This window comes from Alphaproteobacteria bacterium (assembly GCA_039980135.1).
Classification (GTDB): domain Bacteria; phylum Pseudomonadota; class Alphaproteobacteria; order UBA6615; family UBA6615; genus UBA8079.
Map to the genome: position 1 here is coordinate 229218 of JBDXCV010000003.1, position 57084 is coordinate 286301.

Annotated in this window: 58 protein-coding genes (2 of these 58 running past the window's edge); 16 read left to right on the top strand and 42 right to left on the bottom strand. The window is 63.5% G+C overall.

Annotated features, from left to right (window positions below; all coding sequences use genetic code 11):
• From gyrB to mutM, 8 genes are all read right to left on the bottom strand, one after another.
• On the bottom strand, positions 1-194 hold the start of the coding sequence (gene gyrB / locus ABJ363_02990) for a DNA topoisomerase (ATP-hydrolyzing) subunit B (GenBank protein ID MEP4377940.1). The gene continues 2296 nt to the left of window position 1, outside the view; the window shows 194 of its 2490 coding nt (coding positions 1-194); its start codon is at positions 192-194; its stop codon lies off the left edge, out of view.
• A complete protein-coding gene (recF, locus tag ABJ363_02995; GenBank protein ID MEP4377941.1) occupies positions 191-1411 on the bottom strand; it encodes a DNA replication/repair protein RecF in 1221 nt (406 codons plus the stop codon). Before recF ends, gyrB begins: the two co-directional genes overlap by 4 nt.
• A gap of 15 nt (positions 1412-1426) precedes the next feature.
• Positions 1427-2545: a DNA polymerase III subunit beta gene (gene dnaN / locus ABJ363_03000; GenBank protein ID MEP4377942.1), complete on the bottom strand. Its 1119-nt coding sequence runs from the start codon at positions 2543-2545 to the stop codon at positions 1427-1429.
• A 249-nt stretch (positions 2546-2794) separates the two neighbouring features.
• Entirely contained in the window at positions 2795-4222 is a 1428-nt protein-coding gene (gene dnaA / locus ABJ363_03005) for a chromosomal replication initiator protein DnaA (protein MEP4377943.1), read from the bottom strand.
• 623 nt (positions 4223-4845) lie between these two features.
• The gene (gene rpsT, locus ABJ363_03010; GenBank protein MEP4377944.1) at positions 4846-5109 is read right to left on the bottom strand and encodes a 30S ribosomal protein S20; all 264 of its coding nucleotides are present in this window, start codon (positions 5107-5109) and stop codon (positions 4846-4848) included.
• A 140-nt stretch (positions 5110-5249) separates the two neighbouring features.
• Complete coding sequence (locus ABJ363_03015) at positions 5250-6026, bottom strand: enoyl-CoA hydratase (protein ID MEP4377945.1); 777 nt, start codon at positions 6024-6026, stop codon at positions 5250-5252.
• A gap of 86 nt (positions 6027-6112) precedes the next feature.
• Positions 6113-6505: a hypothetical protein gene (locus tag ABJ363_03020; protein ID MEP4377946.1), complete on the bottom strand. Its 393-nt coding sequence runs from the start codon at positions 6503-6505 to the stop codon at positions 6113-6115.
• 15 nt (positions 6506-6520) lie between these two features.
• Positions 6521-7399, bottom strand: coding sequence for a bifunctional DNA-formamidopyrimidine glycosylase/DNA-(apurinic or apyrimidinic site) lyase (mutM, locus tag ABJ363_03025; GenBank protein ID MEP4377947.1), 879 nt, complete (start codon positions 7397-7399; stop codon positions 6521-6523).
• Between the two features lie 109 nt (positions 7400-7508).
• Here mutM and ABJ363_03030 point away from each other — a divergent pair, with 109 nt between their 5' ends.
• From ABJ363_03030 to moeB, 7 genes are all read left to right on the top strand, one after another.
• Positions 7509-8285, top strand: coding sequence for a class I SAM-dependent methyltransferase (locus tag ABJ363_03030; protein ID MEP4377948.1), 777 nt, complete (start codon positions 7509-7511; stop codon positions 8283-8285).
• A gap of 6 nt (positions 8286-8291) precedes the next feature.
• Positions 8292-9866: a 2-polyprenylphenol 6-hydroxylase gene (gene ubiB / locus ABJ363_03035; protein MEP4377949.1), complete on the top strand. Its 1575-nt coding sequence runs from the start codon at positions 8292-8294 to the stop codon at positions 9864-9866.
• A gap of 148 nt (positions 9867-10014) precedes the next feature.
• Positions 10015-11220, top strand: coding sequence for a bifunctional phosphopantothenoylcysteine decarboxylase/phosphopantothenate--cysteine ligase CoaBC (gene coaBC, locus ABJ363_03040; GenBank protein MEP4377950.1), 1206 nt, complete (start codon positions 10015-10017; stop codon positions 11218-11220).
• Positions 11217-11699: a dUTP diphosphatase gene (dut, locus tag ABJ363_03045; protein MEP4377951.1), complete on the top strand. Its 483-nt coding sequence runs from the start codon at positions 11217-11219 to the stop codon at positions 11697-11699. The genes coaBC and dut overlap by 4 nt, the downstream gene beginning before the upstream one ends.
• A gap of 3 nt (positions 11700-11702) precedes the next feature.
• A complete protein-coding gene (locus ABJ363_03050; protein ID MEP4377952.1) occupies positions 11703-12158 on the top strand; it encodes an Rrf2 family transcriptional regulator in 456 nt (151 codons plus the stop codon).
• A gap of 36 nt (positions 12159-12194) precedes the next feature.
• On the top strand, positions 12195-13166 hold the full coding sequence (gene cysK / locus ABJ363_03055; GenBank protein MEP4377953.1) for a cysteine synthase A: 972 nt from the start codon (positions 12195-12197) through the stop codon (positions 13164-13166).
• 9 nt (positions 13167-13175) lie between these two features.
• Positions 13176-13943, top strand: coding sequence for a molybdopterin-synthase adenylyltransferase MoeB (gene moeB / locus ABJ363_03060; protein MEP4377954.1), 768 nt, complete (start codon positions 13176-13178; stop codon positions 13941-13943).
• A 6-nt stretch (positions 13944-13949) separates the two neighbouring features.
• On the opposite strand, the gene ABJ363_03065 is transcribed toward moeB, so the two are convergent.
• Positions 13950-14936: a D-glycerate dehydrogenase gene (locus ABJ363_03065; protein ID MEP4377955.1), complete on the bottom strand. Its 987-nt coding sequence runs from the start codon at positions 14934-14936 to the stop codon at positions 13950-13952.
• Positions 14937-15117: 181 nt separating this feature from the next.
• Between ABJ363_03065 and ABJ363_03070 the strand changes: the two genes are divergently transcribed.
• On the top strand, positions 15118-15663 hold the full coding sequence (locus ABJ363_03070) for an SH3 domain-containing protein (GenBank protein ID MEP4377956.1): 546 nt from the start codon (positions 15118-15120) through the stop codon (positions 15661-15663).
• Positions 15664-15689: 26 nt separating this feature from the next.
• Here ABJ363_03070 and ABJ363_03075 read toward each other — a convergent pair whose 3' ends face one another.
• The 8 genes from ABJ363_03075 to ABJ363_03110 form a co-directional block, all read right to left on the bottom strand.
• Positions 15690-16298 (bottom strand): DUF3501 family protein, encoded by a 609-nt coding sequence (locus tag ABJ363_03075; protein ID MEP4377957.1) that lies wholly within the window; start codon positions 16296-16298, stop codon positions 15690-15692.
• Positions 16299-16312: 14 nt separating this feature from the next.
• On the bottom strand, positions 16313-17698 hold the full coding sequence (locus ABJ363_03080; protein ID MEP4377958.1) for a heterodisulfide reductase-related iron-sulfur binding cluster: 1386 nt from the start codon (positions 17696-17698) through the stop codon (positions 16313-16315).
• A gap of 133 nt (positions 17699-17831) precedes the next feature.
• Entirely contained in the window at positions 17832-18248 is a 417-nt protein-coding gene (locus ABJ363_03085) for a rubrerythrin family protein (protein ID MEP4377959.1), read from the bottom strand.
• 185 nt (positions 18249-18433) lie between these two features.
• Positions 18434-18886 carry an iron response transcriptional regulator IrrA gene (gene irrA, locus ABJ363_03090; GenBank protein MEP4377960.1) on the bottom strand — a complete coding sequence of 151 codons (453 nt, stop codon included), beginning with the start codon at positions 18884-18886 and terminating at the stop codon, positions 18434-18436.
• Positions 18887-19006: 120 nt separating this feature from the next.
• On the bottom strand, positions 19007-20347 hold the full coding sequence (locus ABJ363_03095; GenBank protein ID MEP4377961.1) for an LLM class flavin-dependent oxidoreductase: 1341 nt from the start codon (positions 20345-20347) through the stop codon (positions 19007-19009).
• Positions 20348-21493, bottom strand: a complete 1146-nt coding sequence (locus tag ABJ363_03100; protein MEP4377962.1) for an LLM class flavin-dependent oxidoreductase — start codon at positions 21491-21493, stop codon at positions 20348-20350.
• 28 nt (positions 21494-21521) lie between these two features.
• Positions 21522-21836 carry a hypothetical protein gene (locus tag ABJ363_03105; protein ID MEP4377963.1) on the bottom strand — a complete coding sequence of 105 codons (315 nt, stop codon included), beginning with the start codon at positions 21834-21836 and terminating at the stop codon, positions 21522-21524.
• A 94-nt stretch (positions 21837-21930) separates the two neighbouring features.
• Positions 21931-23445, bottom strand: coding sequence for a sodium:solute symporter (locus ABJ363_03110; protein MEP4377964.1), 1515 nt, complete (start codon positions 23443-23445; stop codon positions 21931-21933).
• 573 nt (positions 23446-24018) lie between these two features.
• On the opposite strand from ABJ363_03110, the gene ABJ363_03115 reads away from it, so the two are divergent.
• From ABJ363_03115 to ABJ363_03130, 4 genes are all read left to right on the top strand, one after another.
• Positions 24019-24915, top strand: a complete 897-nt coding sequence (locus tag ABJ363_03115) for a LysR family transcriptional regulator (GenBank protein ID MEP4377965.1) — start codon at positions 24019-24021, stop codon at positions 24913-24915.
• Positions 24916-25094: 179 nt separating this feature from the next.
• Positions 25095-25616 carry a 3-hydroxyacyl-[acyl-carrier-protein] dehydratase FabA gene (fabA, locus tag ABJ363_03120; protein ID MEP4377966.1) on the top strand — a complete coding sequence of 174 codons (522 nt, stop codon included), beginning with the start codon at positions 25095-25097 and terminating at the stop codon, positions 25614-25616.
• 4 nt (positions 25617-25620) lie between these two features.
• Positions 25621-26856, top strand: coding sequence for a beta-ketoacyl-ACP synthase I (gene fabB, locus ABJ363_03125; GenBank protein ID MEP4377967.1), 1236 nt, complete (start codon positions 25621-25623; stop codon positions 26854-26856).
• A 96-nt stretch (positions 26857-26952) separates the two neighbouring features.
• The gene (locus ABJ363_03130; GenBank protein MEP4377968.1) at positions 26953-27738 is read left to right on the top strand and encodes an SDR family oxidoreductase; all 786 of its coding nucleotides are present in this window, start codon (positions 26953-26955) and stop codon (positions 27736-27738) included.
• 73 nt (positions 27739-27811) lie between these two features.
• On the opposite strand, the gene ABJ363_03135 is transcribed toward ABJ363_03130, so the two are convergent.
• Together ABJ363_03135 and ABJ363_03140 are read right to left on the bottom strand one after the other, a co-directional pair.
• Positions 27812-29299, bottom strand: a complete 1488-nt coding sequence (locus ABJ363_03135; GenBank protein MEP4377969.1) for an inorganic phosphate transporter — start codon at positions 29297-29299, stop codon at positions 27812-27814.
• A 34-nt stretch (positions 29300-29333) separates the two neighbouring features.
• Entirely contained in the window at positions 29334-29855 is a 522-nt protein-coding gene (locus ABJ363_03140; protein ID MEP4377970.1) for an NUDIX hydrolase, read from the bottom strand.
• Between the two features lie 257 nt (positions 29856-30112).
• Between ABJ363_03140 and ABJ363_03145 the strand changes: the two genes are divergently transcribed.
• The 4 genes from ABJ363_03145 to ABJ363_03160 are packed head-to-tail and all read left to right on the top strand — an operon-like array spanning position 30113 to position 34355.
• Positions 30113-30973 carry a xanthine dehydrogenase family protein subunit M gene (locus ABJ363_03145; GenBank protein ID MEP4377971.1) on the top strand — a complete coding sequence of 287 codons (861 nt, stop codon included), beginning with the start codon at positions 30113-30115 and terminating at the stop codon, positions 30971-30973.
• A gap of 27 nt (positions 30974-31000) precedes the next feature.
• Entirely contained in the window at positions 31001-31480 is a 480-nt protein-coding gene (locus ABJ363_03150) for a (2Fe-2S)-binding protein (GenBank protein ID MEP4377972.1), read from the top strand.
• Entirely contained in the window at positions 31480-33729 is a 2250-nt protein-coding gene (locus ABJ363_03155) for a xanthine dehydrogenase family protein molybdopterin-binding subunit (protein MEP4377973.1), read from the top strand. Before ABJ363_03150 ends, ABJ363_03155 begins: the two co-directional genes overlap by 1 nt.
• Positions 33730-33737: 8 nt before the next feature.
• Positions 33738-34355: a hypothetical protein gene (locus ABJ363_03160; protein MEP4377974.1), complete on the top strand. Its 618-nt coding sequence runs from the start codon at positions 33738-33740 to the stop codon at positions 34353-34355.
• Between the two features lie 6 nt (positions 34356-34361).
• Here the strand turns inward: ABJ363_03160 and ABJ363_03165 are convergent, their stop codons facing one another.
• From ABJ363_03165 to tsaB, 23 genes are all read right to left on the bottom strand, one after another.
• A complete protein-coding gene (locus ABJ363_03165; GenBank protein MEP4377975.1) occupies positions 34362-34886 on the bottom strand; it encodes a hypothetical protein in 525 nt (174 codons plus the stop codon).
• A 221-nt stretch (positions 34887-35107) separates the two neighbouring features.
• Positions 35108-35338 (bottom strand): helix-turn-helix transcriptional regulator, encoded by a 231-nt coding sequence (locus ABJ363_03170; protein ID MEP4377976.1) that lies wholly within the window; start codon positions 35336-35338, stop codon positions 35108-35110.
• Between the two features lie 216 nt (positions 35339-35554).
• Positions 35555-37738 carry a polyribonucleotide nucleotidyltransferase gene (gene pnp, locus ABJ363_03175; protein MEP4377977.1) on the bottom strand — a complete coding sequence of 728 codons (2184 nt, stop codon included), beginning with the start codon at positions 37736-37738 and terminating at the stop codon, positions 35555-35557.
• Positions 37739-37947: 209 nt separating this feature from the next.
• Positions 37948-38217 carry a 30S ribosomal protein S15 gene (rpsO, locus tag ABJ363_03180; GenBank protein MEP4377978.1) on the bottom strand — a complete coding sequence of 90 codons (270 nt, stop codon included), beginning with the start codon at positions 38215-38217 and terminating at the stop codon, positions 37948-37950.
• A 6-nt stretch (positions 38218-38223) separates the two neighbouring features.
• Entirely contained in the window at positions 38224-39162 is a 939-nt protein-coding gene (gene truB, locus ABJ363_03185; protein ID MEP4377979.1) for a tRNA pseudouridine(55) synthase TruB, read from the bottom strand.
• Entirely contained in the window at positions 39162-39626 is a 465-nt protein-coding gene (rbfA, locus tag ABJ363_03190) for a 30S ribosome-binding factor RbfA (protein ID MEP4377980.1), read from the bottom strand. Before rbfA ends, truB begins: the two co-directional genes overlap by 1 nt.
• 68 nt (positions 39627-39694) lie before the next feature.
• Positions 39695-42397, bottom strand: coding sequence for a translation initiation factor IF-2 (infB, locus tag ABJ363_03195; GenBank protein MEP4377981.1), 2703 nt, complete (start codon positions 42395-42397; stop codon positions 39695-39697).
• Positions 42398-42401: 4 nt separating this feature from the next.
• The gene (locus tag ABJ363_03200; GenBank protein ID MEP4377982.1) at positions 42402-43124 is read right to left on the bottom strand and encodes an RNA-binding protein; all 723 of its coding nucleotides are present in this window, start codon (positions 43122-43124) and stop codon (positions 42402-42404) included.
• A gap of 18 nt (positions 43125-43142) precedes the next feature.
• Positions 43143-44855 (bottom strand): transcription termination factor NusA, encoded by a 1713-nt coding sequence (nusA, locus tag ABJ363_03205; protein ID MEP4377983.1) that lies wholly within the window; start codon positions 44853-44855, stop codon positions 43143-43145.
• Positions 44856-44860: 5 nt separating this feature from the next.
• Positions 44861-45385: a ribosome maturation factor RimP gene (gene rimP / locus ABJ363_03210; protein MEP4377984.1), complete on the bottom strand. Its 525-nt coding sequence runs from the start codon at positions 45383-45385 to the stop codon at positions 44861-44863.
• Between the two features lie 154 nt (positions 45386-45539).
• Entirely contained in the window at positions 45540-46262 is a 723-nt protein-coding gene (locus ABJ363_03215) for a tRNA (guanine(46)-N(7))-methyltransferase TrmB (GenBank protein MEP4377985.1), read from the bottom strand.
• Between the two features lie 24 nt (positions 46263-46286).
• Entirely contained in the window at positions 46287-47453 is a 1167-nt protein-coding gene (gene metK, locus ABJ363_03220) for a methionine adenosyltransferase (protein ID MEP4377986.1), read from the bottom strand.
• A gap of 135 nt (positions 47454-47588) precedes the next feature.
• Positions 47589-49166, bottom strand: coding sequence for an apolipoprotein N-acyltransferase (gene lnt / locus ABJ363_03225; protein MEP4377987.1), 1578 nt, complete (start codon positions 49164-49166; stop codon positions 47589-47591).
• Between the two features lie 15 nt (positions 49167-49181).
• On the bottom strand, positions 49182-50090 hold the full coding sequence (locus ABJ363_03230) for a hemolysin family protein (GenBank protein MEP4377988.1): 909 nt from the start codon (positions 50088-50090) through the stop codon (positions 49182-49184).
• A 17-nt stretch (positions 50091-50107) separates the two neighbouring features.
• Positions 50108-50638: an rRNA maturation RNase YbeY gene (gene ybeY, locus ABJ363_03235; GenBank protein MEP4377989.1), complete on the bottom strand. Its 531-nt coding sequence runs from the start codon at positions 50636-50638 to the stop codon at positions 50108-50110.
• Positions 50635-51642, bottom strand: a complete 1008-nt coding sequence (locus ABJ363_03240; GenBank protein ID MEP4377990.1) for a PhoH family protein — start codon at positions 51640-51642, stop codon at positions 50635-50637. The genes ybeY and ABJ363_03240 overlap by 4 nt, the downstream gene beginning before the upstream one ends.
• On the bottom strand, positions 51639-53051 hold the full coding sequence (gene miaB, locus ABJ363_03245; GenBank protein ID MEP4377991.1) for a tRNA (N6-isopentenyl adenosine(37)-C2)-methylthiotransferase MiaB: 1413 nt from the start codon (positions 53049-53051) through the stop codon (positions 51639-51641). Before miaB ends, ABJ363_03240 begins: the two co-directional genes overlap by 4 nt.
• Positions 53052-53150: 99 nt before the next feature.
• Positions 53151-54107, bottom strand: coding sequence for a lysophospholipid acyltransferase family protein (locus ABJ363_03250; GenBank protein MEP4377992.1), 957 nt, complete (start codon positions 54105-54107; stop codon positions 53151-53153).
• Positions 54104-54991, bottom strand: coding sequence for a GNAT family N-acyltransferase (locus ABJ363_03255; protein MEP4377993.1), 888 nt, complete (start codon positions 54989-54991; stop codon positions 54104-54106). Before ABJ363_03255 ends, ABJ363_03250 begins: the two co-directional genes overlap by 4 nt.
• Positions 54992-55025: 34 nt before the next feature.
• Positions 55026-55475, bottom strand: a complete 450-nt coding sequence (locus tag ABJ363_03260) for a Fur family transcriptional regulator (protein ID MEP4377994.1) — start codon at positions 55473-55475, stop codon at positions 55026-55028.
• A 104-nt stretch (positions 55476-55579) separates the two neighbouring features.
• Positions 55580-55984, bottom strand: coding sequence for a MucR family transcriptional regulator (locus ABJ363_03265; GenBank protein MEP4377995.1), 405 nt, complete (start codon positions 55982-55984; stop codon positions 55580-55582).
• A gap of 105 nt (positions 55985-56089) precedes the next feature.
• Positions 56090-56572, bottom strand: a complete 483-nt coding sequence (locus ABJ363_03270; GenBank protein MEP4377996.1) for a GNAT family N-acetyltransferase — start codon at positions 56570-56572, stop codon at positions 56090-56092.
• A gap of 9 nt (positions 56573-56581) precedes the next feature.
• On the bottom strand, positions 56582-57084 hold the 3' portion of the coding sequence (gene tsaB / locus ABJ363_03275) for a tRNA (adenosine(37)-N6)-threonylcarbamoyltransferase complex dimerization subunit type 1 TsaB (protein MEP4377997.1). 220 nt of this gene lie beyond the right edge of the window; the window shows 503 of its 723 coding nt (coding positions 221-723); its start codon lies off the right edge, out of view; it ends in the stop codon at positions 56582-56584.

The following is a 57084-nucleotide window of genomic DNA, read 5'->3' on the forward strand; positions in this document are numbered from 1 at the left end:
TCATAAACCATGTGGTGCAATCCGGACCCGTCATCCGTGTCACCGATGTACATGCCCGGCCGCTTGCGCACCGCATCCAGGCCGCGCAACACCTTGATCGAATCGGCACCATATTCGGCGTCTTCCCCTTCCGGGGTTTCGATCGGCTCGACCGTCTCGTCGTCCGTCTCGGGGGCTTCGGGGGTGTCGCTCATGGCGAGTCTCCTGTGACCGGCGCCACGGCACCGGCATTCACGTCGAATATCTGGGCGTCCGGGCCGAAGGCCTCGAAAAGCCGCCGGTCGGTCCCGGTCAGCCAGGCCTGCGCGCCGAGCGCGTGGATGCGTTCCGCGAGCGCGGCACGGCGTTCCTGATCGAGATGAGCGGCGACCTCATCGAGCAGCAGCACCGGCGGGGCACCGCGGGTCAGGCCCAGCAAATGCGCATGCGCCAGAACGATGGCGATCAGCAACGCCTTCTGCTCGCCCGTCGAGCAAAGCGACGCGGCCATATCCTTGTCGTGATTATGGGCCATCAGGTCGCTGCGGTGCGGGCCATGCAACGCACGACCGGCATCCGCATCGCGCGCGCGCCCCGCCGCGAGCGTATCGCGCAAGCGGTCCTCGGCCTCGAGCGCCGGTCCGTCGGCAAGCCAGGTTTCAACCTCGCCGGCGAATGTCAGGCCGGCACGCGGAAAAGACATGGCGCGGAGATCGGCCTCCGCGGTGATCGCCGCGTCGAGGCGCCCGACCACTTCGCGCCGCGCCGCGGCGATCGCGATGCCGGTCGTGGCCATCGTTTCTTCCTCGGCCGCGAGCCAGACACTGTCTCCCGACCCGTCGCGCAAGAGTTTCTGGCGCCCGCGTGTGGCCTGTTCGTATACCGCGATACGTCGGGCATGTTCGGGGTCGAAACCATAGACCATGCGATCCACGAACCGCCGCCTTGCGCTGCCGCCTTCCATGAACAGGCGGTCCATATCCGGCGCCAGCCAGATCATGCTGATCCGTTCGGCGAAGGCCGCCTGTCCCCGCGCCGGCTCACCGTCGATCCGCACCGCGCGACGGGCCGGTCCGCCGCCCGTGCCCGCCTCCATCCCGGTGCCGAGCACCACCGTGCCGTCCGCGCCCTCGACACGCGCAGCCACAGCCCAGGACGTCGCTGTCGCCCCGGCATGAACGCGCGCCACATCCGGCAGTGCGGCCCGACGCAGGCCGCGACCGGGGGCCAGGAACGACAGGGCTTCAAGCAGGTTGGTCTTGCCGGCCCCGTTGGCGCCGGTCAGCACGACCGGCGACGGTCCGACATCCAGGCGCAATGCCGCATAACTGCGAAAATTCGTCAGATCCAGACGTGCGACATGTCCCGGCGTCCGTGATTCGCCGCCCGTTTGGGCTTCTGATCCGGAACCGGGCCTGTCATCGAGGGTCATTGTCACCACGCGCGGCTAGACGCGCATCGGCATCAGGACATAAAGCGCGCTCTCGTCTCCGCCGTCGCGAACGATCGTCGGTGACGACGCATCCGCCAATACGAATTCCGCATTGTCGTTTTCGATCTGGGCGGTGATATCGAGCAGGTAGCGCGAATTGAAACCGATTTCGATCTCGGTCTCGTCATATGCCACCTCAAGCTCTTCCGACGCGCTGCCATTTTCCGCACTCGTGGCCGACAGGGTCAGTTGCCCCGGGCCGACCGCCAGCTTGATGGCACGGCTTTTCTCGGACGAGATCGTCGAAACGCGATCCACGGCCTGGGCGAAGACGCCGCGGTCTACCGTGAGAATCTTGTCATTGTCCTTCGGGATCACCCGCTCATAGTCCGGGAAGGTCCCGTCGATCAGCTTCGACGTCAGCACCGCATCATCGAAGGTCATGCGAATACGCGTATCGGACAGCGCGATCTCAATCGGGTCGGTGGTTTCCTCGATCAGCTTGCGCAATTCGCCGATGGCCTTGCGCGGCACGATGACGCCGGGAATGCCATCGCCGCCATCGGGCATCGGCAACTGGACCCGGGCCAGGCGATGCCCGTCGGTCGCCACAGCGCGCAAGACGTTGGTCCCGTCCTGATCGGCGGCATGCAGGAAAATGCCGTTGAGGTAATAGCGGGTTTCCTCGGTCGAAACCGCGAAACGCGTACGATCGACCAGGGCGCGCAACTCTTCGGCCTCAAGGGTGAAGGTGTGGGGCATGTCGCCACCGCTCATGGTCGGGAAATCCTCGACCGGGAGCGTCGCGAGATTGAACTTCGAACGTCCGGCCCGGATCAGCATCTGGCCGGCGGCCGCATCGGTCTCGATCTCGACCTGGGCGCCATCCGGCAACTTGCGCACGATATCGTAGAGCGTGTGCGCCGGGGCGGTGGTCGAACCCTCCTGGGCGGTTTCGGCCGGCACGGTCTCGTTGATCGCGAGATCCATGTCGGTCGCGCTGAGCGTCAAGCTGCCATTCTTCCCGTCCAGCAGGACATTGGCGAGAATCGGGATCGTATTGCGTCGCTCAACAACGCTTTGGACATGTGCCAATGCCTTCAGGAACGTCGCGCGCTCGATGGTGAGTTTCATTCTTCGTCGGTCCTTTTTGGCTCCGGATGCGGCGCCCCGGAATGGGGTGTAACGCACGATGCGACGCGGTTTGCCTGACTTGTCGCGAGCGCCGGAAATCCGGGAAATCTGAGCAAAATCTAAAGTGGGGAAAGTATAGCAAATACGGCCTGATTCGTCAGGCAAATCAGCCGCCGAACGCTTACGCGTACAGCCTGAATAATGGTTCTATTTCAATACGTTGCCAAAAGGCCCGGAATGCGGAGGCGCTCAGATTTCCAGCATCCGGCGCAGCAGTTCGACATCTTCGTTGAATCCGACGTCGGCCGAGCGTAACTCCTCGACCTTGCGAACCGCGTGCATGACCGTCGTGTGATCACGCCCGCCGAACTTCCGGCCAATCTCCGGCAGCGAACGCGACGTCAGTTGCTTGGCCAGATACATCGCCACCTGCCGTGGCCGCGCAACGGCGCGCGCGCGTCGGGCCGAGTGCATGTCCGCGAGGCGGATGTTGAAATGTTCGGCCACCCGCTTCTGGATTTCCTCGATCGTCACGCGCCGGTCGTTGGCCCGCAGCAGGTCGTGCAGGACATCCTGGGTGGTCTCGAGGGTCACCGGCCGGCCGACGAGCGTGGTGTGGGCGACGATGCGGTTCAGCGCACCTTCGAGCTCCCGCACGTTCGAGGTGATCTTGTGCGCGAGGAATTCGAGTACCTTGTCGGGAATTTCGGCGCCGATATGCTCGGCCTTGGCCTGCAATATGCCCAGCCGCAGCTCGTAATCCGTCGGATGGATATCGGCGACAAGGCCGCAGCCAAGGCGGGATTTGAGCCGCTCTTCCATGCCTTCGAGATCTGACGGCGACTTGTCGGCCGAGACGATAATCTGCCGGTTCTGATCCACCAGCGCATTGAAGGTATGGAAGAACTCTTCCTGGGTTGAGTCCTTGCCGGCGATAAACTGGATATCATCGATCATCAGCACATCGACAGAGCGAAACTGCTCCTTGAAATCCATGATCGTGCGGTAGCGCAGCGCCCGGATGAACTGATACATGAACTTTTCGGCGGACATATACAGGACCCGGCGCTGCGGCTCGCGTTCGGTCAGGTGCCAGGCGATCGCATGCATGAGATGGGTCTTGCCCAGGCCAACACCGCCATACAGGAAGAGCGGGTTGAACGGGACCGTCTTTGCCTCGCCGACCCGGCGCGCGGCCGCGTGGGCCAGCTCGTTGGAGCGGCCGACCACGAAATTGCCGAACTTGAACCGGTCGTCGAGAAACCCGCGAATGTCGCCGAAGCCGTTTTCCGCGGCGCCGGACCCGGCGTCGGCGGACGCCTCGGAATCCCGGGGCGCAGCCTCGGATTCGATGCGCTGAGCCAGCGGCTGGCGCGGCGGTGCGCCGGCCTGAACGATGGCCTGCGCCGGCTCGACGATGATCTCGACCGACTGGACCGCATCGTTCTCGTCCGTCCACAACTCGGCCAGGCGCGTGCCGTAATTCTGGTCAATCCAATCGCGCATGAAGCGCGTCGGCACGGCCACCCGGATGCGGCCGCCATTGAAATCCCCGAGCGTCAGTGGCTTCAGCCAGCTGTTGAACGCTGCTTCCCCGACATCGGTGCGCAGCTTCGCGCGCACCCGGGTCCATTGCTCGGTCAGAGTTCCGTCGTTCTGCCCCCACTGCTCACTCATCTGGCGTTACTCTCCGCAAACTCGACCAACCAAATATTCACCGCACGCCCTCCGCCAGGATCAGTCACACGGCACCAAATTCATTGCCCCTCAACAGCGCCAACACACACCATCCGCAGCAACTCGACGGACCAAACAATGTCATGGGAGACCCCCACACACACGCCAACGTCCACCCCGGGCCGCACGAGCATCAGTGAAGGAACCGGATAGAAGCGTCGAAACGACGACAGGATCGAGAAAGAATTCGCGGTGACGACGAAACCGTCAAACCCCAAACCAAAAGCCAATTTTACTTGTATTTATTACTTATAATCGGCTTTTTACTACTCCCAGACACGATCTTCCTGCGTGAGACTTAGTTGTATTAGTTCCAACCTAGTCTCCCGAAATCCTCTTCTGTATTTATCCGATGATCCACTGGCCGAGTCTTTATATTTACTGCGTCCTCGGTCCCGTGAGGCAAGATGGAACATAGCGTGAGAGGCCGGGACTAGCAACTGGTCAAAAGGTCGAATGCGTAAAAAAACACGAAAATTTCGCGCGCCGGTCAGCGACCGAGCACGCAAACAAAAACCGCGCCTCGTGGGCGCGGTCGACAAAAATGCTGACAGGTTCGTTGGTTACGCCAAGGCCTTTATACGAGCCGACAAGCGAGACAGCTTTCGCGACACCGTGTTGGCGTGCATCACACCTTTTTGAGCCCCGCGCTGCATTTCCGGCTGCGCTGCGCGCAACGCGGCCGTCGCGGCCGGCTTGTCACCCGCGGCAATCGCGGCTTCGACCAGTTTCACATGCGTGCGGATACGCCCGATCCGGTTTCCATTGATCGTGGTGCGGCGCTCGTTGCGACGAATGCGTACTTTTGCCGAATGATGATTGGCCATATTGGTTCTCGAGATCGATTGCGGGTTTGGGCGCGGTGTATAGACGGGGTCTGGAGGCCCGTCAAGGCCGCAACGGCCTGAAAATGGAAGGAATTTGGCCGCGTCTGGCGCGGCCTCATCCCACCGGGCTATTCAGGTCGCTACTTATTCCTGAAGTTGGGTTGCCGCTTTTCTGAAAACGCCGCCATGCCTTCCTTCTGATCCTCGGTCGCGAAGGTCGAATGGAACAGGCGACGCTCGAAACGCACCCCCTCGGCAAGGGTAGTCTCATAGGCTCGGTTGACCGCCTCTTTCGCCATCATGACGACCGGCCGCGACAGGCCGCTGATGGTGTTCGCGGCCTGCATCGCCTCGTCCATCAGTGATTCCGCCGGTACCACGCGACTGACAAGCCCCGCCCGCTCCGCTTCCTCGGCATCCATCATGCGTCCGGTCAAAACCATTTCCATCGCCTTCGACTTGCCGACGAATCGCGTCAGGCGCTGGGTGCCACCCGCCCCGGGAATGGTGCCGATCGTGATCTCGGGCTGGCCGAACTTCGCATTGTCGGCCGCAATGACGAAATCACACATCATCGCCAGCTCGCAGCCGCCACCCAGGGCATAACCGGCCACCGCCGCGACGACCGGTTTGCGACAGGTGGTCACGCGCTCCCATCCCTCGGTGATGAAATCGGCGAGATAGGCATCCATGTATGATTTCTCCGCCATCTCCTTGATGTCGGCGCCGGCCGCGAAGGCCTTCTCGGAACCCGTAAGCACGATGCAGCCGATATTCTCGTCGGCCTCGAAAGCGTCGAGCGCCTGGCCAAGCTCACCGATCAGCGCATCGCACAGCGCGTTCAGCGCCTTGGGCCGGTTCAATCGGACGACGCCGACATGGCCCTGGGTTTCAACTTCTATATTTTCATAGGCCATGATGGGCCTCCTCGGTCTGACAAATGGTTTGAGTTTCGATATCCGTGATTCCGGCGCCCGGTGCGCGCATTTCGTCGGACGCCCGCTTATGGCGTTCCCGGTGCGATGGCGTAGCGGACGACGGCGCCGCCGTCCTTGGTTTCCACATTCACGCGCAACACCTCCGCGCCGCGTGCCCAGGTTCCGTCGGCCCCGGGCTGCCAGCCCAGCGCCGGCAGTGTCTCGGCATAGAACGCACGCACCCCTGCCGGGTCCACACGCCCGCTCGCCACCGCCTGCACGATGCGACCTTCGGGTTTGTCGAACGCAACCCCGGCGTCCATATCCTCGATCAGCCCGGGCGCCAGGGGCAAATCATCGACATCCGCGAGATAGGACGGCCCTTGTGCTGCAACCGGGCCGGCCGGCATGGCCAGCACGAGCAACGCCGACATCAGCGCCGCCGCAACACGCGGGAGGGTTATTGTGCAAAGCAACATAAAGCCGCTCTTAGCTCACCGTTGCTGCCGAGAGCAATAGAAAGTGGACCGACCGGATTGAACGATTCGGGCGATGCGGCAGTCCTCAAACCCCGCATCGGCGCATTTGGCGCAAGTCTCACCGGCCCGGTCATAGACCGCCCAGCGATGCTGGAAGTATCCGAGCTCCCCATCCGTGTGGACATAATCGCGCAACGACGACCCGCCGGCCTCGATCGCCTCGGCCAGCACATCACGGACCGCGCCGACAAGGCGTTCGGCACGGCCGCCCGCGACCGTGTGTGCGCTGCGCCGGGGACTGATTCCGGCGCGCCAAAGGGCTTCGCAGGCATAGATATTGCCGATCCCGGCAACGACCCGCTGATCGAGCAATGCCGCCTTGATCGGGGTCCGTTTGCCGCGCAGCATCCCGGCCAGATAACCGCTGGAGAACGCCTCCGACAGGGGCTCCGGGCCGAGTGTGCGCAGATGCGGGCTCGCCGCCTCGCCGCCGGGGGCGATCAGGTCCATGAAACCGAACCGGCGCGTGTCGTTATAAACGACCCGCCCGCCATCCTCGGCCTCAACCAGAACATGGTCGTGTTTCTCCGCCAGTGCCCAGCCGGAATTGTGCCCGGCCTGCCCCGACGAGGCAGCCGCACCGGGTGTCACCGTGAAACGACCGGACATGCCGAGATGGGCGAGCCACGTCTCACCACTGTCGAGCCGGATCAGAATGTATTTCGCCCGCCGCACGACTTCGGTCACTTTCCGGCCGGTCAACCGGTCGGAAAAGCCTTCGGGAAAGGGGAATCGCAGGTCGGGCCGGCGCAGCTCGACCCGTGTGAGGCGCTTGCCCTCGAGCGCGGGACGCAGGCCGCGAACGACAGTTTCGACTTCGGGCAATTCAGGCATATCGGCATCCGGCGGCGGATCTCAGGCGTGCCTGTCTTATCACGCAGATGGTCGCAGGGCGGCTTTTCTTTTGCCGCCCGAGGCCCTCGTCCGATATGTTCGCCCGGCTATGCGCGAACCTGGCCCCAAATCGCCGCACGACACCACGCATTTTGGCTTCGAAGACGTCCCCGTCTCGGAGAAGAGCGGACGTGTGCGCGATGTCTTCTCCTCCGTCGCCGGCAGCTACGACCTGATGAACGACCTGATGAGCATGGGGGTCCACAGGCTCTGGAAATCGGTCTTCGTCGGCATGGTCGCCCGGCGGCCCGATCTGCGGACCGTCGATGTAGCGGGCGGCACGGGCGACATCGCATTCCGAATCCGCGAAAAGGCGCGCCCGGGCACGCGTATCACGGTCTGCGATATCAACGCCGACATGCTGGCGGTCGGCCGGGACCGCGCGATCGATCGCGGGATTCTCGATCGTGACGACGGCATCCGCTGGGTCTGCGGGGACGCAGAAGCGCTGCCCGCACCGGATTCGAGCTTCGACGTCTATACGATCGCCTTCGGCATGCGCAACGTCACCGACATTCCGGCCGCTCTGGCCGAGGCGCGCCGCGTCCTGCGCCCCGGCGGCCAGTTCCTGTGTCTCGAATTCAGCCAGGTTGTCCTGCCCGTGCTGGACGAAGTCTACGACCGCTACTCCTTTTCGGTCCTTCCCTGGCTCGGCAAAAGGGTCGCGCGCGACGAGGCCGCCTACCGCTATCTCGCCGAAAGCATTCGCCAATTCCCCAATCAGGATGCCTATCGCGAGTTGATCCGCGAGGCGGGGCTGGAATCCGTCCGGGTCCGAAACCTGTCGGGCGGTATCGCGGCCATTCACACAGCCCGCCGGATCTGAACGGCGATGCTGCGGGCTCTGCGAAACATCTTCAGGCTGATCGCGATCGCGCGCACCCTGGCGCGCTATGACGCGCTGTTCCCCGCCGACTGGCTGCCCGCCACAGGCGGCCTTGTGTTTGCCGCGCGTGTCCTGTCGGGTTTCCGCACCGCCCCGGGCATCCGCGACCTGCGGCCCGGCGAACGCCTGGCCCGCGCGCTGCAGGATCTCGGCCCCAGTTTCATCAAGTTCGGCCAGATGCTCTCCACACGCCCCGACCTGGTCGGCGAGAGCATCGCCAATGATCTTTCGAGCCTGCAGGACAGGCTGCCGCCCTTCTCGAGTGCCGCGGCACGCGCCGCCATCGAGGCCGAGTTCGATCGGCCGGTCGCCGACATGTTCGAACATTTCGAGGACACGCCCGTGGCAGCGGCCTCGATCGCGCAGGTTCACGCGGCCCGTGTTCGCCTGCCGGCGTCCGATGAGGACACAAACGCCGCCGAGGACCGCCCGGAAACCAGGGACGTCGCGGTCAAGGTCCTGCGACCGGGCATCGAGCGCGCCGTTGAGCGCGATCTCGACCTGTTCCGCTGGATCGCCGACATCGCCGAGACGACCCAGCCGCGCCTGCGCCGGCTGAAACCGGTGGTCGCGGTCGAGACCTTCGCCGAAAGCCTGCGCTGGGAAATGGATCTGCGCATGGAAGGCGCGGCCGCGTCGGAGCTGCACGGCAATTTCGAGGACGACCCGATGTATGTCGTCCCCATGATCGACTGGGAGCGGACCGGGCGCCGGGTCCTGACGACCGAGTGGATATCCGGCATCCCGGTGAATGACGTGGACGATCTGGTCGCGGCCGGACACGACCGCGAAGCGATCGTGCGCAAGGCATCGGAATCCTTTTTCCTGCAAGTCTTCCGCGACGGCTTCTTCCACGCCGACATGCACCCGGGCAACGCCTTCGTGCGCGACGATGGGGCGCTGTGCGTCGTCGATTTCGGGATCATGGGCCGGATCGACCGGCGCACGCGCTATTTCCTGGCCGACATGCTGCTCGGCTTCGTCACCGGTGACTATGAACGCGTCGCGGATGTTCACTTCCAGGCGAACTACGTCCCGGCCGGCACGGACCGTCAGGTGTTCCACCAGGCGATCCGCGCGATCGGAGAGCCGATCTTCGACCGCCCGCCGAGCGAGATATCCATTGCCCGGCTGCTGGCGCAGCTGTTCCAGGTCTCCGAGCGGTTCGACATGGAAGCGCAGCCCGAACTCCTGCTGCTGCAGAAGACCATGTTGCTGGCCGAAGGGGTCGGCAGGCGCCTCGCGCCGGAACTGAACATGTGGCAACTGGCCTTGCCCCTGGTCGAGGAATGGATGCGCGAACATCGCGGGCCCGAGGCGCGGCTGGCCGAGATAACCGCCGATGTGATCCATGCCGCCACCCGGTTGCCGAAGGCCGTCGAGGCCGTCGAGCAGGCCGCCACGCGCATTGCCGATGGCGAGGTCAAACTCGACCTTGGGCGCAGCGGTGCGCCCCAATGGCCACTATGGGTGGCGGTGGCCGTGCTCGCGGGCCTGATTCTCGCGGAGCTCCTGACATAGGTCCGAGCCATAAACCGCGCTCACGCCGTTATTGCCGCGATCTTGCAGCGGACTTGCTGCGATGCGGGAAAAACCTATCTATCTACATACAATCTTCGTAGATTAATCGCTCGCCCCCCGGTCGGGGCTGTATGTGGAGATTCTCCCGATGTTGCATGGCAAACGTATCCTGCTGATCGTCAGCGGTGGCATTGCCGCCTACAAGGCGCTGGAGCTTGTACGCCGCCTGCGCGAGCGCGGCGCAGCCGTACGCTGCGTCCTGACCCGCGGTGGTGCACAGTTCGTGACGCCGCTGTCGCTCGCGGCGCTGAGCGAGGACAAGGTCTATACCGAGCTGTTCTCTCTCACCGACGAGGCCGAGATGGGCCATATCCAGCTTTCCCGCGATGCGGATTTGCTGGTCGTGGCCCCCGCCACCGCCGATCTGCTGGCCAAGATGACCCACGGACAGGCCGACGATCTGGCCTCGACCGTGCTGCTCGCCACCGACAAGGACGTCATGGTCGCGCCGGCGATGAATGTACGGATGTGGGAACATGCCGCCACCCAGGCCAATCTCGAAACCCTGCGCGCACGCGGCGTCCATGTGGTCGGCCCGACGGAAGGCGACATGGCCTGCGGCGAGTATGGCCTCGGGCGGCTTTCGGAACCCGATGACATCGCCGCGGCGGTATCGGATTTTTTTCAAACTAGCGCACCGCTCTCGGGCCGGCGTGCGCTCGTCACCAGCGGCCCGACCCATGAGCCGATCGACCCGGTGCGCTACATCGCCAATCGCTCGTCGGGCCGCCAGGGCCATGCGATCGCCGCGGCGCTGGCCGGCCGGGGCGCGGAGACGACACTCGTATCCGGCCCGACCAGCCTGCCCGACCCGCCCGGCGTGACCGTTGTCCGCGTCGAGAGCGCGCGCGACATGCTGGCCGCCTGTGAGGCCGCCCTGCCTGCCGATGTTGCCGTATGTGCCGCCGCCGTCGCCGACTGGCGGGTCGCCAGGATGGCCAACGAGAAACTCAAGAAGAACGGCGCCGGCCCGCCGGCGCTCGAGATGGCGGAGAATCCCGACATTCTCGCGAGCCTCGCGGCAGCGGCCAACACCCGGCCCGGTCTCGTCATCGGTTTCGCGGCCGAGACCGAGCAGGTGGTCGAGCACGCCCGCGCCAAGCGCGAACGCAAGGGCTGCGACTGGATCCTCGCCAATGACGTATCGCCCGAGACGGGCACATTCGGCGGCGCCGACAACACGATCCATCTGGTCAGCGCCGAAGGGGTCGAGGACTGGCCGCGCATGTCAAAGACCGATGTCGCCAACCGCCTGGCTGATCGCATTGCAGAGAAACTGGAGACAAGCGAATGAGCGGACCGGTCAACGTTGCGGTCACGCGCCTGCCCCACGGGGCCGATCTCGAACTGCCCTCCTATGAAACCGCCGACGCCGCCGGCATGGATCTGCGCGCCGCGGTGACGGAAGATGTGGTGCTCGCGCCCGGCGAACGCGCGCTGATCCCGACCGGCGTGGCGATCGCGCTGCCATCCGGCCATGAGGCCCAGGTGCGGCCGCGCTCGGGCCTGGCGCTGCGCAACGGCATCTCGCTGGTGAACGCGCCGGGGACCATCGATGCCGATTATCGCGGCGAGGTCGGTGTGATTTTGATCAATCACGGCACCGAAGCCTTCACCGTGGACCGGGGCATGCGGGTCGCCCAGATGGTGATCGCGCCCGTGACCCAGGCCCGTTGGGTCGAGACCGACAATCTGTCCGACACCGCGCGCGGCGCGGCCGGCTTCGGCTCGACAGGTACGACGGGCGCCGCCGACAAGAACAAGAAGAGCTGATCGATGTTCCGTTTGTCGCGAAAGACCCTGTTTGCCATCGAGGCCGTGCTCGACATCGCCTATCACGCCGGGCCGGCACCGGTGCAGAGCCGCGAGATCACACGTCGCCAGGGCATTCCGCGGCGCTATCTCGAGCAGGTGCTGCAGAACCTCGTCCGCGCCGGCGTGCTGACCGGCGTGCGTGGCCCGCGCGGCGGCTACCGGCTGGCCCGCGAACGCCGCCGCATCACATTGGCCGACATCGTCCGGGTCATCCTCGAAATGGAGGCCCGCGACGACCCGACCGACGCGGACGATGGCTCACCACTCGGCCTCAAGGTCGTGCGGCCCCTGTGGCGCGAGATGGCCGACGATTGCATGGAACAGCTTGAGAAAATTACCATCCAGGATCTCTGCAACCGCGCCCGCGACGCGGGGGTCGAGAGCGAAGAACCGGATCGGATCGATTACACGATATAGTCGCCAGCCAAACCCGAATTCACGGAATCCAGCTTCATGTCCACTGCCAACCAGAACCCGCCCGCCGAATTCCGCGGCCGCATCTATGATTCGGTCGTCGACACGATCGGCGCCACCCCGCTCGTCCGCATTCCCCGCTTCGCGGCGGACGCCGGCTGCAAGGCCGATCTCGTCGCCAAGCTCGAATTCTTCAACCCGCTTGCCTCGGTCAAGGACCGGATCGGCAATGCGATGATTTCCGCCGCCGAGGCCGAAGGAAAAATCGGCCCCGGTTCGGTGATCGTCGAGCCCACCTCGGGCAACACGGGCATCGCGCTGGCGTTTGTCTGTGCGGCGCGCGGCTATCGCTGCATTCTTGTCATGCCCGATTCCATGTCCCAGGAGCGTCGCAAGATGCTGGCCCTGCTCGGCGCCGAGCTGGTCCTGACCCCGGCCGCCGACCGCATGCCCGGCGCCATCGAAAAGGCCCAGGAGATCGTCGACACGACCGACAACGCGGTCATGCTGCAGCAGTTCCAGAACCCGGCGAACCCGGAGGTTCACCGGCACACCACGGCGGAGGAAATCTGGAAAGACACCGGCGGTGCGGTCGACGTGTTCGTGGCCGGCGTGGGCACCGGCGGCACCATCACCGGCACCGCCGAGGTGCTGAAGGAACGCAACCCGAACCTGCATGTGATCGCCGTGGAGCCCGAGGACAGCGCGGTCCTGTCGGGCGGCCCGGCGGGTCCCCACATGCTCCAGGGGATCGGTACCGGCTTCGTGCCGGACATCCTCAACACGAAGATCTACGACGAGGTGCTGCCGATCGCCAACGAGACGGCCTTCGTGACGGCGCGCAAACTGGCGAGCATTGAGGGCATCCCGGTGGGCATCTCGTCGGGGGCCGCACTGGCCGCCGCGATCGAGGTGGGTGCGCGCGACGAGATGGCGGGCAAGCTGATGGTCGTGATCCTGCCGTCCTTCGCCGAGCGTTATCTTTCGACCGCGCTGTTCGAGGGGCTTTGAGCACGGCTTATGGAGTTAAACGACGAGCAGTTTCACCGCTACGCCCGCCACCTGATCCTCGACGAGGTCGGTGAGGAGGGGCAGGAGAAGCTGCTCGAGTCCCGTGTGCTGGTGGTCGGCGCGGGCGGACTGGGGGCGCCCCTGCTCATGTATCTCGCGGCCGCCGGTGTTGGCACATTGGGCATCGTCGATGACGACGAGGTCGACCTGACCAATCTGCAGCGCCAGATCGTCCACGCCACCGGCTCTGTGGGCCGGCAGAAGACCGACTCCGCCAAGCAAACGATCGCGGCCCTCAACCCGGGCATAAATGTGATCACCCATGATGTACGCCTCGATGCGGACAACGCCGCCGACATCCTCGCCGGGTATGATCTGGTCGCCGACGGGTCGGATAATTTCGACACGCGTTACCTGCTGAACGAACTTTGCTACCGGGCAGGCATACCGCTGGTCGCCGCCGCGATGCTGCGCTTCGAGGGCCAGCTCTTCACCTTCCGGCGCAACGACGACAGCCCCACGGCATGCTACCGCTGTATCTTCCCCGAAGCGCCGCCCGAAGATTTGGTGCCGCGCTGTGAGGAGGCGGGGATTCTCGGCGCGCTGGCGGGCGTCATGGGCTCACTGCAGACGACCGAGGTGCTCAAGGAACTGCTCGGGCTGGGCGAGAGCCTGGCCGGGCGGATGCTGATCTACGACGCGCTCAACACGGGCTTTCACACGATCAACGTGCCGCAAGACCCGGCCTGTAAGGTCTGCGGCACCCCGCGCGCCTAGTACGCCCTAGAACATCGTCTCCAGCACCCGGTCGGGCGGCGTGTGGCCGTCGACGAAGGTGCGGATGTTGATCACCACCTTCTCGCCCATCTCCTGGCGGCCCTCGATCGTGGCGGAGCTGAGATGGGGCAGCAGCAAGACGTTGTCGGCGGCCATCAGGCGCGGGTCGACGGCAGGTTCATGCTCGAACACATCCAGGCCCGCGCCGGCGATCTGACCGGCTTCGATCATGTCACCCAGCGCGCGCTCGTCGATCACCTCGCCGCGCGACGTGTTGACGATAAAGCTGTGCGGCTGAAGCAGGCCGAGCCGGCGGCGCGACAGCAGGTGATAGGTCGCCGGGGTACGCGGGCAGTTGACCGACACGATATCGACCCGCGCCAGCATCTGGTCGAGAGATTCCCAATAGGTCGCGTCGAGCTCGTCCACGACATCCGGATGGGCCGGCCGGCGATTGTGATAGTGGATCTTGAGGCCGAAGCCCCGGGCCCGGCGGGCCAGCGCGGTCCCGATCCGGCCCATGCCGATGATCCCCAGGCGCTTGCCCCAGATCCGGCTGCCCGGCAGCAGGGTCGGCGACCAGCCCTGCCAGTCGCCCGAGCGGATCAGCTGGGCGCCCTCATGGAGCCGGCGCGGCACCGCCAGGATCAGCGCCATGGTCATGTCGGCCGTATCCTCCGTCAGAACACCGGGCGTGTTGGTGACGGTGATGCCCCGTTCGCGCGCGGCGGGCAGGTCGATATTGTCGATGCCGTTGCCATAGTTGGCGATCAGCTTCAGGCGCTCACCCGCCTCGCCGATGACCCGCGCGTTGATATGGTCGGTCACGGTCGGCACGAGCACGTCGGCATCGCGCATTGCGTCCACCAGTGCGGCCTCGCTCATTGGCGTGTCGCTGTCGTTCAGGCGCGTGTCGAACAGCTCCTTCATCCGCGCTTCCGCGGTCTCCGGAAGCCGGCGCGTGACGATGACGATGGGCTTGTTGTCCGACATGTCCCCCCTGACAGGCGCCCGCCGGTCCCGGTCTCCCGTTCACCCGCCGACGCCTTCTCTCCTCAACCTCGATTATCGCGGAAGGCACGACCTGCGCAAGGGGCAGCGCAAGCGCACCGGTATTTTACACCGCCATTTCGCGCGCTTGACCGCCGCGCGCGCCTCGGATAGACGGCTAGGCATGCTGTTTCGGTCCCTCTCCGTCCCGCTGGGCATCTTCGTGATCATGGTCTTCGTCATGTCCGCGCCCCGACCCGTGACGGCGCAGCAGGCGGCGAATCCGACCGCCAGGACGGAAAATCCGTCCGGGCTGCCGATCCCGCGCTGGGTCAGCATCCGCGCAAAAGAGGCCAACCTGCGCACCGGACCCGGTGCGCGATATCCGATCGACTGGGTGCTGCAGCGCCGCTCCCTGCCGGCCGAAGTCGTCGGCGAGTTCGAGAACTGGCGCCAGATCAAGGTCCAGGACGGCACCGTGGGCTGGGTCCACAAGTCGATGCTTTCGGGCAAGCGGATGGCCACGGTAACCGCCGCACGGGTGCGGGTCCTGCAGGCACCGGGGGGCGACGCGCCGGTGGCGGCATTCGTGGAGGATGGCGTGATCGTCGCGCTCGACGGATGCGAGGCGACCTGGTGCCGAATCGCGATCGCGAGCCACGGGGTCGAAGGCTGGATCGCCCGGTCCGCACTCTGGGGCATCTACGACGGCGAAACCGTCAAGCGCTGAACGTCGGCCGTAAACCGACGACACAATCAGCCGTCGAAGTCGCCCGCCAGTTCGGTACGGACGTCATCGGTCAGGATCGTCATATGGGCATAGTCGGGATGGGTGAAGCCCAGCGTCACCTCCGCGCCTGACTGCCGGAACGCGGCGATCTGGGCGTCGGTAAACGGGAAGTGTATGAACTGCACCGAGCTCGCCTTGCCGTCTGCGTTGGTGCGGTCCACATCGGCCTCGGGCACGCCCTCGATCGTCTCGCCGGCGAATTTCAGGAAGGCGGTCTCTTCCACGCCACCCAGCTTCGACAGCACCATCTTGCGCCGCACCTCGTCATCGATCTCGAACATGACCGTGGCGACCAGCTCATGGCCGTTGGGAATAAGCGGGTTGTAGGCCGTCAGCTCATCGTCGATCTGTTCCTCGCCACCGCGCTCGATGAAAAGCATCTCATGGACCTGGTGCCACATGGTCGCGTAGCACTCGAAATAGGCCGTCGCATACGGCCCCAGTCCGACGCGCCGGTTTTTCTTGCGAGCCACGAGCGCGGCACGCCGTTCCTTCCGGGTCCGGCCATATTCTTCGATATCGATGAGGTCGGCGCGCGTGATCGCGCGCGGCGTCGCTGATGCGGTGGCGGACATTGTTCGTCTCCGGCTTAGGAACTGAGCTCGGGCGCAAGCCCATAGGCGAGCGCGAGCAATTCGACGGGGTGATAGCTGCGCGCCGGGGCGGTCTGGCCTTCGTCGAGCTGGCGCTCGATGCCCTGCAGGATGTGATCCGCCGCCAGCGGGCATTCCGACACGATGTAGCGGCTCTCTTTTGCCTGTCGCACGACGGGGCGACCGACCTTGAGCGCGGTCTCGAAATTCTCCTTCATGATTCCCCATGACCCGCCATGGCCGGAGCAGCGCTCGATCACCTTGAGGTCGGCATCGGGGATAAATCGCAGCATTTCCGCGGCTTTCTGGCCCATATTCTGGGCCCGCGCATGGCAGGCCAGATGCAGCGCCACCGGTTCGGGCAGGGCCGAAAGCCCGTCGACCAGCCCTTCGTTCTTTGCGATATCGACGATGTATTCGGTGATGTCCCGCGTCGCCGCCGACAGCGCCTTCACGTCCGCGTCGTCGGGTAGCATCAACGGCCATTCGAATTTCATCATCAATGCGCAGGACGGGGTCAGCGCGATGATGTTCTTTCCGGCATCCACATGAGGCCTGAACGCCGCCGCCACGGTCTTCGCCATGGCGGAGACCTCGTCGAGTTGCCCCTGTTCGAGCTGGGGCATGCCGCAGCAACTCGGATGCAGGGCGCTGGTCGCTACGCCGTTATGGGCGAGAATCCGCTGGGCCAGGACGCCCGTGTCGGGCTTGTTGTAGTTCACGAAACAGGTGGCATAGAGCACCGCCTCGCGACCGTAGGCAGGCGCCGCCGTATTGACCTCGGGCGGTGTGTTGTCGGCCTGGCGGACGAAGGTCTTGGAAGCCGGGGCATATTTCGGCAGGTCGGCGTCGCGATGTACGCCCGCGATCTTCTCAATGAGCGGTCGGGTCAGCTTGTTCTTCCGGTCCAAGCCCCAGTTGGCGAGGCCCGACACCTTGCCGGCGAGCCGGCCATTCCGGTCGGTCTGGATCAGCTGCTTCTCGTTCCATCCGACACCGCCCTTTTTCGCCTCGATGGCGCGGGCGCGCAGCATCAGATGGGGGAAATCCAGGTTGAACTCGTGGGGCGGCACGTAGGGGCACTTGGTCATGTAACACATGTCGCACAGCGTGCAGGCGTCCACGACGGGCGTGAAGTCGGCGCTGTCCACGCTGTCGAGTTCGCCCGTTTCCGACTCGTCGATCAGGTCGAACAGGCGCGGGAAGGAATCGCAGAGATTGAAGCAGCGCCGGCAGCCGTGACAGATATCGAAGACCCGGCGCAGCTCCGCGTCGAGCTTCGCCTCGTCGAAGAAATCCACTTCCTGCCAGCCGAGCGGGTGACGGGTGGGTGCATCGAGACTGCCTTCGCGTGGCGTGGAACCGGTGCTCTCGTCCGTCATCGTTTCATCTCCGCGCATGTGCCGGGGCGCAACTTCCCCGCATCCCGCCCGCCATGTTCGCGCGGCAGGTCATCAAATCCACCCAAAACGTGAAAGCCGGGGCCACCGCAGTCTTCCGCGGCCCCGGAATTAATCAGTCGAGCTCGTCGAGCGCCTTCTGGAAGCGGCCCGCATGGCTCTTCTCGGCCTTGGCGAGGGTCTCGAACCAGTCGGCGATCTCGTCATGACCCTCTTCGCGCGCGGTGCGCGCCATGCCCGGGTACATGTCGGTATACTCGTGGGTCTCGCCGGCAACCGCGGCCTTGAGGTTGTCCGAGGTCGGGCCGATCGGCTCACCCGTGGCCGGGTCACCCGTCTCTTCGAGGAATTCGAGATGACCATGGGCATGGCCGGTCTCACCCTCGGCGGTCGAGCGGAACACCGCGGCGACATCGTTGTAGCCCTCGACGTCCGCCTTCTGGGCGAAATAGAGATAACGGCGGTTCGCCTGGCTTTCGCCCGCGAACGCTTCCTTGAGATTGTCTTCGGTCTTGGAACCCTTGAGCGACATCACGCGCCTCCTTGAAGTTGGTTTGTCCATCCACCCGTTTGCGCCGGATGGTTTTTCTGTACGGGACGACGGATAAACCACCGCCCGGGAAAATTCATACGCCGCCAATATGACAAGGTTTCAGGTGTGAGTCAATATATTGGAATATTTCCAAACTATATTTCATCACACTGGGAACATGCAATTTATTGTGAACGAGTATCGTTTGCGCGGCGCAGCCGGACGATCACATCGACCCGGGACACTTCCGCGTTGGCAGGCGCTTGCGGCATCGCGGCGAGCGCGATCTGGTCGCCCGGAATATCCTGCAGCGCGCCGTCGTCTTCATAGAAGAAATGATGGTGATCGGACACGTTCGTGTCGAAGTAGGAGCGGCCCGGCGCCACCACGACCTCCCGCAGCAGGCCGGAGTCCGTGAACTGGTTGAGGGTGTTGTAAATCGTCGCGAGGGAAACCTTGATGCCCTGAGCGCCCACCTCGCCATGGAGCTGCTCCGCGGTCACATGACGATCGCCGGCGTCGAACAGCAGCTTGCCCAGCGCGAGCCGCTGCCGGGTCGGGCGCAGGCCCGCCGCCTTCAACCGCCGCAGCGCATCGGCATAGGGCCGCTCTTGGGTATCATCATGTGCGTCACTCATGGACCCAATATGGGTTTTTCACGTGATATGTAAAGAGGAATGTTTCGAAGAAAACGTATAACGCACTATAAATCATGGATGTTTCACTAAACCGATTTGTCTGCCGAAAGATAGTCCGGCCTAGTACGCCAGTAGGTTTTCCCGGAGAGTGGAGCCCGTGTACTGGGTTCGATAGCGGCCCCGCCGCTGAAGTTCCGGAACGACATAGTCGGCAAATTCTTCGAAACAGCCCGGCGTATAGGTTGCAGCCAGCATGAAGCCGTCCGCGCCTCCTTCATCGAGATAGTACTCCATCTGATCGGCAATATCCTTTGCCGTCCCGACCGCCACAGGCATCCCCATCCCCTGCGCATATATCAACGCGGCCTCTTTTACCGTCACGGGCACCTTCCCGGCAGGATCCTTCGCATAAAGGATCGATTCAAAAAGGCCCTGAATACCCGGCACTTCGATATTCTGAACATGGTCGTCCAAATCAAAGGAGGAGAAATCGAGTCCAAAGTGACCCGAAATCCATGCCAGGGCACCTTCGAGGGGAACGCAGGACTTGATCCTGTCGTACTTTTCTTCCGCTTCGGATTTCGTATCGGCAACGACCGTCTGCATGCCGTAGATGAGCTTCACGCTGCCTTCGGGGCGCTCGAATTTTGATTCCAGTCGATTGTTGATATCGTCAGCATAGGCACGCATCCGTTCCACACCAGGGTGAACTGCAAAAATGGCCTCCGCGTGCTTCGCGGCGAAGTCCCGTCCGCGGTCCGAAGAACCCGCCTGCCAGACCACCGGACGTTTTTGCGGCGACGGCGCACAGAAGTGTCGGCCGCGACATTTGAAGTACTGCCCATCGTGATCGACGATCCGCACCTTGTCGGGATCCGCATAGATACCGGATTCCTTGTCGGCGAGAATTGCGTCATCGTCCCACGAATCCCAGAGTTCGTAGCAAACCTCCATATACTCTTCCATGCGCTCATAACGTTCCGCGCGCGGCACCATATCTTCATATCCGTAGGCTTCCCACTCGCTCTTGGAATAGGAACTGACCACGTTCCAGGCGACCCTGCCATCGGAGAGATGATCGAGACTGGAAAGCAGACGACACATTGAATAGGGATGTACGAACATCGTCGAAAGCGTCACGCCAACCCCGAGATGCTTCGTTGCACCGGTGATAATCGGAACGATTGTCGACGGCTCGTGCGTCGGACACTGAACAGCGTACCGGACGATGGCATCCGAAGTGTTCTTATGGGTCGTGTAGGGCGCGAGTTCATCCGCGATGAACATCGCGTCGAACAATCCGCGCTCCATGGTCCGCGCCATATGTTGCCAGTATTCCGGCCGTGAAAAGTGATAGCCGATCTTGTCGCGCGTATTGCGCCACATGCCGGTGGCATGACTATTGACTCCGTGCTGGATGAATCCGAGCAAATGCGCTTTCTTCTTCTGGGACGAGGGCATTCATGTCTCCTTAGTGGGACGGGACTTTGTGTCAGGGGATAAATTCGACCTTCCGGGCATGGGATCGCGGCCCGCAACATGCCGGAAGGCGTCCACGCGTTCCGCGAGTTCAACGCGAAGCGGACGTATGACCTGTTTCATGAATGGCCCGGCATCGCGCATCGGGTCGTCAAACTGGCAAACGATGGTGTCCACACCGAGTTCGGCAAGCTCGACCAGGCGTTCACGTACATCTTCAAAACTGCCGATCAGGCCGGCATCGAAACCCGAGTTGGAATCGACCATCTGGAGATCGTTCAAGCCCGCCCAGGCCGAAGAATCCGATTCCTCCATGACGTCCCGAAAAAAGGCGATTTTCTCTATATCTCTGTTTTCAATCACCATTTCGCGGCGCCGAAGCGCCTGGTCACGTGTCTCGGCGGCAATCACGTAGGCGTTGAGGGCGATCGAGACCGTGCGGTTCCATTGCCGGGTGACTTGCTGCACCGATCCGATATGCCGGACGAGCGCATCGTCCGACATGCCATTGAGGAAAAGGTGCCCGCACCATTCCGCAGCCAACCGGGTCGCTTCGGCAGAATGTCCGCTGGCCCAAATTTCCGGGAATGCATCCACGTCCAGCCCGTAGGATGGCCGCGAATAGGCACCCCTGTCTCCCGCCAGCTCGTCACTTTCAGCCGGGCGCGCGGCGGGCGGGTTGAAAAAACCGCCAAACGCCTGAAGAAATGATTCAGCCCGGCGATAACGCTTTGCATGATCCAGCCATTCGACGCCGGACAGGTCAAACTCCTGTCGCCACCACCCGCAGACCACATTCATCCCGAGGCGCCGCCCGGCAATCCGGGTCAGCGTGTCGATCATGCGCGCAACCAGCAAGGGGGAGCGGAAACCCGGTTTCACGGCGCCGACAAGATTGATATGCGAAGTGCCGGCAGCGATCGCAGCCAGCAACGTCCAGGCGTCCGCGACGGATTCCTGTGGACCATGAATGCAGTTCAGAAGGTTTTCGGACGCATACAGAAAATCGAAGTCCATGGCCTCTGCCTGCTGCGCGATTGCGAGGCAGGCAGAAACATCAGGTTCGGCGGGCTGATCGATTGTTCTCAGCCAACCACCATAGACCGGCAACCAAATACCTATTCGCACGCCAGCGACTCCCGGTATCCGTCACCGTCTAGTCGAGGGCCTTCACCGAGGTCCGTTCCATGAAGAACGCAATGCCGTTTACGGCGGCGGTCACAATAGCGAGGGCGGGGCCGACATAGATGAAGGCCGGAAACACGCCGACCAAACCAATTATGGCCGAGGCGGCCACCACGGCCGCAGCAATCTGCCAGCCGAATGACTGGACATCACCGTGTTCGTCTATCTCCATGCCGGCAGTGTCGTAGGTGGCCATGGCCGTCTTCGCCCCACGCGCATATCCGACAACAAACAGCGCGGTCGCGGCGACCGCGGAAAACAGGAAAACAAGTTCAATGGTGCTCATAATCAGGCTCTCTTTCTAATCGTCAGGAGTTGATCCGCCCTGGCCTCTGCTGGACGGTCGGGGGAACCTCCCGCCCGGCAGGACCAGGGTTTTCTCAGGCCGTGGCACTTTCCGTTGTCACGATTGGGTCTTCTTCTTCCAGCGCTACATCACCCGTGAGAGTGTCCATGTTGAAAGTCTCGTTCTTGAGAAGGCCCGTAACGATGACAGCCGCGCCACTGATGCCCAGGATCGACAATGTGCCCACGAGTTCTCCGTACATGGACCGCAGGGGCATCCCGATCAGAATGGCGAGACAAATACCGCCGACGAATCCCACCGTGGTCGTCCGTGACCAGAGAATCGCGAGGACCAACGGCAAAAGAATCGACGTTTTCAGCGCATAGGTCGTCAGGACCAGCGACGTGAAGTCGACCCCGGAGAGAACTATGATTGCCGAGACCACACCGCCGGCAAACATCGACAGCTTGGTGATGTAGAACAGCTTTGATTCGGCCACGTTCGGCGTGAACCGCTTGACGATATCGACCGCCACAATGGACGACAAAGCCGAACTCGCACCGTCGATCGTGGAATAGCAGGCCGCCAGAATCGCCAGCACATAGGCGATGACCAGGACCGTCGGCAAACCGATATGGCTCACGACATAAGGACCGACGGCAACGATATCGCCGCCCACATCCGCTGCACTGAGGCCGAAACCCAGCGCAACCAGGCCCAGCATGCCGAGACAGATCGGGATCGGATAAAACAACGCGCCGGCCCATAAGAATGTCCGGCCCACCTGGTTGGGGCGAATCGCCCAGACCTTCTGCCAGAAGGTTTGATCCGCCACAGTCGCGGCCAGAAGACCGAACGCGAGCGTGATGCCGAACCCGGCCGCGGCGTCTGCCTCGAAGATCGACAGGTTGCTCGAATCCGACGCCTTCACCGCGTTGAATACCGTGGTGGCACCGCCATCGATCATGCCGAATACAAACACCACAACCAGTGCAGCCGGTACGGTAATCATCCATGTGTTGATCGTCCCCGTCATCACGCTGGTCCACAGACCCCCGAAATACGAGTAGGCGAGCACAACCACGACGGTCAGGATCGTCGCCACCTTCCAGTCGATCGGGAAGACCGTCGACATGACGACGGAGGTGCCCTTCAGGTTGATAAGAATTTCCAGCAGGATTCCAAAGATCATCGTGACCGTCACGACGCCCGCCGCAACGTTGGAATGATTGAACCGATTGAAGGCAAATTCGCTGATCGTGTAGCCATTCGGCATCTTCTTGCGAAGAATTTTGGCGAGCGGCACCACGGCCATTACAGCCAATCCGTTCGGTACGACAAACCAGAACAAGCCCGAAAGACCCCACTGAAAGGTCATCGCGGTACTCATCATCACCGCCATCGCCCAGGTCCAGACCGAGATCACGGAACCCACGCCAAAGCCAAGGCCGACGCGACGATTCGAGATGATGAAATCGTGAGTGTTCCGCACGAGTTTATTCCGGATGACATACGCAATCACCAGGAAGACGATGCCCGTTCCCACCATGAGAACGAGACCCAGCCCCAACGTCATATCCGCCGAAGGAATCAATGCCGACTTGTCCATGAACAGCACTCCTTGTTCTTGCGCAAACAGCGCAATTGAAACGGCGCCACCCCGAAACGGGATTTCTGCGCCCTACAAGGAAGATTGCGAATTACATGCCATGTGAAGTGAGTCGACTGTCATCGCCCGATATTTAGCCACAACGACCGGTCGATGCTCTTTCATGCAGCAACGCGCCGGTTCTGGAACATCCAACCGGCCGTCATTCATCAGTTTGATTAATGCATCGAGCGGGGTGTTTATGAATGAGCCGACCTCCACCACCCTTCCATCTCGACTCATAAGTTTGATTAATTCGAGATAAGAATTATGCACAACTGTTTTGCAGTGCAGCATTCGAGAAGTGCACTTCATGATTCGGGCCGGCATTCAACACCCACGCGAAGCTGCGCGTGATAGACGGAAACGGCCGGATTTTCGGTCGCTTTCACGGCATACGACCGCTTCCGGGAACGCTGGCATGGAACTTGCTGATTTTATACTAACCGCTGCGGCAGGCCGTTCATTTGCCCCGGCAATGGAAATGTAGACAGGGTCTTCATTGATCCGCGCGAACTGCGGCACGACGACGACATGACGCTCGAACAGCTGAAGATATTTCTTGAAGCAGCCAGATACGGCAGCTTCACGCTTGCTGCGCAGCGCCTGGGCATAACCCAATCTGCCGTGAGCAGTTGCATCCGAAAACTGGAAACCGAACTTGAGTTGCCGCTGTTCGAGCGGCAAGGACGCCGGGTCGTCGGCACGGAGGCCGGACAGATCCTCCTGGGCGAGGCCGAGCGGATCATTGGTGATGTGGACCTCATGATCCGACGCGTCGAAAGTTTCCGCGATTCGGGGCGGACGCGGATGATCATTGCCTGCACCCGCAATGCCTATGACCACTGGATGCCCCGCATTCTGTCTCAGATGGACGATACGACCGAGTTCGACAACATCGACATCATATCCGGAACGCGGCACGAGGTTTCCGCTTGGGTGATGCGCGGCACCGCCGATGCAGGGGTGAGCGAGAGCACGCCGGGACACGCAGAGTTTAGCTACTTCAGTGTGTTCGAAGACGCGATGTTGCTTTGTGCGACCCAAGATTGTGCGAGCACACTTGATCTGCCTCCGGACGGCACGGCTTCGAATTATGATGTTCCGGCGGTTTGGGAGTCAGGCACGGATCTGGAATCGTTTGCCAACAATGTACTGAACCCGCTTTCGGATGAGCGGCAATCGGCCGTGCCGTCCGGACTGACGCTCCACTCAACCGCTGCGGTACTCTCCGTGATCGAAAGTGGCCGGTTTCCCGGCGTTGTGCCCCAACGCGCAGCGCAGCGGCTGATCGAAAACGGAAAGCTGATCCGCCTTACCCGCACCGCGGTTCCCATCTCCTACTGGATGTTTTCCCTGAAGCATAAGGGGATCGAGAAATTCGCAGCCCAAGTGGCACATACGGCACAAGAAATCGACGCCGGCGCCTAACTGTCTCAACCACATCTCAGTCCCGATAAGTGGCGGAATGACCGCCCTTTTCCCTGCTGGACAAGGCAGGAGGGGCAGAAATATGGTTCCGAATACGGCGCGTAAATTGCGGACAGTTCGGGGAACAACTGTTAGAACGGGCCAAGTTCCACATTCAGAGCGTTAGAAGCGAAACCGGCATGAATGATTTCACCCAGAAATCCAGTTTCTCCTACGAAGACCTCATCCAGTGCGGACATGGCGAGTTGTTCGGGCCGGGCAATGCGCAATTACCCCTGCCACCGATGCTCATGTTCGACCGCATCACCGAGATTTCCGATGATGGCGGCGCCCACGGCAAGGGCCTGATCACCGCCGAGCTCGATATAAAGCCGGCGCTGTGGTTCTACGAATGCCATTTCGAGGGCGACCCCATTATGCCGGGCTGCCTGGGTCTCGACGCGCTCTGGCAGCTGCTCGGCTTCTTCCTCGGCTGGCAGGGCCTGCCGGGCCCGGGCCGCGCGCTGGGCGTCGGCGAGGTCAAATTCGCCGGCGAGGTAAAACCGGAAGGCAAGCTTCTGCGCTATCAGATCGACGTCAAGAAGGTCATCAAGCGCGGTGTGGCGCTGGCCATCGCCGACGGACTGGCCGAACTCGACGGCGAAACGGTGTACACCACGGCCGGTCTCAAGGTCGGGCTGTTCCCGCCGAGCAAGGAGTAGGCGCATGAGCAACAACGGATTACGACGCGTCGCCGTCACCGGGCTGGGCATCGTCTCGCCGATCGGCGCCAACGCCGCCGAGGTGACCGACAGCCTGAAGGCCGGCCGCTCCGGCATCGTCCACTCGGACGTCTATGCCGAGATGGGCTTCCGCTCCCATGTACATGGCGCGCCGGACGTGGACTTCGACAACCATATCGACCGCAAGCTGCGCCGCTTCATGGGCGACGGCGCGGCCTATAACTATATCGCCATGGCCGAGGCCATCGCCGATTCCGGCCTGACCGACGCCGACATCCACGACGAGCGTACGGGCCTGGTCATGGGTTCGGGCGGACCGTCCACATCGGCCATGGTCGAAGCGGCCGATACCGCGCGCGAGAAAAGCCCGAAACGCGTCGGCCCCTATGCCGTGCCCAAGGCCATGTGTTCGACCCTGTCGGCCAACATGTCCACCGCGTTCAAGACGCGCGGCCTCAGCTACTCGATCAGCTCCGCCTGCTCGACCAGCGCCCACTGCATCGGCAACGGTGGCGAGCTCATCCAGATGGGCAAGCAGGACATCGTCTTTGCCGGCGGCGCGGAAGAGCTCCACTGGTCGCTCACCGTTCTGTTCGACGCGATGGGCGCGTTGTCGTCCAGATATAACGACACGCCCGGGCGCGCCTCGCGGCCCTACGACGTCAACCGCGACGGGTTCGTGATCGCCGGCGGCGCCGGCGTGGTGGTGCTCGAGGAGATGGAACGCGCGAAGGCACGCGGCGCGAAGATCTATGGCGAGCTCGTCGGCTACGGCGCGACGTCGGATGGCGTCGACATGGTCGCCCCGTCCGGCGAGGGCGCGGTGCGCTGCATGCGCATGGCGACCGCCGGGCTGGGCAACCAGACCGTCGACTATATCAACGCCCACGGCACCTCGACCCCGGTCGGCGACATGATCGAGCTGGGGGCCATCAACGAGGTTTTCGGCGCGCAACGCCCGCATGTCGCCTCGACCAAGTCCCTGACCGGCCATTCCCAGGGGGCCACCGGCGCCCATGAGGCGATCTACTCGCTGTTGATGATGGAGCACGACTTCATCGCGGCTTCGGCGAATATCGAGGAACTCGATCCCGACGCCGGCGACGCCTTGATCGTCACCGAGCGGATCGACAATGCCGGGCTCAACTGCGTGATGTCGAACAGCTTCGGCTTCGGCGGGACGAACGCCACGCTGGCCTTCCAGCGGCACGAGGGCTAGCCCATGGCCGACGCACACGCGCCCACGCCTGAACCCAGCCCCGCAACCCTGAAACAGGCCGACGCCATGGACGGACAACCCGCCACCGGAAGCCTGATGGCCGGCAAACGCGGCCTCATCATGGGGGTCGCCAACGACCATTCCATCGCCTGGGGGATCGCGCGCGCGGTCGCCGCACAGGGGGCGGACCTGGCCTTCACCTATCAGTCGGACTCGTTCGCGCGCCGGGTCGGCCCGCTGGCGGAATCCGTCGACGCCGCCGCCATGGTCCAGTGCGACGCGTCGGACACGAAGAGCCTCGATGCCGCCTTCAACGCCATCTCCGACACCTGGGACGGGATCGACTTCGTGGTCCACGCCATCGCCTACTCCGACAAGGAGGAACTCAAGGGCCGGTATGTGAACACGTCCCAGGAGAACTTCCTGCAGACCATGAACATCTCCTGTTACTCGTTCACGGCCGTGGCCCAGCGCGCCGCGGCACTGATGACCGACAGCGGATCGCTGCTGACGCTCACCTACCACGGCGCCCAGGCGGTCATGCCCAATTACAATGTCATGGGGGTCGCGAAAGCCGCGCTGGAAGCCAGCGTGCGTTATCTCGCCTCGGACCTCGGCCCGGACGGGCTGCGGGTCAACGCCATCTCGGCCGGCCCCATGCGCACCCTTGCCGGCTCCGCGGTCGGCTCCGCGCGGCAGGTCTACAACTACAACCGCGAGACCGCACCGCTGCGGCGCAACGTCGTGCTCGACGATGTCGGCGGCGCGGGGCTTTATCTGCTGTCGGACCTGTCCAAGGCGGTCACGGGCGAGATCCACTATGTGGATTGCGGCTTCAATACGGTCGGCATGCCCGACCCGGCGGCGCGAAACGGCGACTGACGCACATCTGCAATAAACGCATGAGAAACGGCCCCTCCGGGGGCCGTTCTCGTTTCGGCGTCGGCGTTTCGCCCTAAACCACCAGCGACAGCCCGAAGAAGACCAGCGCCGACATGATCGCCGTGGCCGGCACCGTGATCACCCATGCTGCGATGATTGTCAGGAAGTGGGAACGGCGGACCAGCCGGCGATGCCGCAACACCTCGGGCGGCAGCGGCGCTTCCTCCGCGTCCACGTCCGACTTGCCCGCGCGCGTGACCATCTCGCGCCGCCGTTTGGAACGCCTGGTGTAATGCTCGCGAAAAAAGCCGACGCCGAACACAGCGCCGACCGCGATATGGGTCGAGCTGACCGGCAGGCCGAGCCAGGATGCGATGATCACCGTGATCGCCGCGGAAAGCGCCACGCAATAGGCGCGCATCGGGTTCATCTTGGTGATCTGATCGCCGACCATGCGGATGAGTTTCGGCCCGTAAAGGAACAGGCCGAGGCTGATGCCAAATGCGCCGATGGTCATGATCCAGATCGGCACCTCCACCTTGCTGGCGATGTCGCCTGACTGAACCGTCGAGATGATCGCCGCCAGCGGGCCGATGGCGTTGGCCACGTCGTTTGCACCATGGGCAAACGACAGCAGGGCGGCCGAACAGATCAGCGGTATCCGGAACAGCACCCGGAGCGACTGGTTTCGGTTCTCCATGCCCTTGGATTGGCGGCGGATCAGCGGGCGCATGATCACCCACACGGCCGCGAATGTGACCAGAGAGACGATGATGACGGTCTGTATGTCCGGCCGCCAGATACGCTTGAAACCCTTGACCGCCAGGTACCAGGCAAACGCGCCGGCCATGATCGCCACCAGCATGGGCACCCATCGCCGGGCTGCGGCGATCTTGTCGTCCCGGTAGATCAGGTTGATCTTGATGAAGGCGAGAAACCCGGCGGCGATCACCCCGCCGAGTACCGGTGAGATGACCCAGCTCGCCGCGATTGCGCCCATCGTGCCCCAGTTGACGAGCTGGAAACCGACGGCGGCGATACCCGCGCCCATGACCCCGCCGACGACGGAATGGGTCGTGGACACGGGCGCGCCGACAAAGGTGGCGAGATTGACCCATAGCGCCGCCGAGATCAGCGCCGCCATCATCGCCAGCACGAAGATGCTCGAATCCTCCACCAGCGACGGGTCGATGATCCCCTTGGAGATCGTGTTGACCACGTCACCGCCCGCCAGCAGCGCGCCCGCGCTTTCGAAGACGGCGGCGATGACCAGCGCGCCGAACATGGTCAGCGCGCGCGATCCCACCGCCGGGCCGACATTGTTGGCCACGTCGTTGGCGCCGATATTCAGCGCCATGTAACCACCGAGGATGGCCGCAACGACGACCATCGCCGTGTCCGACGACAACCCCACCAGGGCCGCGGCCAGCAACGCGGACAGGCCCAGGAAAATCACCGCAATCCCATGCGAGCGAAGGCCGCCGGCCATCGAACGGGTCGCCGCCTCGACATGAACGAGCTTCTCCAGGTCCTTGTCGAGGGTTTGCTTGGTCAAGCTCATCGGTCTTCCTTTCGGGTCACCCTGATACCGGCCATCAGACGGCCGGGCCCGGTGCCGGCGTATCGCCGCACCCGGTCTCCATTTCGGCAAGAATGGTGTGCAGCGTCTCCCCGCCGCGCGCGGACAGGCGCGTCAGGAGGCGCGCTGCATCCCCGTCACCGACGGTTTCAGCCGCCTCATCGAGGGTGAGCCAGCGGCGATCACGTTTCTTGCGCTCGCGCCACTTGTCTCGCACCTCATGGACGTGCAGCGCGAAAACAAACACATGGGCATCCACCGAATAGCCGGCTCGCATGGCCTTGCTGTATCTGTATTCGCCGACAGGCATGGGATGGATGGCGCCGGTGACCCCGGCCTCCTCCTGCGCCTCGCGCATCGCGGAATCGGCCAGCGTCTCGCGGCCCTTCGGCCACCCCTTGGGCAGAATCCAGCGCGACCCGTCTTCGTGGCTTTCCCGTTTCCGGCGCGAGGTCACAAGCAACACCTCGAAACTCCCGTCACGCAGGGCGAACGGCAGGGCAGCAACCTGTTGAACGGGTTTCAGTGACTTGAACACGGATGGGCCGATGCGCTTCCTGTTTATTGCACTTTCGTGGCAACCCACATTAGTCCGACCCGGCCGATTCAGACGAGAATACAAGCTTCCGGGTTGGGGACAGAATCCGGCGGCTATTTTCCCCATCGTCGGGCTGTTCCTGACCGCCCGAGCCGTGTAGCCTTTGGATATCTGCGGTCCATCGAAATTCTGCCCTCCAGAGCAGGACGGCCGCGGGTGGGGAAAGAGAAACAATTGCGGAATTCAACATGACAGATATCCAGTATCTGGCGCCGACGTCGCTCGACGACGCGATCGGTGCCTACGCGGGCGCCGGTGGCGCAGGGCGCATCCTGGCCGGCGGCACCGACCTCCTGGTCCAGATGCAGGCGGGCATGGTCGCGCCCGGCCTGATCGTCGACATCAAGAACATCGCCGAGGTGACGGGCATCGAGGAGACCGCCGAGGGCGGCTTCATCGTCGGCGCCGCCGTCTCCGGTGCCGCGCTCGAAAAGCATGCCGGCTTCGCCGCGGCCTGGCCCGGTGTCCTGGAGGGGTTGAACCTGATCGGCTCGACCCAGATTCAGGGCCGCGCGTCGCTGGGCGGCAATCTGTGCAACGGCTCACCGGCCGCCGACAGCGTGCCGGCCATGGTCGCCGCCGGCGCCATCCTGACGGTGCAGGGCCCCGACGGGCGCCGCGAGATCGCGGTCGAGGATGTGCCCACGGGTCCGGGCAAGACCAGCCTGAAGCCCGGCGAGATCGCGGTCAGCTTCGCCTTCCCGCCCCGCGCGGTCGGCCAGGGCGACGCCTATCTGCGGATGATCCCGCGCACCGAGATGGATATCGCCGTCGTCGGTGTCGGCGTGAACCTCACCCTCGAAGGCGGGGTCTGCACCTCAGCCCGGGTCGGGCTCGGTGCCGTCGCACCGACGGTGCTGCTCGTCGAGGACGCCGCCAAGGCGCTGATCGGCACCAAACTCGAGGACAGCGCGCTGGAGGCCGCCGCTGCGGCATGCAGTGCGGCCTGCAACCCGATCGACGACAAGCGTGGCACGATCGCCTACCGCACCCGGGTCGCCGGGGTCCTGCTGAAGCGCACGGCCGCCATCGCCGCCGAACGCTCGCTGCGAACATAAGTCCGGATAAAAGAGAGAGCCTGAACCATGGCAAAACTTCACATTTCCACCACCATCAACGGCGAGCCCGAGGAATTCCTGTGCACGCCCGACGAGACGATGCTCGACGTGCTGCGCAACCAGCTCGACCTGACCGGCGCCAAGGAAGGCTGCGGCTCGGGCGACTGCGGGGCCTGCTCGATCACGCTCGACGGCACGCTCGTCTGTTCCTGCCTGATGCTGGCCGCCGAGGCCGAAGGCAAGGCGATCACCACCATCGAGGGGATGGCCGAGGGCGAGACCCTGCACCCGCTGCAGCAGAAATTCCTGGAAGAGGCCGCCCTGCAATGCGGCATCTGCACCCCGGGCATGCTGATCGCGGCCAAGGCGCTGCTCGACGAGAACCCGGACCCGACGGAAACCGAAGTCCGGTTCTGGCTGGCCGGCAATCTGTGCCGCTGCACGGGCTATGACAAAATCATCCGCGCGGTGCTCGACACCGCCGCCGACATGCGGGGGGCAAGCTAATGAGCGATTCCAACAACAAGTGGATCGGCGAAAACACGATCCGTCCCGACGGCGCCGACAAGGTGACCGGACGCGCAGCCTTCGCGGCCGACACATCCATGCCCGGCATGATCTGGGGCAAGGTGCTGCGCAGCCCGCACGCCCATGCCGTAATCAAAAGCATCGACACGTCGAAGGCCGAGGCCCTGCCCGGCGTGAAGGCAGTGATGACCGCCGCCGACATCGTCGACTTCCCCGTCGACACGCCGGTGGCACTCGGCATTCAGGACATGCGCTGGATGTGCCGCAACGTGATGGCCCGCGAGAAGGCGCTGTTCCACGGCCACCCGGTCGCCGCCGTCGCGGCCATGACCGAGGCCATCGCGGCCGAGGCCTGCAAGCTCATCGAGGTGGACTACGACGTCCTGCCCCACGCGATTGAAATCGACGACGCGCTCGCCGACGATGCCCCCATCCTGCACGACTGGATGGAGTTCGACGGCAAGCCCTCGAACATCGCGGGCACCATCGAGCACAGCAAGGGCGATGTCGAGGCCGGCTTCGCCGAGGCCGATGTGGTCATCGAGCGGGACTTCACGACCCGGCCGGTGCATCAGGGCTATATCGAGCCCCATGCCTGCCTGGTGAGCGTCGCGTCCGACAACAAGACCACCATCTGGTCGTCGAGCCAGGGCCAGTTCATGGTCCGCGCCATGGTGGGGCTGCTCACGGGTCTCACCCAGAGCGACATCCGTGCGATCCCCGCCGAAATCGGCGGCGGCTTCGGCGGCAAGACCATCGTCTATCTCGAGCCGCTGGCGACCATCCTGTCGAAGAAGTCCGGCCGGCCGGTGAAGATGACCATGACCCGCGAAGAGGTGATGCGCGCATCGGGACCCACGTCGGGCTCCAAGTCCACGATCAAGATCGGCGTCAAGAAGGACGGCACGATCACTGCGGCGGAAGGCCTCTACTGGCTGCAGGCCGGCGGACTGCCGGGCGCGCCCGTGCGCGGCGCGGTCGGCTGTGCGCTGGCGCCCTACGACATCCCCAACGGCCACACGCTGGGTTACGACGTGGTCTGCAACCGCTCCAAAGTCGCGGCCTATCGCGCCCCGGGTGCGCCCATCGGCGCCTTCGGCGTCGAATGCGTGCTCGACGAGCTGGCCGAGGAAATCGGCATGGATCCGCTGGATCTGCGGCTCAAGAACGCCGCGAAGGAAGGCACCGAAGCCGTCCACGGCCCGGTCTATCCGGTCATGGGTTATGTCGAATCCCTCACGTCGGCCAAGGCCCATGAGCATTACAACGCGCCGCTCGGCCCCAACCAGGGTCGCGGCGTGGCGAGTGGTTTCTGGTTCAACGCGGGCGGTGAATCCTCAGCGCAAGTGAACATCACCGAGGACGGCAATGTCGTCGTCACCACCGGCCATCCGGATATCGGCGGCTCGCGCGCCGGCATCGCCAACATCTGCGCCGAGCTGCTCGGCATCGATTACAAGCGGATCTCGGTCCTGATCGGCGACACGGCGACCATCGGCTTCTCGAACCTGACCGGCGGCAGCCGCGTCCTGTTCGCCTCGTCCATGGTGGTCACGGAATCGACCCGGACGGTCATCCGCACCCTGTGCGAGCTGGCCGCCAAGATCTGGGATATCGACCCGGATGCGGTGACATGGGAAGACGGAGAGGCCCGCCCGGCCGGTGCCAACGCCGGCAAGTTCGACCCGCTCACCCTGGCCGAGCTGGCGGCCCGCGCCAACGAGACCGGCGGGCCCATCGGCGCCGGCGCCCAGGTCAACACGACGGGCGCGGAAGGCGGCTTCGGCACGCATATCTGTGATGTCGAGGTGGACCCCGAGCTGGGGATCGCCCGGGTGATCCGCTACACCGTGCTCATGGATGTGGGCCGGGCGGTCCATCCGGCCTATGTCGAGGGCCAGATGCAGGGCGGTGCTGCCCAGGCCATTGGTTGGGCCCTGAACGAGGAATACCTCTACGACAAGGACGGCAAGGTCGATAATCCCGGCTTCCTGGATTACCGCATGCCCGTCGCGTCCGACCTGCCGATGATCGACACCCACATCATCGAGGTCCCGAACCCCAAGCACCCGCAAGGCGTGCGCGGGGTCGGCGAGGTGCCGCTGGTGCCCGGCCTGGCGGCCGTGCGCAACGCGGTCCACAACGCCACCGGCATCCGCTTCAACGACCTGCCGCTATCGCCGCCGCGCATCCTCGCGGCGCTGGATGTGCGCGAGGCTGCGGAGTAAAAAGAGGAATGGTCAAGGTGTCTTTTGATTGGAGATGGCACAAAACCAGCCGATTTTTTCGGAGCTATATTGTCAAGTTAACAATATTGGCTCCTGCGATTGGTTACCTGATCATACTCAACCAAGAGTTTTCTTCTTTTTTCACCCTTGTATTTGATTCAGGAGCTCCCGAAGATTCTTTGAATCGCGTTTATTATATTTTCTTTGGGCTGACCTTTATCGGTGTGTCTGCTGGAATTTTTGAAATGTTCTGCCCCGCAGAAGTAAAATTGAATCATACAGATAAAGGTTTTGTCGAGTCGGAAAGGCCAATAATTACACCAGCCAGACTTCGCAAGTATGCTGCAGATATTGGGATGGTTTTATCTAAGGAGGCCGGGCGAGACGGAGCAGAAAGATCTTCAACGACCGGAATATCTTTCTCTAGCTGGAGAAACCGAAACGAAGAAGAGATAATCGATGTGCTCACAAAGCACTTCTACACACTGTCCGAATCTAACCGGAAAACCAGGATTGCCATGAGCCTGTTGTATGGACTCGGCTGGTTCTTCTTACTTCTACCTTCGACGCTCACGTTTATCGACGTCGCGAATATTACTTACGTGAACCAATTTTCCGGGCAATAGAAGACACTATGCAATGTTTATCGGGTATTCATTTTCCGCGATTTCTACGAACATTTGGAAAATAGATATTAATGCGTCTGACGGCAAATCCCGATACTTAAAATCATAGACGAAATCCCAAATCTTTTCTTCTGTTAGATCCAAATCTCTGCCGCAGTAGACGGTCAGGTTTGAAAGCGCCACTCGTATGGCCAATGCTTCGTTGGCAAGAACCGGGGGGCCAAACGGATTTCCATCTTCGCCGGAATATAGAGGTTTCTCACGAATAATCCATTTTACGAGGAACGCAGACCGCTTAATTGCATCTGAAAGGTCGGCGCGTGGGTCTTCAAGATGATAAGCTTTGAACCTTGCGACGTCGTCATAGGCACTTACCACAACGACGTACAACCGCGACCAATCAACAGTTAAAGGTGCCTCGGTTTCACTCTCATATTCGTCGACGAAGTTCTGAACAATTTCTCCCAAGTCTTGAAACCGGGACGCCATCTGCTCTTCGGAGAATAAGTACTCCGTTTCATCGTCATGCATGGAATGTGCTTAGCCGCTAAGGTCGCTCAAACGAAGATTTTCTAAACCGTGCAACAGCCGATAGATACTTCTTCGTAAAGTTCGGACCAATTCGCTTATCTGCGGCTATGAGTTTCCCGCTATCGTAAGGCTCGTCACTATTACGCTTTCGCGCATGCGCGATGTGATAGAGATCACCCTCTCGATCAGAGAGACTCCCGTACAATTCCGCTAGTTGCTCTCTACTTTTTCTCGACATCTTCTGAGACTTCCTCAATCGAAACTTTTCGTTTCAGCTCCCCTGAGAGCGCAGCCACTAAACGGACAACAGAGAGTTCCTGAACTCTCTTCCCAGTTTCAGCTTTGCTAACAGTTGCACGATCAACTTCAGCCTTTCTCGCCATCTGATTAACGGAAAGTTTTGCTTCCAATCTCAACTCTTTCAGGAGTTTGTTGCACGTCTTGAGCGCCATTTCGGAAAAACCAGTGCGTACTTATCCACGACATTCTCATTCCAATAACAATTGTGACCAACTTTCTACTGATGTCAACCACTATCAGCAACTATCAGCAACCATCAGCAACCATCAGCAAGACTCGGCTGCTATGAGATAAGCTTGGCGCTAGTCTGTTTAGAAATGGAGAAATCAGCCGACCACCATCTATTGTGGGGCCGGCTGATTAGCCTGTTACTCGGCGGCGTCGCGGCGCGGGCGGCGGCGGCGCGGACGATCGTCCCCGTCTCCGTCTCCACGGGGCTCACGCGGCGGGCGCGTGTCCTCGAGTTCCTCGCCGGTCTCCTGATCGACGACCCGCATCGACAGCTTGACCTTGCCGCGGTCATCCATGCCGATGACCTTGACCTTCACCTCGTCGCCCTCGTTGATCACGTCGGTCACCTGACCCACGCGCTCGTTCTTGAGCTCGGAGATGTGGACGAGGCCGTCGCGCGACCCGAAGAAGTTCACGAAGGCGCCGAAATCGACGACCTTCACGACCTTGCCCGTGTAGATCACGCCGACTTCCGGCTCGGCCACGATGGAGGTGATCCAGTCGATCGCCTTCTGGGCGGCTTCACCGTCGGACGAGGCGACCTTGATCAGGCCCTCATCGTCGATGTCGACCTTACAGCCGGTCACTTCGCAGATTTCACGGATGACCTTGCCGCCCGTGCCAATCACTTCCCGGATCTTGTCGGTCGGGATGTTCATGGTGGTGATGCGCGGCGCATGCTCGGACAGTTCGACCCGGCCCGAATCGATGGCCTTGGCCATCTCACCCAGGATGTGGATCCGGCCGTCGCGGGCCTGGTCCAGCGCGATCTCCATGATCTCCTTGGTGATGGACGTGATCTTGATGTCCATCTGGAGCGAGGTGATGCCTTCGTCCGTGCCGGCGACCTTGAAGTCCATGTCGCCGAGATGATCCTCGTCACCGAGAATATCCGACAGGACCGCATAGCCGTCGTCTTCCTTGATCAGGCCCATCGCGATGCCCGCGACCGGCGCCTTCAGGGGCACGCCCGCATCCATCATGGCGAGCGACGAACCGCAGACCGTGGCCATCGAGGACGACCCGTTCGATTCGGTGATCTCGGAGACCACGCGGACCGTGTAGGGGAAGTCTTCCTTGGCCGGCAGCAGCGGACGCAGGGCCCGCCAGGCAAGCTTGCCGTGGCCGACTTCGCGACGCCCGGTGAAGCCGATACGGCCGGTCTCACCAACCGAATAGGGCGGGAAGTTGTAGTGGAGCAGGAAATGCTCGCGATACTCGCCCTCGAGCGCGTCGATGATCTGCTCGTCCTGGCCGGTGCCCAACGTGGCCACGACCATCGCCTGGGTCTCGCCCCGGGTGAACAATGCCGAACCATGGGAGCGCGGCAGGATCGAGATCTGGCTCTCGATGGCACGCACCGTCTTGGTGTCGCGGCCGTCGATGCGCTCACCCGTGTCGAGAATGGCGCGGCGAACCACGTCCTTCTCCAGCGTCTTGAGCGGACCGCTGGCAATCGCGGCTTCCTCTTCGGAGAGCTGCGCGATCACGGCCTTCTTGGCGGCCGAGACCTTGTCCTGACGGGCGAGCTTCTCTTTCTCGGTGTAGGCCTCGCGGATGCCGGCTTCGCCGAGCTCGCGAACCTTCGCTTCGAGATCGATGATCTCCTGCGGGGTCTCGCTGACCGGGCGCGGCTCTTTCGCCGCACGCTCGGCCATGTCGATGATCGCATCGATCACCGGCTGATAGCCCTCATGACCGAACATCACCGCACCAAGCATGACCTCTTCGGTCAGCTCATTGGCCTGTGATTCGACCATCAGCACGCCTTCGCTGGTGCCCGCAACGATCAGGTCGAGTGCGGATTCTTCCAGCTGGTCGGCCGTCGGGTTCAGCACATACTCGCCGTCGATATAACCGACGCGCGCGGCGCCGATCGGGCCCATGAAAGGCATGCCCGAAATCGTCAGGGCCGCCGACGCACCGACGAGTGCCGCGATGTCCGGATCATTCTCCAGATCGTGGCTGACGGTGGTGCAGATCACCTGGGTTTCGTTGCGATAGCTCTTGTGGAAGAGCGGCCGGATGGGCCGGTCGATCAGGCGCGAGGTGAGAACCTCTTTCTCCGTGGGGCGCCCTTCACGCTTGAAGAAGCCGCCCGGGATCTTGCCCGCCGCATATGTCTTTTCCTGGTAGTGAACGGTGAGCGGGAAGAAATCCAGCCCTTCGCGCGGCTGGTGTTCGCCAACCGTGGTGCAGAGCACCGAGGATTCACCGTATGTGACGAGGACGGCCCCGTCGGCCTGACGGGCGATATGCCCGGTCTCCAGGATGAGCGGACGCCCACCCCATTCAATTTCCTTACGTACAATGTCAAACATCGCTTATCTCTCAACCTGCGTCATCCGTTCGGGCCAACCCCAAACGAATGCCCCGTGCCATCGGGGTCTTCGCGCCGTCACGCAATAGAGTTTTGACGGCGTGTGCACGGATGGTCCGTGCGGGCCAGGCCGGGGACACCGGATTGTGTCCGTGGGCCTGTCTTGTTGGCGCCGGGCCATGCCCGCGCCGGTAACAAAGGCAATCGCGACTAGCGGCGAATGCCCAAACGCTCGATCAGGGTGCGGTAACGCGCTTCTTCCTTGCGCCGCGTGTAATCGAGCAAACGACGCCGCTGGCCGACCATCAAAAGCAGGCCGCGGCGCGAATGATGATCCTTGGCGTGGGTCTGCAGGTGCTCGGTCAGGTTTTTGATGCGCTCCGTCAGGATCGCGACCTGAACCTCGGGCGAGCCCGTGTCCCCAGCCTTGGTCTGGTATTCATTGATGAGTTCGTTCTTACGCTCAGGCGTAATCGACATGCTTTTCTAGCTCCCGGTATCGAGATTTAAAACACGGACCGGACGAATCTGGATGCCGTCGACACGAACGAGCGCCACCGGCGTCGTCGCCTCGAGGGCCAGGACGATACCATCGTCCCCTGCCGTCGCGATCCGTTCCCTGTCTTGCGGTCGCAAGACCGGAACCGCCTGCCCATTGCGAAGCATTTCCGCTTCCCTGTCAGACAAGGCCAGTGCCGGGATACCGTCCAGCACGGTCTCAATCGGTAACAATATGGGTGAGGCGGCGGCACTATGGCCAAGTTCCTCCAGCTTTTCCAGCGAAATCGAAGCCGATTCTTCGAACGGCCCGACGGCCACCCGGCGCAGATCGGACAGGTGCCCGCAGGTGCCGACCACCACGGCCAGGTCGCGGGCGAGCGCGCGCATGTACGCGCCCTTGCCCGACGTCACGGCGAACCGCGCGCGGTCCGCGTCGAGAATCTCGACCAGATCGAACGCATTGATTTCGATGGTCCGCGCCTGCAAGACCACATCCTCGCCGGCGCGCGCCTTGGCATAGGCCCGCTGGCCGTCGATCTTGATCGCCGAATAGGCCGGCGGGACCTGCTCGATCATGCCGACAAAGGCCGGCAGCGCGGCTTCGATGGCCGCGCTGTCCGGGCGTATGTCGGAGGTCTCGACCACTTCGCCGTCGGCATCGTCGGTCTCGGTCCGCGCGCCCCAGTTGACCGTGAAGGTGTAGCTTTTCGAACTGTCGGTCACATAGGGCATGGTCTTGGTCGCCTCGCCCAGCGCGATCGGCAGAATGCCCGTCGCCGACGGGTCCAGTGTCCCGGCGTGGCCCAGCTTGGCCGCCCCCGTGGCGCGACGCACCGCGTTGACACAGCCCGCGGACGTCATGCCGGCCGGCTTGTCGAGATTGATCCAGCCGTTGATCGCCAGGCCCTTGCGCCGACGCCCCATCAGCCGCCCTCTTCGTCCGTCTGCACGTCTGTTGCGTCTTCGTCCGCAACGCCGTCGCCCGCCAGATCACGCGCAACCTCGGGCCGGTGCATGATGGACTCGATCCGCGAGGCCTCCTCGAAGCTCTTGTCGAACACGAAGCTCAGGGCGGGCAGATATTTCAGGTGCACGGCCTTGCCAAGCTGGCCGCGCAGATAGCCACTGGCCCGGTTCAGGCCCGCGACCATGGGTTCGGCGGCGCCCTCAAGCGGCAAAACGAACACGGTCGCGTTGCGCATGTCGGGGCTCACACGCACTTCCGTGACGGTGATCGTCAGGTTGGCCAGTTCGGTATCGCGGAACGCCGCCCGGCGCAGGATCTCCGACAGGGCATGACGGATTTCCTCGCCCACGCGCAACTGGCGTTGGGACGGCGCCTTGCTCCTGCCGGCGTTCCCGCGGGCATTTTGCGCATTCCGGTTCATGGGCGGGCTGTCTTCAATTCCGTTCCGGCCGCGCGCAACCGCGCAACGGCCCTGTTACGCGGCGACGTTCAACTCGCCTCGAGTTGACGCGCGATCTCCTGCACCTCGAAGCACTCGATCACGTCACCCGGCTGGATGTCGTTGTAATTCTCGAGCGCGATGCCGCATTCGTAGCCGTTCTGGACTTCGCGGACATCATCCTTGAAGCGCCGGAGCGTGCCCAAATTGCCCTCATGCACGACCACAGAATCGCGCATCAGGCGGACTTTCGAGTCCCGCCGGATCAAGCCGTCGGTCACCATGCAACCCGCCACCTTGCCGACCTTCGAAACACTGAAGACCTCGCGGATTTCGGCAGAGCCGAGCAGATTTTCCTGCAGGGTCGGCGTCAACTCGCCTTCCAGCATGCCGCGCACATCGTCCACCACATTGTAGATGATGTTGTAGTAGCGGATCTCGACCCCGTCGCGCTTGGCCTGGTCACGCGCCTGCGGGATGGCCCGTACGTTGAAGCCGATGACCAGCCCGTTGTTGACGGTCGCGAGCGAGATATCGGATTCCGTAATACCGCCGACCCCGGCATGCAACACCTGGGCGTTGACCTCATCGGTCGACAGATTGTTCAGCGCACCGACGATGGCCTCGACCGAGCCCTGCACGTCGCCCTTGATCACCACGGGGATCTGGGCGGCCTCACCGGCCTTGATCTGCTCGAACATGTCGTCGAGGCTGCCGCGTGCCCCGGCCGCCGCGCGCGCATCGCGCATGACGCTCTGGCGATATTCGACGACCTCGCGTGCCCGCGCATCGGAATCCACGACCGCGAACTCGTCACCCGCCTGGGGCGCGCCGTTCAGGCCCAGAACCTCGACCGGCGCGGACGGGCCGGCCTCGTCGACATTCTCGCCCCGGTCATTGACCAGCGCACGGACCCGGCCCCATTCGGCGCCGGCAACGAAGATATCGCCCACCTTGATCGTGCCGCCCTGAACAAGAACGGTTGCAACCGCGCCGCGGCCGCGTTCGAGTTGCGCCTCGATCACCGCACCGAAAGCGGCGCGGTCGGGGTTGGCGGTCAGTTCGAGAACTTCCGCCTGCAACACGATCGCCTCGGTCAGCGTGTCGAGCCCCGCACGGGTCTCGGCCGAGACCTCGATAACCTGCGTGTCGCCACCCATTTCCTCGGGCACGATCTCATGCGACAGGAGTTCGTTTTTCACCCGCGACGCATCGGCCGCCGGCAAATCCATCTTGTTGACCGCCACGATGATCGGCACCTCGGCGGCACGCGCGTGATTGATCGCCTCGACCGTCTGCGGCTGGACGCCGTCATCCGCCGCGACCACCAGGATCACGATGTCGGTTACGTGGGCGCCACGCTGGCGCATCGCGGTGAAGGCCGCATGGCCCGGCGTGTCGATGAAGCTGATCTTGTCGCCGGATTCGAGCACCACCTGATAGGCGCCGATATGCTGGGTAATCCCGCCCGCCTCGCGGCTGACCACATCGGTGGCGCGCAGCGCGTCGAGCAGGGACGTCTTGCCGTGATCAACATGGCCCATGACGGTGACGACCGGCGGTCGCGACACTTGCGTGCCTTCATCGTCATCGACCGTGGCGCCGAGATTGAGCTCCACATCGCTGGCCGAGGTGAGCTTCGCCGCATGGCCGAATTCCTCGACCACGAGCTGCGCCGTTTCCTGATCGATCGTCTGATTGATCGTCGCCATGACGCCCATTTTCATCAGGGCCTTGATGACTTCGGCGCCGCGCTCGGCCATTCGGTTGCCGAGCTCGCCAACTGTGATGACGTCGGGAATGGAGACCTCGCGCACCACTTTCGATGCCTGGCCGCCGCCCTTGTTGTCCCCGGTCGCCCGCTGACGCTCGCGCTCCTGGCGGCGCCGGAATGCCGCGACGGAACGCTGGCGCGCGCCGCCCTCCTCGTCGAGCGCCTCGGAAATGGTGAGCTTGCCGCTGCGGCGCTTGCGTTCGTTCGCACGCGGCCGGGCATTCGGCTTCGCCGCCGTCCCTTCGGCGCGGGCGGCCTTGCCTTTGGCCGCAGCCGGGGTGCCGGGATCACCCGGGTCACCGAGGTCGATATCGTCGTCTTTTGACTTTTCCTCGAGAGCGGCGAATTTCCGCTCGGCCGCCGCGGCGCGTTTTGCCGCCTCATCGGCCATCTTCTGCGCCTGGGCCTCCGCCTCACGACGCGCCTCTTCCTCGATCTCTCGCCGGGTCCGGGTCTCGACCGGGGCCGGTTCGGGCTCGGCGGATGTCTCGGGCACGTCCGCATCCGCAGCCGGGGTCTCGACAACCGGCGCCTCGGCATCCGGTGCCGCCTTCGCTTCTTCCTCCGAAGCCTGGCGCGCCTCTTCCAGCGCTGCCTTGGCTTTCTCGCTTTCGATCGCAGCCTCTTCGGCAGCCTTTCGGGCCGCCTCAAGCGCGCGCAGCCGGGATGCCTGCTCGGCATCGGTCAGGGTGCGTTGCGGGGGCGTTTCGGCCTCGGGCGCGACCTCGGGTGCCGCAGCCGGCGCCTCGGCGGCCTGTTCTTCCGGGGCCTCCTTGATCTCGGTCATTTCGCCGGTGGCGCCCTGCTGGAACGTCCGCTTCTTCTTGACCTCGACCGTCACCGTCTTGGTCCGGCCATGGCTGAAGCTCTGGCGCACCTGGCCACCCTCGACGGTCTTCTTCAGCTCGAGCTTGCCCGGCTTGGAAAGCGTCAGCGGCTTTTTCTTCTTCTTGTCGTCGTTTTCGGTCGTATTCGCCATGATCTCAATCCATCAAATCAATATCGGTCGCCAGGGCCGTATCACCGCGATAGGCGGTGTAGGCCCGGACCGTTTCCAACACATGCTGCGCGGCGCCACCCGGCAACACGACTGCGTGAACCGTACGCTCACGCCCGGATGCGGCACCCAGTACGGACGCCTCAAAAATATCCACGCGCGTGACACCGCCCACCCGATCAGCGAGCCGCGCAATCTTGTCGCGGCCATCCTCGCCGGCATCGGACGCACATAACAAAACGGTGTCACCCGCGTCTGCGCCCTCATTTTCATCGCGCCCCGACAGGGCGGCACGAACCTTCTCGAAACCCGACACATACGCGCCGGCCTTGCGGGCCATCGTCAAGGCGTCCACCGCCCGGCGGAACAACGCGCCCTCGACAAACAGCTCAAGGCTTTCGCCCTCGGGCCCGGTCATCGGCACCACATTCCGCTTCGCACCGCGCGCAAACGCGCGCTTGGCGCAGGCTTGCGCGACTATATCCCTGCGGCCGGTCAACCACAATCCGCGCCCGGGAAGGCGCGCATCGAGATCGGGAACCACCAGATCATCGGGGCCGACGACAAACCGCATCAACTCCGACCGCGGCCGCACATCGCCCGTCACCAGGCAGCGCCGGGTTTGGCGCCGCGCGGCATCCGCGCGCCGACCCGGTCTGGCCGTTTCGACCTGGGTCGTTTCGATATGGGCCTGTTCCACCGCGATCATCGTGAGGCGCCTCGGGTCCTATTCCCCGGCCGGCTGGTCGGGCGCCGGCGCAAAAACGGCTTCCGCTGCCGCCAGATCCGACGGCGCCTCCGGCGCCGCCTCGGCCTCGGCCGCTTCGTCCGCTTCGGGGTCCGGCTCGGGTTCCGGCGGGATCACGTCCTCACCATAGATCGCGACACGCGCGGCCATGATGATGGCGTTCGCCTCTTCGCTGTTTACCGGGCTCGGACGTACCAGTCGGCTGATCTCATGGTCGGCCATGTTGAACAGATCGTCGAGCTTCACCTCGGTCTCTGTGTCCATGAAAATGAACCGGTACTCGTCCGGCATCAAACCCGCCAGATCCTCGACCGTCCGCACACCATGGGTGCCCAGGCGGACCGACTTTTCGAGCGTGACGCCGGCGACATTGAGCACGGCGTCCTCGACCCCGAGCTTCTTGCGCTCGATATCGAGATTTGCATCGCGCTCCTCGAGCCAGTTCCGCGCGCGGGCCTGCAGCTCCTCGCCGATCTCCTCGTCGAACCCTTCGATTGTCGTCAGGTCCTCCATGGGCACGAAGGCCACTTCCTCGATGGTCGCGAAACCTTCGGTGACCAGCAGATGCGCAATCACATCCTCCACGTCGAACGCCTCGATAAACAGGGTGCTGCGCGTGTTGAACTCGTCCTGACGACGCTGGGATTCCTCTTCCTCGGTCAGAATGTCGATGTCCCAGCCCGACAGCATGGAGGCCAGGCGTACATTCTGGCCGCGGCGGCCGATCGCAAGCGACAGCTGCTCGTCGGGGACGACCACTTCGATCTTGTTGGCGTCCTCGTCCAGCACGACCTTGGTGACTTCGGCCGGGGCCAGCGCATTGACCACAAAGGTCGCCGGGTCATCGGACCAGGGAATGATGTCGATCTTCTCGCCCTGCAGCTCGCCGACCACGGCCTGAACCCGGCTGCCCCGCATGCCGACGCAGGCGCCGACGGGGTCGATCGAGGCATCCCGCGAGATGACGGCGATTTTCGCCCGGCTCCCCGGATCGCGCGCGGCGGCGCGGATTTCGATGATGCCGTCGTAAATCTCGGGAACCTCCTGCGCGAACAGCGCCTTCATCAGTTCCGGGCGCGTGCGCGTCACGAAAATCTGCGGGCCACGAGGTTCGCGGCGCACATCGTAGATAAAGGCCCTGATCCGGTCGCCGGGGCGGTGATTCTCGCGTGGCAGCGCTTCGTCGCGGCGCATCACACCTTCGGCGCGGCCGAGATCGACGGTCACATTGCCATACTCGACACGCTTGACCAGGCCGTTGACGACCTCGCCCACGCGGTCCTTGTATTCCTCGAACTGGCGCTCGCGCTCCGCGTCACGGACCCGCTGGACGATGACCTGCTTGGCCGTCTGCGCCGCGATCCGGCCGAAATCAATCGGCGGCAGTTCGTCGACCAGGAAATCACCCACCTTCGCATCGGCTTTCTCGGCCTGCGCCTGTGCGACCGTCAGCTGGGTGTTTTCGTCCTCGACCTCTTCCACAACCTCGCGGTGCCGCGCCAAGGAAATATGCCCGCCATCGCGATCGATGATCGCGCGGATATCGTGCTCGGGACCATATTTATTGCGGCCGGCCTTCTGAATGGCCTGCTCCATCGCGGTGATGACTTCCTCGCGCTCAATGCCCTTTTCCCGTGCGACGGCGTCGGCAACGGCGAGCATCTCAATGCGGCTGGGACCTCCAGACTCCATATTCTCTATCCTTCGTTTGTCCGGCCCTTTTGGGCCGCGGCAATTAGTTCATCGTTCAATACGAGCTTCGCCTTGGCGATCTCCGCGAACGGCAGGATGAATTCGTCATCCTCGCCATCCAAATCCGCCAGGCGCACCCGGTCATCTTCCAGACCCAGCAACCGCCCGCGAAACCGCCGGCGGCCGTCAACGGCCTGTTTCAATTCGACCTTCGCCTCGTAACCGGCAAAGCTCTCGAAATCCTTGGGCCGCGTCAGCGGCCTGTCGATACCCGGCGAACTCACCTCGAGCTCATAGGCGTCCCGTATCGGGTCGGCCACATCGAGCAACGCGGATGACGTGCGGCTTGCCAGGGTACAGTCTTCGATTGTCACGTCCTTGCCGTCCGCCCGGTCGATCATGATCTGCAGTGTCGGTCGGCCGCCGCCGCCATAATTGACGCGCACCAACTCGAAGCCGAGATCGGCCAGCGAGGGTTCAATGACGGAAATGATCTTGTCCGTCTGGATATTTTCGCTGATCAGGTTCAATCCTTGACCAAGCTCCTGCGCGGCGCCCACCGAAAATCAGGTAACAAAAAAGGCGGCGCCGGGTTGTCCGGGCCACCCTTAACTGTCTGTCACCAGACGTTGGGCCTTGTTGAGCGGGAATATAGGGAAAACAGCGGAAAAGGCAACCCGCGCGTTAGCCGGTGCGCGGAATGCGTATATAGCGCAAGAATGTCGGCCCGGGTCCGCCGCTGCGGTTCTTGTCCTCGTAACGCGTATCCGGCCAGTCGTCGGGTCGGTGGCGCCAATCCACCGCACGCCGTGCCGCCCAGGAAAAATCCGGATGGGCCTGCAAATGCCGCAGGATCCAGACCAGATAATCCTGATCGTCCGTCGCCACCCGCAGTTCGGCCCCGTCGCGCATCAGCCGCGCCAGCGTATCGAGCAGCTGCGTATTGATCAGGCGGCGCCGGTTGTGGCGCAGCTTGGGCCAGGGGTCGGGAAACAGAATGAACACCCGCGCCAGGCACGCATCGGCAAAGCGCGGCAGCAGGGGGCGCACATCGTCGGGATGGATGCGGATGTTGCCGGGCCGCTCGTCGATGATCTCGGACAACAGCCGCGCCACCCCGTTCAGATAGGGCTCCGCACCGAGAATGCCGACATCCGGGTTGCGCGCCGCCTGCCATGCCAGATGCTCGCCCGCGCCGAACCCGATTTCGAGCCAGACCTCGCGCATACCCGCGCGGAACAAGCCGGCCGGATCGATGGCGTCGCCAGCGGCGGGCACATCCACCCTGATTTCGGGCAGATAGCCTTCGAGAAGACGTTCCTGACCGGGCCGCAACTTGCGCCCGCGGCGCCGGCCGTGAAACCGCGGGTCTTCGCCCGCCATGTTCGTGTTGTCGTTCCCGGTCAAGGCGCGCGGGTCAATGCGCCCCGATCAGAGGGCGTTGTGAAGCGCGTCGACGAGGTCGGTCTTTTCCCACGAAAACCCACCATCGGCATCCGGCTGGCGGCCGAAATGCCCGTAGGCCGCGGTGCGCGCGTAGATCGGCTTGTTCAGGCCCAGATGCTCGCGAATGCCGCGCGGGGTGAGGTCCATCGCCTTCTGGACGCCCTCGGCCAACGCGGACTCATCGACCTTCCCTGTGCCGTAGGTATCGACATAGACCGACAGGGGGTGCGACACGCCGATCGCATAGGCAACCTGGATCGTGCAGCGGTCCGCCAGCTTGGCCTCAACCACATTCTTGGCCACATAGCGCGCGGCATAGGCGGCCGAGCGATCGACTTTCGTCGGGTCCTTGCCCGAAAACGCGCCGCCGCCATGGGGCGCTGCACCGCCATACGTATCGACGATGATCTTCCGGCCGGTCAGGCCGGCATCGCCATCAGGTCCGCCAATGACAAACCGGCCCGTCGGGTTCACATAGAACTGCTCTTCCGGGCACATCCAGCCCTCGGGCAGGATATTGACCACATGGGGGCGCACAATCTCGCGCACATCATCTTGGCTCAGCCCCTCGGCATGCTGGGTCGAGACGACCACCGACGTCGCACCGACCGGCTTTCCGTCTTCGTAGCGCAGCGTCACCTGGCTCTTGGAATCGGGCCCAAGGCCGGGCTCCGCACCCGAATGCCGCGCCTCGGCAAGCGACCGCAGAATGGCGTGTGAATAGTGGATCGGCGCCGGCATGAGCACATCGGTCTCGCGGCACGCATAGCCGAACATGAGGCCCTGGTCACCCGCGCCCTCGTCCTTGTTGCCGGCGGCGTCGACGCCCTGCGCGATATCGACCGACTGGGCGTGCACATGGCAGTCGACCGCGGCATTCTTCCAGTGGAAGCCGTCCTGCTCATAGCCGATGTCCCGGACTGCGGCGCGGGCAATTTCTTCCATCCGCGCGCCATCGATATCCGCCGGCCCGCGAACTTCGCCGGCCATGACGATGCGGTTTGTCGTGGTCAGGGTCTCGACCGCCACGCGGCTCTGCGGGTCGCCGGTCAGGAAGGCGTCGACAATGGCGTCGGAAATGCGATCGCATACCTTGTCGGGATGTCCCTCGGAAACGGATTCGCTGGTAAAGAGATAACTGCTTTTGGACACGGGGTCGGTCTCCCTGCAATCGGATTGTTATGCTGCAGCGGGCAGCCCGCAGCCTTATGAGTTGAATATACATCTTGAACGCCCGGCGCCGGTCCGGCCAGGCGCCCCGGTTGTGCAGGAAGGCCCCCCGGCCCGTCAAGGGGATTTGCGGTCGCGCGAAAGGACCAGTGCGAAGCCCAAAAACAACACCGCCAAAATCATGGGAATCATCGCGCCCCACCGCGCAAAGAGTGTCGCCGGCAATGCTGCCGGGAGCCCGCTATCGAGGACGCCTTGCGCACCGATACCGAGCCGGGCAATCACCCGGCCATAGGGGTCGACGACAGCCGATATGCCGGTGTTCGCCGCGCGCACCAGCGGCAGTCCTTCCTCGATCGCCCGCGTCGAGGCGATCGCAAAATGTTGCTGCGGGCCGGCGAATGTCCCGAACCACGCGTCGTTGGTCAGGTTCAGAAGTACGCCCGGCCTTTCGCCACGCGGGGTCACACGGCCGGAGAAAATGGCCTCATAACAGATCAGCGGGCTCACCGCCGGCAACCCCGGTATTTCGAGCAGCCGCCGTCCCGGCCCGGCAACAAAATCACCCTGGCCCGGCACGATCCTGTCGATCGGCAGCACCCCGCGCAGCGGCACATACTCGCCGAAAGGCACGAGATGGGACTTGTCGTAGACCCGGCGCACATCCGCCTTGTCATCGATCACCAGCAGCGCGTTGCGCAGTTGTTGCGTGTCGTTGTGAAAGACGCGGCGCACCGAACCCGTAATCAGGGCACCACCGGGCGGCGCGGCGGCCGCGCTTTGGACCCGCGCCAGCACATCGTTCGCCAACAAGAACGGCACGGCGGTTTCCGGCCAGATCACATGGGTTGGTTCGACGCCGGCGGGGCTGCGGCTCAACGCGAGGTGACGCGCCATATGGGAGGCGCGTAAATCCTGATCCCATTTGTCCCGCTGGGCGATGTTCGCCTGAACAATCCGCAGGCGCACGTCCGGTACCAGCGCCTCATCGACATCACCGGCGCCGGCGAGCCGGGCCTGCCCACCGGCCCAAAGCGCCAGCGGCAACCCGATCGTCACCGCCACGGCCAAGGCCCGGCGGCGAGGCGGCGGCAGGGTGTCATCCGCGAGTATCACGGGCATCCCCGCAGCAAGAATCGTCAGCGCGCTCAGCCCCAGGACCCCCACCAACGCCGTGATTTGCATCATCGACGGCGCCCCGGCCCAGACATAGCCCATCAAGTTCCACGGAAATCCCGTGAAGACGATGCTGCGGGCGAATTCGGCCAGCGTCCAGAGCGCGGCCAGCGCAAAAACCTGCGCCAGCGGCGCGGCCCGCAGCGGCAAGGCCATCAGCGCCGCGCAAGCCAGCGCGGGGAACACCGCCAGCGCCGCCGCAAGTCCCGGCAGCGCAAAGGGGATCAGCCAGGCCGTGCGGACCGGGTCCACCAGCAACGGCTCCGCGATCCAGTGCACGCCCACGATGAAATGCCCGAAGCCGAACCAGAACCCGACCCACAGGCCGCGCCGGCGCCGCCAGGGTGCGTCCGCCACACCCTCGAGAATCCAGAGCAAGCCGACAAACGCCGGGACCAGGATCGGCACGATGTGAAAGGGCGGCAACGCCAGCGCCGAGACCGCGCCAAGAAACAGACAAACCGCGACGCGGCGCCAGCCGCCTGTCGCGCGCAGACGTTCAGCGACAGTCGGCAACATGGGCGCGCGGCACACTCATGACGACGTGGGTTCGACCGGATCGTCCGGTCGCTGGTCGCGGACCCGCAACCGCTTGATCCGGCGCGCGTCGGCGTCGACGACCACGAACTCGATGCCCGTCGAATGGGTCACGACCTCGCTGCGCCGCGGCACCCGGTCCACCAGCGAGAACACGACGCCCCCCAGCGTGTCGATTTCCTCGCGCTCGTCGTCGGTCACGAAGGTGCCGATCATGGCCTCCAGCTCCCCGATCTCGGCGCGCGCATCAGCGAGGATCGAGCCGTCCGGATCTCGCGTGATCAGCGGGCCGTCCTCGTCATGCTCATCCTCGATCTCGCCGACAATTTCCTCGACCAAATCCTCGATCGTCACGAGTCCGTCGACCCCACCGAACTCGTCCACGACAATCGCCATATGGGTGCGCTGCGCCCGCATCTCCAACAGCAAATCGAGCACCCGAATTGACGGTGCGGCGAACAGGATTTCACGAGTCAGCTCGCGCACGGCCAGTTGCGGGCTTTTGCGCAGGGTCGAGAGGACATCCTTGATGTGGACGAACCCGACCACCTTGTCGAGATGCGATTGGTAGAGCGGGATTCTCGAATGGGCCTCCTGCGATATCAGGTCCGCGAGGGCCTCGAGTTCACACTCCTGGTCCGCGGCAACAATATCGGCGCGCGGGATCATCACATCCTCGGCCGTCAGATCGTGCAGCTTCAGGATGTTGGCGATCAGCGCGCCCTCATCGGGATTGATCGGCGTCACCGCCGCGCCGGTATCCTCGATCAACTCGCCGATCGTCTCGCGCACGGAGTTTTCGCCGTTCCGGCTGCCGAACAGCGCCCGCAGCCAGTTGGCGAACTGCCCCAAGCCGGATGTCTCGGCGCCCGGTGCCGGTTTGTCGTTTCGTGAAAGCTCGGTCATGGGGTCAATCCATCCCGTCACGCGGCTTCGCTGCCGTGATACGGATCGGGCACCCCGATCCGGGCCAGCACGGCGCGCTCAAGCGCTTCCATGGTCTCGGCCTCGTCGTCGCTCGCATGATCAAAGCCGAGCAGGTGCAAGGTACCGTGAACGACGAGATGGCTGAGATGGTGGGCCAGGGTTTTACCCTGATCCTTCGCCTCGGCCGCGCAGGTTTCGTAGGCGACGACGACGTCGCCCGGCATTGCCGCGCCTTTCTCCCCGCCGCGTGCCGGCGTGGAATCCCCTAGAGGCTCATCCAGTGCGAACGACAACACGTTGGTCGCCGCGTCGCGGTCGCGCCAATCCCGGTTGAGGGTTCTGATTTCCGCGTCATCGGTCAACCGCACACCCAGTTCAACCCCCGCGGCGAACGGCATGTCGGCGCCCGCCAGGGCCGCGCGCGCCGCAGCGTCGACCGTCGCGTCAGGGTCAAAACCGGCCTCGCGCCACGCCGGGCTCACAACATCCACAATCACGACAATCTCGCCGCCACTGCTGTCGGTCATCGGTTCCGATCCGTGCCGCCGGCGTCCTCGCCATTTCCAGCACCCTTCAGTTTATCGCGGGCGTTATAGGCGGTCACAATCCGGGTCACCATCGTGTGGCGCACCACGTCGGATTCGCCGAAGCGCACGGTGCGCACACCGTCCACCCCGTCGAGCACATCCAGCGCATCGGCCAGTCCCGACCGGGTCCCGCTCGGCAAATCGATCTGGCTCATATCCCCGGTCACCGCCATGCGCGACCCCTCGCCAAGACGGGTCAGGAACATCTTCATCTGCATGGCCGAGGTGTTCTGCGCTTCGTCCAGAATAATGAAGGCGCGCGACAACGTGCGTCCCCGCATGAAGGCCAGCGGTGCCACTTCGATTTCACCGCCGCTCAGGCGCTTGGCGACCTGGTCGCCGGGCAGCATGTCGTACAGCGCGTCGTAGAGCGGGCGCAGATAGGGATCGATCTTCTCCTGCAAATCACCCGGCAGAAACCCGAGCCGCTCCCCGGCCTCGACGGCCGGACGCGAAAGAATCAGCCGGTCGACCTTGCCCTGGATCAGCTCCGAAACGGCCATCGCCACGGCCAGATAGGTCTTGCCGGTGCCCGCGGGGCCGAGGCCGAATGTCAGATCCGCCTGGCTCAGCGCCTCGAGGTAGCGCGCCTGCATCGGCGAGCGCGGGGTGATTGTGCGCTTGCGCGTCCGGATCGCGATGCGGCTGTCGTCCCGATTTCCGGCCGACGCCATGCGAACGGCGGCCTGCACATCGCCCGGCGCGACCTCCTGCCCGCCCTTGAGGCGCCCATAGAGGTCCCCGATCACCTGGTCGGCGATTCCGCGCGATGTTTCCGGGCCCTGGATTTCCAGCTGGTTGCCGCGATAGCGCAGGGTCACATCGAGCAACTTCTCGATCTGCAGCAGGTGCTCGTCGTGATGCCCGAACAAAGCCGGGAGAAGCGTGTTGTCGTCGAACTGGATTTGCACCGGTCGTCCGGCGGCCGTGTCAGTCGATGTCAAGCGCTCAACCTCTCCTCGGATTCGTCGCGCGTTCGCGCGGAACTCGGGCCAACAATATGTCCCTCAAGACTGTGCGGCTTGCACGAGTCGATGGCAACCTTCGCAATGTTCCCAACTCGAAATTCATCGGTGGTGACATGCACCGCCTGATTATAGGGCGACCGCCCGACCAGCTGGCCCGGGTGACGGCCCGGGCGTTCGAACAACACGTCCAGCGTGCGCCCGACCGTGGCGGCATTGAAGGCCTGCTGTTGTTCCTCGAGCAGGGCCTGGAGGCGCGCGAGGCGCTCATCCTTGACGTCTTCCGGGACCTGGCGCGGCATCCCCGCCGCCGGTGTGCCCGGACGCGAACTGTATTTGAAGGAATAGGCCATGGTGAAGCCGACGGTGCGCACGAGATCGAGCGTGGCCTCGAAATCCGCATCGCTCTCGCCGGGAAACCCGACGATGAAATCACAGCTCAGGGCCAGATCCGGCCGGGCCGCACGCAAACGCGCGACGATATCCAGATATTGCGCCACATCGTGACCACGATTCATCGCCTCGAGTATCCGGTCGCTGCCGGATTGTACGGGCAGATGCAGGAACGGCATCAGCGCATCGATATTGCCATGCGCGGCGATCAACGCATCATCGACGTCACGCGGATGGCTGGTCGTATACCGGATGCGCGCCAGACCATCGAGCGCCGCAAGCCGCTCCACCAACGCGCCCAGTCCGGTCTCGCCGCCGGCCTCGTCCCTGCCGTGATAGGCATTGACGTTCTGCCCCAGCAGGGTGAGTTCACGAACCCCTCCGCCGACGAGCTGCCGTGCCTCGTCGACGATCTGGGCGACCGGGCGGGAGAATTCCGCACCGCGGGTATAGGGCACCACGCAGAAGGTACAGAACTTGTCGCAGCCTTCCTGGATCGACAGGAAAGCGGATACCCCATTCGCCTGCTGGCGGTCGGGCAGGTGATCGAATTTGCTCTCCGCCGGGAACTCGGTGTCGAGCACGCCGCGTCGACCGGCCATATCCGCGCCGGTTTCCATTCCCGCACGGTGGGCGCGGGCCACCATTTCCGGCAGCCTGTGGTAGGTCTGCGGGCCCAGCACAATGTCGACATAGGGCGCACGCCGCAGCATTTCCTCGCCCTCAGCCTGCGCAACGCAGCCGGCGACCGCAATGACCATGGGCGCGCCTTCTTCGGCCCGGCGGTCCTTGGCTTTGCGCAGACGCCCGAGTTCCGAATAGACCTTCTCACTGGCCTTCTCGCGGATGTGACAGGTGTTGAGAATCACCATATCCGCGTCTTCGGGATCGTCCCCCGGGGCATAGCCAAGCGGCGCCAGGATTTCCGCCATGCGTGCGGAATCGTAGACGTTCATCTGGCAACCATAGGTTTTGATGAAGAGTTTCTTGGCCAAGGGCCCTTACGCCGTTTGCGGTGCGGACGCGGCTCCGGAAGGCCCCGATGCCTCCCTCACTGCCGCCAACGCGTTGTTGTTTATCAATAATCTCACGGCCTAAGCCTTCGCTGACTTCGAGTCAACCCGCGCCGAATCTCGCTTCGCGCGGGGGCTGGCAAAGCCCTTGTTGGCGCGCCGCAGTCCCTTGAGGTCGTTCAGGCGCGGGCGCAGGCGCCACCGGATCCAGTCCCACTTTCCCGACGTTCCCACTTTCGGCTGTATCCGGCCCGACAGGGCATCCGAATGGCTGCGCACGATCTGGTCGTAACAATGCTGCGCCAGCGCCTTGCGCGAACCGAATTGATCGATCGTGACGGGCTGGTGGAAGGAGACCGTCACGGTCAGCCGCCCAAGGCCCACGAGTTCGGCGGCATGCCCCAGCAGATCCATATCGCCGTACCAGGCATAGAAGGGGCGCAAGTGCCGGCCGATGGGCACACCGTCGACCCGCGAATAGGTCAACGACACCGGCTGCACCGTAAGCGGCTCACCCTTCGCGCGATACTCGGCCACGGACAGAAGCGCGCTCTTGAAGGGCAGAATGTGATTGCCGTCGTCGCTGGTGCCCTCGGGAAACAGGATCATGCTGTCCCCCGCCTCGAGCCGTCGACCGAGTGCGGTTGCCTGCAAGTGCGATGTGCGGACCCGGCGATCGACGAAGACCGAGCGCTGCAACTTCGCCAGCATCCCGAACAACGGCCATTCGGCAACCTCGGCCTTGGCCACGAATGAGCCCGGGATCAGCGCGCCGTAGATCGGGATGTCAAGATAGGAGGTGTGGTTGGCGACAAACAGGGTCGGCCGGGTGCGCGATCGACGCCCGAAAACCTCGAGCCGTATCCCCAGAAGCCGGCAGCAAATCCGGTGGTACCAGAGCGGGATTCGCCGCGACAGGGGCAGGCGCAACAGCAGCGCAACCGCCTGAACCGGAATGAGCGCGACGGTGAAAATAACATAGAGGCCCGCCCGTGCGACGGCCGTTTCCCTGGCGTTGTAGATGGTCGGCCCGCTCACGCGACGCCCTCTGCACCGTTCCCGGGACCGGTCACGTCCGGTTTCTGGTCGCGCCCATAATGGCGATAGTAACGGCCTGTCACGAGATCGGTTTTGACGACGATGCAAACATCGGTGGTGTTGAACTGGTGATCCACGACAGCGCCGTCGCCGACAAACCCGCCCAGCCTGAGATAGCCCTTCACCAACGGCGGCAACGCGGTCAGCGCCGCCTTCTTGTTGATCTCGTTGGCCGGCAGGAAGTCCATGTTCACATACAGGTCCGGCAGGGCCACGGGCCGCATGTCCTCGGGTGCCAGGTGAAAATGGTGCAGGTAGCTGAGCGGCAGCGCGAGGCTTTCGGGCTCAACGCCATGCAGGCTGGCGCAGCCGAACATCACGGAAATATCGTGATGGAAAACAAACTGGGCAATCGCCGCCCAGAGCAGCTGCATGGTGGGGCGGCCGCGATATTCGGCATCGACGCACGATCGACCGAGCTCCAGCGCTTCACCGGAATAATTCATCAGCGGGGCGATGTCGTATTCGCCTGCGGAATAGAACCGCCCGAGCTTGCGCGCGTTCTCGCCACGCAGCAATCGGTAGGTCGCAATGATCGATTCCGCGCCCTGTCCGCGTGTGGTGTCGCACACAAGCAAATGCTCACACACACCGTCAAAGGGGTCGATGTCGCGCCGAACACGCGCCATCTCCGCGTCCGGCTTCGCCTTCATTTCATCATAGAACACGCGGTACCGCAGCGCCTGCGCAGCGACGATGTCGTCCTCATCACGGGCCAGGCGCACCACGAGTGAACCGGATCCGAGCGCCGCCAGCGCCGCACCGAGACTCTCTGCGCCGCCGGGAGTCGGTTCGCCGCCGTCACCGTCAGGGAAGTCGTTCATTCGGATTTCGCCCGCATGGGTTCACGACGGTCGGTCAATCGGTGCTGTCTTTGTCTTCGTCTGCGGATTGAATCGGTGTCGCGAACAATTCAAGCCGATGATCGATAAGCTCATAGCCGTGATCGCGCGCGATCTTCGTTTTCAGCGCCTCGATCTCTTCATTGAAAAACTCGATCACCTTGCCTGTCTTCACATCGATCAGATGATCGTGATGATCGTCTTGCGCCTCTTCGTAACGCGCCCGGCCGTCGCCGAAGTCATGCTTCTCGAGAATGTTCGCTTCTTCGAACAGGCGCACCGTCCGGTAGACCGTGGCAATCGAGATGCGCGAATCGAGATGGGTGGCCCGGCGATAGACCTGGTCCACATCGGGATGGTCATCGGCCTCCGACAAAACGCGCGCAATCGTGCGGCGCTGGTCGGTCAGCTTCAGCCCACGATCCGTGCACAGCTGTTCGATCCTCGACGACTTGTTCGCGCTCACGCCCACCCCCGACCGGTCGACCAGCTCTCTGGTTCAGATACTCTCACCTGCGCAATATAGGCCAATTATCGACTCACGGCGAACATAGCCCTGCACCGTCCGGGCTATTTCTTGCCGCGTTTTCCCAGGCCGATCTTTTTCGCCAGCTGGCTGCGCTTCTTTGCGTAGTTCGGCGCGACCATGGGATAGTCCGCGGCCAGGCCCCAGCGCTCGCGATATTGATCCGGGGTCATGTCATAGGACGTCTTGAGATGCCGCTTCAGCATCTTGAGTTTCTTCCCGTCCTCGAGACACACGATATGATCCGCCGTCACCGACTTCTTGATCGGCACCGCGGGGGACGGTCGCTGCTGGGTGCTCGCCGGGCCGCCGGTGTCGGCAAGGCTGGCATGCACCTGAGCGATCAACTGGGGCAGATCATTCGCCGGCAACTTGTTGTTTGACACATGCGCCGCGACAATATCGGCCGTCAACTTCAACAATTCTGCGGAACTAACCTGTTCACTCATTTGGTTTGCCTCATAAATGCCAGCAACTGCGACTATACAGTCGAGTATTTAGTCTTTGCTCGGCGTTTGTCCAAGTTTTTTCGGTCCACAGCATTGATCAAATGCTTACGCCGTGTCCGCACCACGCGCATATACCAGCGCATCGACCCTTCTGCTCCCGCCAGAATAATAGTCGGGGCGAAGGCCGGCCGGCCGGAATCCGGCCGATTCATATAGTGCGATCGCCGGCGCGTTGTTCACCGCCACTTCGAGTACGATCCGCGTCTGCGGGCCGACATGTCGGATACAGACATCGAGCAATCCGCGCGCCAGGCCGGACCGGCGCGCCTCCGGCGCCACGCACAGGGTGAGAATCTCGGCTTCCTCCCCCGACAGCCGGCACACGAGAAGTGCGGATGCGTCGTCCCCATCCTGATGCGCGAAGCGCGCAAAAGTCGTCGACAGCCCAAGGATTGTCCGAAACGCGCTCTCTGGCCAGGGCGTCTCAGGCAGGGGGGCGAAGCAAAGCCCGTGCAGCCGCGCGAGATGCGCTGCGATGGCCACCGGCGGCGCCTCGATCTTCCAGCCCGCTGCCCCTGCCTGCTTCATGGCCAGGAACTAACTGCGAAGCCGCTGCCGGTCGGACGCCGGCGGGCTGGTGTCCGGCGCGCGCAGATACATGGGACGCGGTGGCAGTATGTCCATGGTCCCGGGTCCGGCAAACGCGATCGCCGACAGCGCCGCGACAATCGCCGCATCCGCAGCCTGGGTCCGCGCTGCCAACCCGGCGAAAAGGGGATCGGCCACCTGTGCAACAAAGCGTTCAACGGCGTCCCCCGCAAGCGTCACGGCGCCCGGCGTCGCGGCGCCATGGGCCACGAGTTGCCGCTTGGCCTCCGCCGCGTCGACCACCCACGGTTCGGTCAGCGGGGCATCATCGGCACCGAACATCTGGAGATAGAAGTCTGCGCGCTTGGTCTCCAGGAGAACGGCCACCGGGCCCGTCACACCGTCACGCCGTGCGTGGTGACGGTGCACGTCGAGACTGCCCACGCCCATGACCGGTATTCCCAGCGCGAGGCCGAGCCCGCGCGCGGCAGCGATGGCGATGCGCAATCCGG

Excerpts from the sequence above, each read along its gene's own strand:
- fabA (MEP4377966.1), top strand. The coding sequence starts at position 25,095 with ATGAATGATTTCACCCAGAAATCCAGTTTCTCCTACGAAGACCTCATC.
- ABJ363_03020 (MEP4377946.1), bottom strand. The coding sequence starts at position 6,505 with ATGTTGCTTTGCACAATAACCCTCCCGCGTGTTGCGGCGGCGCTGATG.
- rpsT (MEP4377944.1), bottom strand. The coding sequence starts at position 5,109 with ATGGCCAATCATCATTCGGCAAAAGTACGCATTCGTCGCAACGAGCGC.
- dnaN (MEP4377942.1), bottom strand. The coding sequence starts at position 2,545 with ATGAAACTCACCATCGAGCGCGCGACGTTCCTGAAGGCATTGGCACAT.
- cysK (MEP4377953.1), top strand. The coding sequence starts at position 12,195 with ATGTCCACTGCCAACCAGAACCCGCCCGCCGAATTCCGCGGCCGCATC.
- mutM (MEP4377947.1), bottom strand. The coding sequence starts at position 7,399 with ATGCCTGAATTGCCCGAAGTCGAAACTGTCGTTCGCGGCCTGCGTCCC.
- recF (MEP4377941.1), bottom strand. The coding sequence starts at position 1,411 with ATGACCCTCGATGACAGGCCCGGTTCCGGATCAGAAGCCCAAACGGGC.
- coaBC (MEP4377950.1), top strand. The coding sequence starts at position 10,015 with ATGTTGCATGGCAAACGTATCCTGCTGATCGTCAGCGGTGGCATTGCC.
- ABJ363_03105 (MEP4377963.1), bottom strand. The coding sequence starts at position 21,836 with ATGAGCACCATTGAACTTGTTTTCCTGTTTTCCGCGGTCGCCGCGACC.
- ABJ363_03070 (MEP4377956.1), top strand. The coding sequence starts at position 15,118 with ATGCTGTTTCGGTCCCTCTCCGTCCCGCTGGGCATCTTCGTGATCATG.
- rbfA (MEP4377980.1), bottom strand. The coding sequence starts at position 39,626 with ATGAACCGGAATGCGCAAAATGCCCGCGGGAACGCCGGCAGGAGCAAG.
- ABJ363_03030 (MEP4377948.1), top strand. The coding sequence starts at position 7,509 with ATGCGCGAACCTGGCCCCAAATCGCCGCACGACACCACGCATTTTGGC.
- rpsO (MEP4377978.1), bottom strand. The coding sequence starts at position 38,217 with ATGTCGATTACGCCTGAGCGTAAGAACGAACTCATCAATGAATACCAG.
- dut (MEP4377951.1), top strand. The coding sequence starts at position 11,217 with ATGAGCGGACCGGTCAACGTTGCGGTCACGCGCCTGCCCCACGGGGCC.
- ABJ363_03085 (MEP4377959.1), bottom strand. The coding sequence starts at position 18,248 with ATGTCGCTCAAGGGTTCCAAGACCGAAGACAATCTCAAGGAAGCGTTC.
- dnaA (MEP4377943.1), bottom strand. The coding sequence starts at position 4,222 with ATGAGTGAGCAGTGGGGGCAGAACGACGGAACTCTGACCGAGCAATGG.
- fabB (MEP4377967.1), top strand. The coding sequence starts at position 25,621 with ATGAGCAACAACGGATTACGACGCGTCGCCGTCACCGGGCTGGGCATC.
- ABJ363_03015 (MEP4377945.1), bottom strand. The coding sequence starts at position 6,026 with ATGGCCTATGAAAATATAGAAGTTGAAACCCAGGGCCATGTCGGCGTC.
- ABJ363_03110 (MEP4377964.1), bottom strand. The coding sequence starts at position 23,445 with ATGGACAAGTCGGCATTGATTCCTTCGGCGGATATGACGTTGGGGCTG.
- ABJ363_03130 (MEP4377968.1), top strand. The coding sequence starts at position 26,953 with ATGGCCGGCAAACGCGGCCTCATCATGGGGGTCGCCAACGACCATTCC.
- ABJ363_03170 (MEP4377976.1), bottom strand. The coding sequence starts at position 35,338 with ATGGCGCTCAAGACGTGCAACAAACTCCTGAAAGAGTTGAGATTGGAA.
- ubiB (MEP4377949.1), top strand. The coding sequence starts at position 8,292 with ATGCTGCGGGCTCTGCGAAACATCTTCAGGCTGATCGCGATCGCGCGC.
- moeB (MEP4377954.1), top strand. The coding sequence starts at position 13,176 with ATGGAGTTAAACGACGAGCAGTTTCACCGCTACGCCCGCCACCTGATC.
- truB (MEP4377979.1), bottom strand. The coding sequence starts at position 39,162 with ATGGGGCGTCGGCGCAAGGGCCTGGCGATCAACGGCTGGATCAATCTC.
- ABJ363_03255 (MEP4377993.1), bottom strand. The coding sequence starts at position 54,991 with ATGAACGACTTCCCTGACGGTGACGGCGGCGAACCGACTCCCGGCGGC.
- ybeY (MEP4377989.1), bottom strand. The coding sequence starts at position 50,638 with ATGACCGACAGCAGTGGCGGCGAGATTGTCGTGATTGTGGATGTTGTG.
- ABJ363_03270 (MEP4377996.1), bottom strand. The coding sequence starts at position 56,572 with ATGAAGCAGGCAGGGGCAGCGGGCTGGAAGATCGAGGCGCCGCCGGTG.
- ABJ363_03065 (MEP4377955.1), bottom strand. The coding sequence starts at position 14,936 with ATGTCGGACAACAAGCCCATCGTCATCGTCACGCGCCGGCTTCCGGAG.
- ABJ363_03135 (MEP4377969.1), bottom strand. The coding sequence starts at position 29,299 with ATGAGCTTGACCAAGCAAACCCTCGACAAGGACCTGGAGAAGCTCGTT.
- ABJ363_03050 (MEP4377952.1), top strand. The coding sequence starts at position 11,703 with ATGTTCCGTTTGTCGCGAAAGACCCTGTTTGCCATCGAGGCCGTGCTC.
- lnt (MEP4377987.1), bottom strand. The coding sequence starts at position 49,166 with ATGTTGCCGACTGTCGCTGAACGTCTGCGCGCGACAGGCGGCTGGCGC.
- ABJ363_03095 (MEP4377961.1), bottom strand. The coding sequence starts at position 20,347 with ATGCCCTCGTCCCAGAAGAAGAAAGCGCATTTGCTCGGATTCATCCAG.
- ABJ363_03200 (MEP4377982.1), bottom strand. The coding sequence starts at position 43,124 with ATGATCGCGGTGGAACAGGCCCATATCGAAACGACCCAGGTCGAAACG.
- irrA (MEP4377960.1), bottom strand. The coding sequence starts at position 18,886 with ATGAGTGACGCACATGATGATACCCAAGAGCGGCCCTATGCCGATGCG.
- ABJ363_03155 (MEP4377973.1), top strand. The coding sequence starts at position 31,480 with ATGAGCGATTCCAACAACAAGTGGATCGGCGAAAACACGATCCGTCCC.
- infB (MEP4377981.1), bottom strand. The coding sequence starts at position 42,397 with ATGGCGAATACGACCGAAAACGACGACAAGAAGAAGAAAAAGCCGCTG.
- ABJ363_03160 (MEP4377974.1), top strand. The coding sequence starts at position 33,738 with ATGGTCAAGGTGTCTTTTGATTGGAGATGGCACAAAACCAGCCGATTT.
- pnp (MEP4377977.1), bottom strand. The coding sequence starts at position 37,738 with ATGTTTGACATTGTACGTAAGGAAATTGAATGGGGTGGGCGTCCGCTC.
- ABJ363_03075 (MEP4377957.1), bottom strand. The coding sequence starts at position 16,298 with ATGTCCGCCACCGCATCAGCGACGCCGCGCGCGATCACGCGCGCCGAC.
- ABJ363_03080 (MEP4377958.1), bottom strand. The coding sequence starts at position 17,698 with ATGACGGACGAGAGCACCGGTTCCACGCCACGCGAAGGCAGTCTCGAT.
- nusA (MEP4377983.1), bottom strand. The coding sequence starts at position 44,855 with ATGGAGTCTGGAGGTCCCAGCCGCATTGAGATGCTCGCCGTTGCCGAC.
- ABJ363_03165 (MEP4377975.1), bottom strand. The coding sequence starts at position 34,886 with ATGCATGACGATGAAACGGAGTACTTATTCTCCGAAGAGCAGATGGCG.
- ABJ363_03115 (MEP4377965.1), top strand. The coding sequence starts at position 24,019 with ATGACGCTCGAACAGCTGAAGATATTTCTTGAAGCAGCCAGATACGGC.
- ABJ363_03230 (MEP4377988.1), bottom strand. The coding sequence starts at position 50,090 with ATGACCGAGCTTTCACGAAACGACAAACCGGCACCGGGCGCCGAGACA.
- ABJ363_03265 (MEP4377995.1), bottom strand. The coding sequence starts at position 55,984 with ATGAGTGAACAGGTTAGTTCCGCAGAATTGTTGAAGTTGACGGCCGAT.
- ABJ363_03150 (MEP4377972.1), top strand. The coding sequence starts at position 31,001 with ATGGCAAAACTTCACATTTCCACCACCATCAACGGCGAGCCCGAGGAA.